Source organism: Burkholderia sp. BCC1638 (assembly GCF_902833195.1).
GTDB classification, from domain to species: Bacteria; Pseudomonadota; Gammaproteobacteria; order Burkholderiales; family Burkholderiaceae; genus Burkholderia; species Burkholderia diffusa.
Genome location: NZ_CADFEC010000010.1, coordinates 56,696 through 113,423, shown reverse-complemented (window position 1 = coordinate 113,423; position 56,728 = coordinate 56,696). Strand labels below are relative to the sequence as shown.

The window sequence follows — 56,728 nt, the reverse complement described above, 5'->3', positions numbered from 1 at the left end:
TTCGAGAAGTCGGACAACGGCCGCATCCTGACGCTGCATGCGGCCTTCGAGCACTCGGTCAACCTCGTGTTCGTGCGGCTGATGCGCGACATCGTCCATTACGAGATGCTGCAGGCGGCCGGCCCGTCGTCGTCGTGGCTCGGCGATCCGGAGCAGCGCAAGCATTACCTCGAGCAGTTCGTCGACGGCGAAAGCAAGGTCTACGTGAAGCGCTACTACACGCGCTATGCGGGCAAGGCGCCCGACGACGCGCTCGCGCTGATGCTGCAGGACGTGCGCAAGTCGCCGCCGAAGATCGCGACGGTGCTGCGCAGCGTCGCGCCGAACGAATCGCTCGCGTGGTTCAGCGCGCGGATGCGCGCGCAGCTGAAGGGCACGCCGGCCGCGACGCTGTCGGACGACGATCTCGCCGCGCTCTACGCGAAGTACGCGATCGACCGGTTCAACCTCAACGATCGCGGCTATATCGCGAGCGTCCACCCGCTCGCGCTGTGGACGCTCAACTATCTGCGCGCACATCCGAATGCGCCGCTCGGCGACGTTCAGCGCGACAGCCGCGATGCGCGCTTCTACACGTACTCGTGGCTGTACAAGACGCGCTACCACGCGACCCAGGACCGGCGCATTCGCCACATGGTCGAGCTGCGCGCGTACGGGGAGATCACGAAAGCGTGGCGTGCGCTCGGCTACCCGTTCGCGGAAGTCACGCCGTCATACGCGGCCGCGATCGGCGCATCGGGCGACCAGCCCGACGCGCTCGCGAAACTGATCGGCCTGATCGCGAACGGCGGCCAGAAGGCGCCGACCGAGACGATCACACGCCTCGACTTCGCGAAGGGCACGCCGTACGAAACGCGCTTCGTGCGCGCGGCCGCGCAGCCGCAGCCGATGCTGTCGCCGGAGATCGTCGACGTGGCGCGCACGCTGCTGCGCGACGTCGTGCTCAACGGCACCGCGCGGCGTCTCGCGGGCGGCTTCACGCTGCCCGACGGCAAGACGCTCCAGGTGTACGGCAAGACCGGGACGGGCGACCAGCGCTTCAACGTCTACGCGCGCGGCGCGCGGCTGATCGAGTCGCGCAAGGTCAATCGCAGCGGCACGTTCGTGTTCGTGCTCGGCGACCGCTTCTTCGGCGTGCTGACGGCGACCGCGCACGAGCCGTACGCAGCACGCTACGACTTCACGAGCGCGATGGCGGTGCAGTTGCTGAAGTCGATGGCGCCGGCGCTCGCGCCGCTGATCGAGCGCCCGGTCACGGCCGGCACGCGCACGGCGGGCCCGGCGCCGCAGGCGGAAACGCCGGCGCCGCAGGCCGCGCCGGCCGAGCCGTCCTGACGACGGCCCGTGCGCTCACGCGACGACGCGCCGCTCAGTGCGAGCGGCCGTCGTAGTGCGTGACCGGCAGCGCGTCGATATCGACATCCTCGAGGCATCGCACGTTGATCGCGGCCATCGCGGTGCCGTCCGGATGGGTACCCTCGCCGAACGCATGAATCCCGCAGCGCTTGCAGAAGCGATGGCGGATCACGTGCTTGTTGAACGTATAGGTCGCGAGATGTTCGTCGGGCGTGAGGAGCTTCATGTGATCGCGCGGCACGAACCACATCAGCGCGCCCTTGCGTCGGCAGATCGAGCAGTTGCAGGCCATCACGCCCTGCAGGTCGCCTTCCACCTCGAACTTCACGTCGCCGCAGTGACAGCTTCCACGATAAAGCATGGTCGTCTCCCGGGGCGGCCCGTGCGCGACGACGGCATCCCGGCGGGACACCGTTGGCCGGGTCGGCTCAAACGAGTACAGTAGCGCGCACCCGCGTCGCTCGCAACGTGCCGCGGCGCCTGTCCCGACCCCACTCCGACCACGAGGAAAACCACCATGCTCGAACTGCGCCCCGGCTGCGAATGCTGCGACAAGGACCTGCCGCCCGATTCGCCGGACGCACGCATCTGCACCTTCGAATGCACGTTCTGCGCGACCTGCGCGGACGACGTGCTGAAGGGCCGCTGCCCGAACTGCGGCGGCGATCTGGTGGTGCGGCCGCGCCGTCCGGCGAGCCTGCTCGCGAAATATCCGGCGTCGACGCAACGCGTGCTGAAGCCGGGCGGCTGCGCGAACCACTGACGGCCCGCACCGCCCTTCCCGTCAGGACATCTCGATCCGCGCGCGCGTCACCGCGAGCAGCGACGCCATCGCGCGGCGCGCACCGTCCTCGTCGCGCACGCGAATCGCGTCGCTGACGGCCGCGTGCTCGGCGAGCGACGCATTGAACACATGCGCCCGGCGCGCGTTCAGATGCAGCTGCGCCTCGAGCGTGCGATCGATCAGCGCGCCGAGCGGCACCAGCAGTTCGTTGCCGCCGGCCTCCAGCACGCTCAGGTGAAAGCGCAGGTCCGCGCGCACCCATTCGTCCACGTTGCGCGCGGCGGCCATCGCGCGCACCGCGTCCTCGATCGCGTCGAAGGCGCCCGGCCCGTGCGCGCGCGCGGCCAGCGCGGCCGCATGCGGCTCGATCATCTCGCGCATCTCCTGCAGCTTCAGCGCGAACGCGAGCGGCGGCGCGACACGCGCGTACCAGTCGAGCAGGTCGGCGTCGAGCAGGTTCCATGCGCGGCGCGGCCGTACGCGCGTGCCGACCTTCGGCCGCGATTCGACCAGCCCCTTCGACGTCAGCGTGCGCAGCGCCTCGCGCAGCACCGTGCGGCTCACGCCGAACATCTCCATCAGGTCCGGCTCCCGCGGCAGCAGCGATTCGGGCGGATAGTCGCCGCGCAGGATCGCCGTCGCCAGCCGGAAGGCTGTCTGTCCATGCAGGTCGCGTTGAATGATCGTTCTCCGGTGACGGGCAACGCCGCGGCTGCCCACTATCTGCACAATAGTGCTATTAATACTATTTTTTATCGGGCTGCGCTAGGATAACCGTCACGCATTCGACCGGCGCCGCATCGGCATGTCCGCGCCGGTCACCCCAGGAGACTCGCGACATGAAAATCACCCGCCTCGAAACCTTCGTCGTCCCGCCGCGCTGGCTGTTCCTCAAGATCGAAACCGACGAAGGGATCGTCGGTTGGGGCGAACCGGTCGTCGAGGGCCGCGCGCACACGGTCGAAGCCGCCGTGCACGAACTCGCCGATTATCTGGTCGGCAAGGATCCGCTGCTGATCGAGGATCACTGGCAGGTGATGTATCGCGCCGGCTTCTACCGCGGCGGCCCGATCACGATGAGCGCGATCGCGGGTGTCGACCAGGCGTTGTGGGACATCAAGGGCAAGCATCACGGCGTGCCCGTGCACGCGCTGCTCGGCGGCCAGGTGCGCGACCGCATCAAGGTGTATTCGTGGATCGGCGGCGACCGGCCGAGCGACGTCGCGAACAACGCGCGCGCGGTGGTCGAGCGCGGTTTCAAGGCCGTGAAGATGAACGGCTCCGAGGAGCTGCAGATCGTCGACACCTACGACAAGGTCGAGCAGGTGATCGCGAACGTCGCGGCGGTGCGTGACGCGGTCGGCCCGCACGTCGGGATCGGCGTCGACTTCCACGGCCGCGTGCACAAGCCGATGGCGAAGGTGCTCGCGAAGGAGCTCGATCCGTACAAGCTGATGTTTATCGAGGAGCCGGTGCTGTCGGAGAACGCCGAGGCGCTGCGCGACATCGTCAACCAGACCAACACGCCGATCGCGCTCGGCGAGCGGCTCTACTCGCGCTGGGACTTCAAGCACATCCTCGCGGGCGGCTACGTCGACATCATCCAGCCCGATGCGTCGCACGCGGGCGGCATCACCGAGTGCCGCAAGATCGCGACGCTCGCGGAAAGCTATGACGTCGCGCTCGCGCTGCACTGCCCGCTCGGCCCGATCGCGCTGGCCGCGTGCCTGCAGCTCGATGCGGTGAGCTACAACGCGTTCATCCAGGAACAGAGCCTCGGCATTCACTACAACCAGGGCAACGACCTGCTCGACTACCTGCGCAATCCCGAAGTATTCCGCTACGAAGACGGCTTCGTCGCGATCCCACAGGGCCCGGGGCTCGGCATCGACGTCAACGAGGAGAAAGTGCGCGAGATGGCGAGGACGGGGCATCGCTGGCGCAACCCGGTGTGGCGTCACGCGGACGGCAGCGTCGCCGAATGGTGATGAGGGAGTGAGATGAGGCGCGTTGCGCGGCGTGCATGCCGCGCAACGGCTTCGCGACGGCCGCCCGACAGGCGGCCGTTCGTGCATCTGCAGCACGCGACGCGCGGGCACCCGGCCCGGCACCGCGCCGCCCCGGCCGTCAGCCGAGCGCCGCGAACCCCGGCACGCTGAACGACAGCACGGCGGCCGCGACGAACACGCCGATCATCGTCAGCGCCTCGAGATGCAGGATGTTGCGGAACGTGTACGCGTCTTCGGTCGACGCGGTCCGGCGCAGACGCGGCAGCGCCGAGAAGCGGTTCAACCCGCCGAGCACGAGCGCGAGCGCGACGAGCAGCAGCTTGAGCAGCAGCACGCGCCCCCACGTGGTGCCGTCGAGCGGTGCGAGCGAGCCGCCGAGCCCGCGCAGCGCATTGAGCACGCCCGTGCCGAGCACGAACACGACCGCGATCGTCGACGTACGCGACAGCTGCTGACCGATCCGGATCAGCGCGCCGCGCGCGACCGACGAGCCGAGCACCGGCAGCACCGCGAGCCCGCCCGCGAGCACGAGGCCGCCCCACACCGCGGTGGCGAGCAGGTGCAGCGTCTGCACGCCGACCGCCGCGGACAGCGGGCCGGTGTCGGCCGCATGGCCGAGCGACGCCTTGCCGGCCGCGACCACGATCACCGCGAGCCACAGCACCGCATGCGCGACCGGGCCCTCCGGCTTTGCCAGCGCGACGATCGCGAGCACGACGGCGCCGGCGAACGCGACGCTCCATGCGAAGCCCGTGTGCGTCTGCGCGAGCATGACGGGAATCGCGGCGAATGCGCCGCCGAGCCCCGCGCCGCTCATCGACGCCGCTTCATACACCAGCCAGCCGAGATCGGCGAGCACGAGCGCCAGCGCCGCCGCGACCAGCGAATGTTGCGCGCGCAGCCATGCGGGATGCGACGGCGCGACGACCGGTCGCGCGCCGTCCTTGCCGAGCCACGCCTTGAGCAGCGCCGAACCGACGGCCATCGCGAACGTCGCGTCCATCAATGCCGCCAGCGCGACCTGCCCGATCCACAAGCTGTCGATCCTCATCGCGCGCGCCCTCCCGGGAACGGCCGGCCCGCAACGCGGCGGCAAGTGGAACGACAGCGGGAAGACGGCAACGGCACGGTAGGGAACGTCATCGATGAATCCGGAAACGGGAGAAATGACTGGGTCTGCGGCGGAGGCGGCGCCGCGCGACCCGCGAGTGTACGGTCTTCGATGGTCAAAGCGCACGCCGGTTCACACAACCCGTGTACGAAGCGCGTCAAATTGTCGCAAGTCGCAAACAGGCAGGAACCGATGTCCTTTTGCCAAATAGCCGTCATTACCCATAGATGATAGAATGCCGCGTCGCAGCAGCCCGGCTGTCCTGCCGTCCATGCGCCGAGCCGATCGTAGCCCGGACAGGTCCCCGACGAATAAACATGGAGTCTCGTGTGTCTTCAAGACGCCTCTTCCGTCCGTTGCTTGCCGTTCTCCTGATCGGTGGCGCGGGCCTTACGAGCGCTGCTCAAGCGCAGACCAAGCCCACGGAGCAAGCGCACGCCCAGCAGGCGCCGCTCAAGGCACCCGATACGATGGCCGAGCGTGTGCGCGGCTGTACCGCATGCCATGGCGTTCACGGCCAGGGTACGGACAACGACTATTTCCCGCGGCTTGCCGGCAAGCCGGCGGAGTACCTGTACAACCAGCTCGTCAACTTCCGTGATGGCCGGCGCAAGTACCCGCCGATGAACTATCTGCTGACGTACCTGAACGACGATTACCTGAAAGAGATCGCCGAGCACTTCTCGGCCGAGCGTCCGCCGTACCCGACGCCGGCCAAGCCGACGCTGCCGGCCGCCACGCTCGCGCGCGGCAAGCAGCTCGTCACGCAAGGCGATCCGTCGCGCAAGCTGCCGGCCTGCGTGGCCTGCCACGGCGCTGGGCTGACCGGCATGCAGCCGGCGATCCCGGGCCTCGTCGGCCTGCACGCCGATTACCTGAGCGCACAGCTCGGCGCATGGCGCTCGGGCAACCGCCACGCGAAGGCACCGGATTGCATGCACGAGATCGCGTCGAAGCTGTCGGACGAAGACGTGACGGCCGTGACCGCATGGCTCGCCGCGCAACCGGCGCCCGCCAACCCCGTGCCGGCCCCGGCGCGTTCGATGAAGACTCCGCTCGCCTGCGGCAGCGAACCGCAATAAGGCAAGGGAGACAGACACAATGAAACGCAAGTCCCTGTTTGCACTCTCGGCCGTCGCGATCGTCGCGGCTGCCGCCCTCGTGCCGGTCCTCTGGCCGGGCAACGACACGCTGCACGGCAACGCTGCCGTCGCGGCCACGCCGGCCGACCAGGCCGCGCTGATCAAGAAGGGCGAATACCTCGCGCGCGTCGGCGACTGTATCGCGTGCCACACCGTGCGCGGCGGCAAGTCGTTCGCGGGCGGCCTGCCGATGGCGACGCCGTTCGGCACGATGTACACGCCGAACATCACGCCGGACGACAAGGACGGTATCGGCAAGTGGACGTCGGACGACTTCTACCGCGCGATGCACACCGGCCGTTCGAAGGACGGCAGCCTGCTCTACCCTGGCTTCCCGTTCGCGAGCTACACGAAGGTCACGCGCGCCGACTCGGACGCGATCTACGCGTACCTGCGTTCGGTCCCGCCGGTCTCGGTGCCGAGCCGTCCGCATGAACTGAAGTTCCCGTTCAACAACCGCAATCTGCTGATCGGCTGGCGCACGCTGTTCTTCAAGGAAGGCGAATACAAGCCGGATCCGACCAAGTCGGTCGAATGGAACCGCGGCGCGTACCTCGTCGAAGGCCTCGGCCACTGCTCGATGTGCCACACGTCGATCAACATGATGGGCGGCCCGGTGAGCTCGGCGGCCTTCGCGGGTGGCCTGATCCCGCTGCAGAACTGGTATGCGCCGTCGCTGACGAACGACAAGGAACTCGGCCTCGGCGACTGGCACGTGCAGGAGCTGTCGGACCTGCTGCAGGCCGGCGTATCGAACAAGGGCGCGGTGTTCGGCCCGATGGCCGACGTCGTGCACAACAGCCTGCAGTACATGAGCGACGAAGATACGCGCGCGATGTCGACGTACCTGAAGTCGATCCCGCAGAAGGCTGAAGCGCCGAAGAACATGCAGTACGAGCCGTCGAAGCAATTCGGCAACGCGCTGTTCGACCAGGGCAAGAAGATCTACGCGGACAACTGCGCAACCTGCCACGCCGAAACCGGCGCAGGCAAGCCGCCAGCGTATCCGCCGCTCGCGGGCAACCATTCGATCGTGATGGAATCGGCGGTCAACCCGATCCGCATGGTGCTGAATGGCGGCTATCCGCCGAGCACGTTCAAGAATCCGCGTCCGTACGGGATGCCGCCGTTCGCGCAGTCGCTGTCGAACCAGGAAGTCGCGGCGGTGGTCACGTATATCCGGATGTCGTGGGGCAACAACGGTACGCCGATCTCGCCGCAACAGGTGAGCGACCTGCGTTCCGCGCCGCTTGACTAAATAACGCGCGACACACACGGGGGCGCGGCTGCGGGAAACCGCAGCCGCGCCCCTTTGCTTTTTGCGACGCCGTTCCCCGCGCGGGCCGCGCGAGGCGTCGCCGATCATAAAACTCAAGAGTGGTATCTATGTCTTTCGAATCTCTCGGCTTGGCCGAACCGCTCGTCAAGGCGGTCAACGAGCTCGGCTACACGTCGCCGACTCCCATCCAGCAGCAGGCGATCCCCGCCGTCCTCGGCGGCGGCGACCTGCTCGCCGGCGCCCAGACCGGCACCGGCAAGACCGCCGGCTTCACGCTGCCGATCCTGCAGCGCCTGCACACGTTCTATGCCGAGCATCGCGGCGCGAAGCGCGCGGTGCGCGCGCTGATCCTCACGCCGACGCGTGAACTCGCCGCCCAGGTCGAGGAAAGCGTGCGCGCGTACAGCAAATACCTGAAGCTGCGCTCGACCGTGATGTTCGGCGGCGTCAGCATCAATCCGCAGATCGATGCGCTCAAGCGCGGCGTCGACATCGTCGTCGCGACGCCGGGGCGTCTGCTCGACCACATGCAGCAGAAGACGATCGATCTGTCGGATCTCGACATCCTCGTGCTCGACGAAGCCGACCGGATGCTCGACATGGGCTTCATCCACGACATCAAGCGCGTGCTCGCGAAACTGCCGCCGCAGCGCCAGAACCTGCTGTTCTCGGCGACCTTCTCGGACGAGATCAAGTCGCTCGCCGACAGCCTGCTCGATTCGCCCGCACTGATCGAGGTCGCACGCCGCAACACCACCGCGGAAAGCGTCGCGCAGAAGATCCACCCGGTCGACCGCGATCGCAAGCGCGAGCTGCTCACGCATCTGATCCGCGAACACAACTGGTTCCAGGTGCTCGTGTTCACGCGCACCAAGCACGGTGCGAACCGGCTCGCGGAACAGTTGACGAAGGACGGCATCAGCGCGATGGCGATCCACGGCAACAAGAGCCAGTCGGCCCGCACGCGCGCGCTCGCGGAATTCAAGAACAGCACGCTGCAGGTGCTGGTCGCGACCGACATCGCCGCACGCGGGATCGACATCGACCAGCTGCCGCACGTCGTCAATTTCGACCTGCCGAACGTGCCGGAGGATTACGTGCACCGGATCGGCCGCACGGGCCGCGCGGGCGCGACGGGCGAAGCCGTGTCGCTCGTGTGCGTCGACGAGAAGCAGCTGCTGCGCGACATCGAGCGGCTGATCAAGCGCGAGATTCCGCAGGAAGTGATCGCGGGCTTCGAACCCGATCCGAACGCGAAGCCGGAGCCGATCCAGCAACGCCGCGGGCAGCAGCCGCGCGGCGGCAACGGCAACGGCGGCGGCGGCAATCGCCAGCCGCGTGCAGGCGGCGCCGGCCAGCCGGCCGCGAAGCGCGACGGCAATGCGCAACCGAAGGCCGCGAAGGCGGCCAAGCCGCGCACGGCCGGCGGCGCGACCGGCAATGCCGGTGGCGGCGGCGGTCGCCCGTCAGGCGGCAACGGCGCGCGTCCGGCGAACGGCAACGCCGCGCACGCCAACCGCAACCGTTCGTCGCGCAGCGGCCAGCGCGGTCACTGAAGCCGCGCGGCCGCGCGCCGCAGGTGCTCGACCTGGCGCTGCCAGCGTGCGAGCACCTCGGCGCGCACCTCCCCTTCCAGCGCGAACGTGACGCCCGTCGCGAGACGCGCATAGCCGACCCGCTGCGCATCGCCATGCGCGATCGTCGCGGCGAACCCGGCCAGTCCGCAGAAGTCCCCTTCGAGCGGCTCGATCCTCAGTTGTGCCTGAAAGAATGCGCCGTCCGCGACGAGCGTCAACGCGGCCGCGCGCCGTTGCGCCAGCGCGCGCGCCGCGCGCGATTGCGGCCATAGCGCAAGCAGCAGCGTGTGCGCGTCGCGCGCAAGAATCTCGCCGACGCTGAGCAGCGTCGTGCGCAACTGGCCATCGTCGGTCGCGACGATCAGCGATGCGGCGAAGTCGGCATGGCGTTCGAGCGCGGCGCCGTCGAACAGCGAAACGACGGCCGGCGGCCACGCGTCGAACGTCCATTGTTCGAGCGCGTGGCGATGGGTATCGGTCATGATGGCGGGCCCGGTGAAAAGCAGACGATGATGCCGAAGCATACGCGCGCCGCCGGACCGCGCGGTGACGATCAGCGCATGAACACGTGCCGCGTGATCTTCGTCAGCGGATAGTGGACACTCGGCTGGATCTTGGCAGGCAGGTCGAGCGGCTTGAGCAGCATCTTCACGCACATGTCGGCCGACAGGTTGCGCCGCACGAGCGAGCTGATGCGCGCAACGCGCTCGCGGTTGTACTGGCTGTCGCCGACACGGTCCGGGTAGCGGATCGCGAACACGTGGCGCAGCGCGATCTCCGAATCCTCGTTCTTGATTTCCAGCACGCGGCGCGTCAGCGCGCCGAGCACCGCGAGCCGGCCGTTGCCTTCGAGCTTGTTGTACTTCTTGAAGAACTTGAAGAAGTGCTTGTAGTGGCGCACCTCGTCCGATCGGATGTTGTCGGTGATTTCCTTCAGCACCGGCTCGTCCGAGCATTCGTTGATCGCGCGATAGAGCGTGGCCGTGCCCGTCTCGACGACGCAGCGCGCGACCATCTCGAGCGCGCGGGTCTTCTCGAATGCGTCGACCGAGCAGGTCTTCGAGTACTCGGCGAAGAAATTCGCGAACGCGGTATCCCAGTCGAACTCGGGCCACACATGCGCGATGTACGCCTTCAGCGCGCGCCCGTGCTGCAGTTCCTCGTGCTCCCACGCCGTGTTGAGCCACGCGGACACTTCCGGATCGTCGTTGAAGAACTCGCTCAGGTTGCTCGTGTAGAGATCCGAGCCGCTTTCGATGAACGACGACGCGCACAGCAACAGCAGCAGATCCTCGTTCGCGGCGGCGCGCTGACGATCGATCCGGTTGAGGTCGATGTCCTCGATACGCCACGGCATGACATGCGTCGTTTCAGTAGGCATGGTGGTGCGCTCCCAGTCGTCGCGCGGCCGGCCGGCCCCGATCTTCGGCACAGGCCCGGCGCGCCCGCAGGCGACGTTTTGCTTGCATTTTTAGTGAGTTGGTCCGGCCGAACCATCCTGGCATCTTAGCCGGACTTTTATGTTCGTGCTTCAAAGCACTGACCATACCCGACGGGCGCAGTTCCGCCGCGCATGTTGCGGTTCGTTAGACGAGTTGTTCGAACCGGTTCGCGCACGTTCGACGAGATGCGCCGCGTCAAGCGAAACGGGCGGCCATCCGGTCGCCCGTCGAGCGCAAGACTGGACTGGAAGCGTTCCGTCAGAAACCGGCCGCGAGGCCGTCGCGACGGCTGTCGCTCGCGGCCACGTAGCCGCGCTCGGGATCGTCGCGATCGAGCCGCCACACGAACTGCCCCGAGCCGAAATCCATGTAAGGATCGTCGATCGACTTGATCGTATGGCCGCGCGCGGCGAGCGCATCGACCGTGTCGCGATTCATCGTCGACTCGACATCGAGCGTGAAGTCGCGATTGACCTTCCAGCGCGGCGCGTCGCAGGCGGCCTGCGGCTGCTGCCCGTAGCCGAGCATGCGCACGACGGTCTGCAGGTGGCCCTGCGGCTGCATGTCGCCGCCCATCACGCCGAAGCTCATCACGGCCTCGTTGCGGCCGTCGACTTCCTCGGTGACGAACGCCGGGATGATCGTATGAAACGGCCGCTTGCCGCCCGCGACGACGTTCGGCGACGCCGGGTCCATCGAGAAGCCGTGCCCGCGGTTCTGCAACGCAATGCCCGTACCCGGCACGACGAGCCCCGAACCGAAGCCCATGTAGTTCGACTGAATGAAGCTCACCATCATCCCGCGCTCGTCCGCCGCCGACAGATAGATCGTGCCGCCCGAATGCGGCCGGCCGGCAGCGAAGTGCGTCGCGCGTGCGCGATCGATCAGCTTCGCGCGCTCCGCGAGGTACGCGTCGTCGAGCATCTGCGCGGGCGTCACGTCCATCGCGCGCGGATCGGCGACGTAGCGATAGACGTCCGCGAACGCGAGCTTCATCGCCTCGATCTGCAGGTGCTGCGAGTCGGCCGAATCGACCGGACATTCGGCCACGCCCGCATGCTCGGCGATGCCGAGCGCGATCAGCGCGGCGATGCCCTGCCCGTTCGGCGGGATCTCGTGAATCGAATGGCGGCCGAAGCGCTTGCCGATCGGCTCGACCCATTCCGGCCGGTACGCGCGCAGGTCGGCTTCGGTCAGCGCGCCGCCGCCTTCGCGCGCGAATGCCGCGATCTGCCCGGCGAGCGCGCCCTCGTAGAACGCGCGCGGACCGTCCTTCGCGAGGGTGCGCAGCGTCCGCGCGTGGCCCGGCAGGCACATGCGCTCGCCGACGAGCGGCGCGCGCCCGCGCGGCATGAAGGTATCGGCGAAGCCCGGCAGCCCCTGCAGCGCGGGCACCGCGGCGGCCCACTTGTGCGCGACGATCGGCGACACCGAATAGCCGCGCTCGGCGATCTCGATCGCCGGCTCGAGCAGGTCCGCAAACGGCAGCGAACCGAACTTCGCGTGCAGCGCTTCCCAGCCCGCGATCACGCCGGGCACCGTGACAGTGTCCCAGCCGCGCGTCGGCTTGTTCGCGATGCCGCGTGTGTCCTCGCCGTGGCGCTGGCGGAAGTAGCCGGGGTTCCACGCGGCCGGCGCGACGCCCGACGCATTCAGCCCGGACAGCCGCTCGCCGTCCCACACGAGCGCGAACGCATCGCCGCCGAGCCCGCACGACACGGGCTCGACCACCGTGATCGCGGCTGCCGCGGCCAGCGCCGCATCCACGGCATTGCCGCCCTTCCACAGCATCCGCAGCCCGGCCTGCGCCGCGAGCGGGTGCGACGTCGACACGACGTTGCGCGCGAATACCGGAATGCGGGTCGTCGGATACGGGTTGTGCCAGTTGAAGCCAGTCATCGGTTCCACCTCGTCGAAAGCTGAATGAACGCGCCGGACGCACGGCCGGCGTGCGCGGACAGTCCGCCATTGCAGCGCGATCCGCGTGATCGCACAAATTCATTTGTCACATGAATCCATGTGCTTTCCGCATGAATTCCGCGCAGCGATACACCGCTGGTCGGTCGAACGCCCTTCCCGCCCTTACAATACCCGCTCCGCCTCACGACCTGACCGCCGAGCCATGACCCGAGATCCCCGCCTCACCCTCAACGCGCGCCAGCAGGAACTGCTCGAATGGGTGCAGCGCGACGGCTTCGTGACCGTCGACGATCTCGCCGCGCACTTCGCGGTCACGCCGCAGACGATCCGCCGCGACGTGAACTGGCTCGCCGACCTGAACCTGCTGCGCCGCTATCACGGCGGCGCGAGCCTGCCGACCAGCTCGGAGAACGTGTCGTACACCGCGCGCCAGCGGATGTTCCACGACGAGAAGCGACGCATCGCGGCGCTCGCCGCGTCGCACATCCCCGACCAGGCATCGCTGTTCATCAACCTCGGCACCACGACCGAGGAGGTTGCGCGCGCACTGAACCGCCATCACGGGCTCCACGTGATCACGAACAACCTGAACGTCGCGTCGATGATGAGCGGCTACCCGGACTGCGAGGTGCTGATCACGGGCGGCATCGTGCGGCCGTGGGACAAGGGCATCGTCGGCGAACTCGCGATCGACTTCATCCGCCAGTTCAAGGTCGACTACGCGATCATCGGCACGTCGGCGATCGAGGCCGACGGCACGCTGCGCGACTTCGACACGCGCGAGGTGCGCGTGGCCGAGGCGATCATGCAGCATGCGCGCACGGTCTACCTCGTCGCCGACCACTCGAAGGTCGGCCGCCCGGCGCTGGTGCGCCAGGGACACCTGAGCCAGGTGCATGCGCTCTTCACCGACAAGCCGCTGCCGCCGGAGATGGCCGATGCGGTGGCGAACGCGGGCACCCAGGTGTACGTCGCGGAATGACGCTTGCGATGCTGCACCGCACCTGAAACTTCAAGTGAAATCAAGAAGTTGGCGCGCCGGCTGAACCGCTTGCGGCATACGTCCCTGTCAAACTGAAAATTAACGGGGCACGATTTGTCGTTGCCCGCGCGCTCGACTAGACTCCAGTTCCCCGGCCCGTTCGCCCGATACGCCCGTGCCAAGGCGTGTGCGAATCCCAAGGCCGGCGAATACAGCTTTCCCCCCAAGCCATACCCCGTGGGGTATCGCGCACCGGCGTTCGCGCCGGCCGCGCGGGCAGACCGATTGCCATGGAGAGAACGATGCTGAGTCCGCATGAATTCGCCACGCTACTGCTTGTGAAGGACGCCCCTGACCAGGGCGACATGGATCGGGATGAACTCGACGCGCTGCTCGAACAGCAGCTCGTGCGGCTGGAAGGCCTGGGATCGGGACGCAAATACTGCGTGACCGAGACTGGCGACGCCGCGCTGCGATCCATCAAATACCGGTATTCCTGAAGCTCCGCTGTTCCTGACCTGAGCGCGCCGGCCGGATCTCCGGCCGCGCCGCTTTTCCGGTTTTCCCGCCTTCCGCAGCTTTGCCGCGTCAGCCGCCGCGCAGCGTCGGATCGACCGCGGCCCGCCAGCTGACGGCCTGCGCGCGTGCGCCGTTGAAATAGGCGACCCACCCGGCGCGCCCCGCCGCGTCGGGTGCCGCGTAGTGCGTTGAAAGTTCGTTTACGAACGCGCAATAGTTCGCCTGCGTCAGCCCGCGATACCGTTTCGCCACGTACGCGTCGTACAGCGTCGCGTAGACCGGCTGCGCGTCCGCGCCCCAGTCGCGCGCGGTGCCGCCGCACGACGTCTGCAGGTCGACGAACGACGGCGCACGCCAATTGCCGGCCAGCGGCGGCATACCGGCGCTGCACCCTGCCAGAACGACGGCGCACGCACCGGCCCACATCCCAATACGCATGATTCACCTCGCGAAACGGTCGATTCCGCCAGTATCGTCCGGGATCGCGCCGCGCGCTACTGGCCCCGCTTTTTCGAACTTTACTTTTTCGATTTCGTTCGTTAAATTTCGAATTCGAACATTTCGTGTTCGCCCATTTCCATCAGACGATAAGGACAGCAGGTGACCCAACCGAATCGCTACGATCTGCTCGTCGTCGGCGGCGGCATCAACGGCGCGGGCATCGCGCGCGATGCGGCCGGCCGCGGCCTGTCGGTGCTGCTCTGCGAGCAGGACGACCTCGCGTCGCACACGTCGTCGTCCAGCACGAAGCTGATTCACGGCGGCCTGCGCTACCTCGAATACAACGAATTCGGCCTCGTCCGCAAAGCGCTGCAGGAGCGTGAAACGCTGCTGCGCGCGGCGCCGCACATCATGTGGCCGCTGCGCTTCGTGATGCCGCACATGCCCAACCTGCGGCCGGCCTGGCTGATCCGCATCGGGCTGTTCCTCTACGATCACCTCGCGAAACGCGAACTGCTGCCCGGCTCGCGCGGCATCGACATGCGCCGCCATGCGGCCGGCGCACCGCTGATCGACTCGATCAAGCGCGGCTTCGTATATTCGGACGGCTGGGTCGACGACGCGCGACTCGTCGTGCTGAACGCGCTCGATGCGAAGGAGCGCGGCGCCGAGATCCTCACGCGCACGAAGCTCGTGTCGGCGGAACGCCGCGGCGACGAATGGGAAGCTCGGCTGCGGCACGCGGACGGCTCGATCCGCGTCGTGCATGCGCGCGCGGTCGCGAACGCGGCCGGCCCGTGGGTCGGCGAGGTGCTGCACGGCGCGCTCGGCCGCGGCGCGCAACACAGCGTGCGGCTCGTGAAAGGCAGCCACATCATCACGCGCCGCCTGTTCGATCACGATCACGCGTACATCTTCCAGAACCCGGACAAGCGGATCATCTTCGCGATTCCGTACGAGCACGACTTCACGCTGATCGGCACGACCGACGTCGAATACACGAACGATCCCGCGAAGGTCGCGATCGATCGCGACGAGACGCAGTATCTGTGCGATTCGATCAACCGCTACTTCAAGCGCAAGATCTCGCCCGCCGACGTGCACTGGACCTATTCGGGCGTGCGTCCGCTGCTCGAGGACGAAAACGCGGCGAACGCGTCGGCCGTCACGCGCGACTACCGCCTCGAGATGGACGACGGCGCCGGCGCGCCGCTGCTGTCGGTGTTCGGCGGCAAGATCACGACCTTCCGCAAGCTCGCGGAAGAAGCCGGCGACCTGCTGTGCAGCGCGCTCGGCCGCGAGGCGAAAACCTGGACGGCCGGCGCGCCGCTGCCCGGCGGCGACATCGCGAACGCGAAGTTCGACGTGTTCGCCGACGCGTTCGCGAAGCGCCATCCGTGGCTGCCCGCCGCGCTCGCGCGCCGCTACGCGCGCGCATACGGCACGCGCGCGGAACGCGTGGTCGACGGCGCGACGTCGCTCGCGGACCTCGGCGCGGAAATCGCGCCGGGCATCCACGACGCCGAACTGCGCTATCTGCGCGACGTCGAATGGGCGACCTGCGCGCAGGACGTGCTGTGGCGCCGCTCGAAGCTCGGCCTGCACGTCACGCCAGGCACGCTCGACGCGGTGACCGCCGCGGTCGACGCGTGGTTCGCCGCCGTGCACGCGCCGCACGCGTGATGCGTTTGCAGTTGCAATTGTCTGACCGACGTTGATTCACCGACGCGCCGCGTAACATGCGGCGCGCATCACAACTACGCCAATCCACGGATGGAGATGAGAGACATGCAGGATCAGTACATCCTCGCGCTTGACCAGGGCACGACGAGCTCCCGCGCGATGCTGTTCGATCGCCAGGGCAACATCGTATCGATCGCCCAGAAGGAATTCGAACAGATCTACCCGCAACCCGGCTGGGTCGAGCACGACCCGCAGGAAATCTGGTCGACGCAAGCCGGCGTCGCCGCCGAAGCGGTCACGCGCACGGGCCTGAACGGCACGTCGATCGCCGCGATCGGCATCACCAACCAGCGCGAGACGACGATCGTCTGGGATCGCGAGACGGGCCAGCCCGTCTACAACGCGATCGTGTGGCAGGACCGCCGCACCGCCGACTTCTGCGATTCGCTGAAGAAGCAGGGCCTCGAAGCGAAGGTGCGCGCGAAGACCGGCCTGCCGATCGACTCGTACTTCTCCGCGACCAAAATCCGCTGGATCCTCGACAACGTGCCGGGCGCGCGCGACAAGGCGCGCCAGGGCAAGCTCGCCTTCGGCACCGTCGACAGCTGGCTCGTGTGGAACTTCACGAAGCACGAACTGCACGTGACCGACGTGACCAACGCGTCGCGCACGATGCTGTTCAACATCCACACGCGCGAGTGGGACAGCGAGCTGCTCGAGCTGCTCGACATCCCGCGCAGCATGCTGCCGGAAGTGAAGGCGTCGTCGGAAATCTACGGCCATACGAAGACCACGGTGTTCGCGTCGAAGATCCCGCTCGCGGGCATCGCCGGCGACCAGCACGCCGCGCTGTTCGGCCAGATGTGCACGACGTCGGGCATAGTGAAGAACACCTACGGCACCGGCTGCTTCCTGATGATGAACACCGGCGACAAGCCGATCGAGTCGAAGAACAACCTCGTCACGACGATCGCCTGGCAGATCGGCGACGACGTGCAGTACGCGCTCGAAGGCAGCATCTTCATCGCGGGCGCGGTCGTGCAGTGGCTGCGCGACGGCGTCGGCATCATCAAGACGGCCGCCGAGATCGAAGCGCTCGCCGCGAGCGTGCCGCATACCGACGGCGTCTATCTCGTGCCGGCGTTCGCGGGCCTCGGCGCGCCGCACTGGAATGCGCGGGCGCGCGGTTCGGTGTTCGGCGTCACGCGCGGCACGACGTCCGCGCACCTCGCGCGCGCGGCGCTCGACGCGATCGCTTACCAGTCGCTCGACGTGCTGGCCGCGATGGAAGCCGACTCCGGCATCAGCATCGGCGAGCTGCGCGTCGACGGTGGCGCAAGCGCGAACAATCTGCTGATGCAGTTCCAGGCCGACCTGCTCGGCGTCGACGCGGTGCGTCCGCAGATCACCGAGACGACCGCGCTCGGCGCGGCCTACCTCGCGGGCCTCGCGATCGGCTACTGGAAGAACCTCGACGAAGTGCGCAGCCAGTGGCAGCTCGATCGCCGCTTCTCGCCGTCGATGCCGAAGGAGCAGGTCGAGCGCTGCATGGCCGGCTGGCAACGCGCGGTGCGCGCCGCCAAGGCGTGGGCCGACGACACGCAGTAACCCGCAGCAGCCGGAACCAGAAGCAATCCGAACGAAATAAAACAACACCGGCGGACCGCGCGGCGCGCGAGTCCGCCGTCATCTACGAGAGACAACATGTCACCTTACATTGCGGAATTCATCGGCACGGCGATCCTCGTGCTGCTCGGCAACGGCGCGGTCGCCAACGTGCTGCTTGCGAAGACCAAGGGCAAAGGCGCGGACCTCATCGTGATCGTCATGGGCTGGGCGATGGCGGTGTTCGTCGCCGTCTACGTGACCGCGTCGTTCAGCGGCGCACACCTGAACCCGATCGTCACGATCAGCCTCGCGCTCGCGGGCAAGTTCGCGTGGTCGAAGGTCGGCGGCTACATCCTCGCGCAGATGCTCGGCGGGATGGCCGGCGCGCTGCTCGTGTGGCTCGCGTATCGCCAGCACTTCGCGAAGGAAGTCGATGCGGACCTGAAGCTCGCGGTGTTCTGCACGGCGCCCGCCATCCGTAGCACCACGCACAACGTGCTGACCGAAGCGATCTGCACGTTCGTGCTGATCCTCGGCGTGCTGTACCTCGCGTCGCCGCAGGTCGGTCTCGGCGCGCTCGACGCGCTGCCCGTCGGTCTGCTCGTGCTCGGCATCGGCATCTCGCTCGGCGGCCCGACCGGCTATGCGATGAGCCCGGCGCGCGACCTGTCGCCGCGCATCATGCACGCGCTGCTGCCGATTCCCGGCAAGCGCGACAGCGACTGGCGCTATGCGTGGGTGCCGGTGATCGGCCCGCTGCTCGGCGGCGCCGCGGCGGCCGGCCTGTACCTGCGTCTGCACGCGATGGCCTGATCGCGGTTTCGATCGAGCTTGAGCCTGGGCGCGCGGCCGCGGTTGCCGCGCGCTTCCGCCCTCCCCTTTCGTCACACGAGCGACGGCGAGCCCGCCTCGCTCGCGCCGGCCGAGGCCGCAACGGCGCGTCGGCGCATCGGCAAACGGAGGGCGTAGCGGGGACCGGACGCAGGCGCCAAGCGGTTCGCGGCGCACCTTCGAAAGCACGTATCATGGCGGGATGCTCGGCGTCGCCGACACCCCGCTTCTTCACCATCATGCTCGATCACCTTATCTGCGACTGCGACGGCGTCCTCGTCGACAGCGAAGTCATTGCCGACCGCGTGCTGTTCGACACGCTGTCCGCCACCTTCCCTCACCTCGATTTCGAAGAGGCTGCGAAGTCCGCCTTCGGCCAGCAGACCTCGCGCTTTCTCGCCGGGCTCGAAGCGCATTTCGGCATCCGGATGCCCGACAACTTCATCGAAACCGTCGAGCGCAACATCGAGACCGGTCTCGCACAATCGCTCGCGCCGATCACCGGCGTGCGCGACGCGCTGCTGAAGGTCGGCCTGCCGGCCGCGGTGGTATCGAACAGCCGGCTCGTGCGCGTGCGCAGCTCGCTGAAGCGCGCCTCGCTCACCGAAATCTTCGGCGATCGCGTGTTCAGCTCCGAGCAGGTCGCACGACCGAAGCCCTACCCCGACGTGTACCTGCACGCCGCGCGGACGCTCGGCGTCGCGCCGGCGCGCTGCGTCGTCGTCGAGGACAGCGTGTCGGGCCTGAACGCCGCGCGCGCGGCGGGCATGAAGACGATCGCGTTCGTCGGCGCGAGCCACATCCCCGACAACTACGCGGACGCGCTGCGCGCGATGGGCATCACGCGGATCATGCGCAGGATGGATGAACTGCCGGCGCTCGTCGCGGCCGGCCTGCGCGGCGAATTCGGCGACGTGCAGTCCTGACGGACGGCCGCGCCGGATCGCCATGACCGGCGTGCGGCTCGATGCGCACGCCGTCCCGCGGGCGCATCGGCACGCCCGCCACACCTGCCGTCAGGCCGGCTCGCAGCAGCGCTCGCGCACGGCCGCCAGCGCCTCGCGGAATTCGACGAGCTCCGCGATCGTCAGCATCGGCAACCCGTGCTGCCGCGCGAAACGCTCGACGTCGTCGCCGCGCGTCATCGTGCCGTCCGGATTCATCAGCTCGCACAGCACGCCCGCCGGCTTCAGGCCAGCGAGGATCGACAGATCGACCGTCCCTTCGGTGTGACCGCGGCGCGCCAGCACGCCGCCGGGTTGCGCACGCAACGGAAACACGTGGCCGGGGCGCACGATGTCGTACGGCTTCGCATCGTCGGCGATCGCCGCGCGGATCGTCGTCACGCGATCGGCCGCGGACACGCCGGTATGCACGCCTTCGCGTGCCTCGATCGACACGGTGAACGCGGTGCCGTTGCGGCTCTCGTTGGTCTGCACCATCGGCGGCAGCTCGAGCGCGCGGACCTTGTCGTCGGTCAGGCACAGGCACACGATGCCGCTGCACTCGCGGATCAGGAGCGCCATCGTCTCGGGCGTGATGCGCTCGGCGGCGACGATCAGGTCGGCCTCGTTTTCACGGTCGTGATCGTCCTGCAACACGACCGCGCGGCCCGCGCGCAACGCGTCGAGCGCAGCGGCGATGCGCGGCGGCACCGGTTCGGAATCGAGCAACGGGAGATCGGCAAAGGCGTCGGCGGGTGCCGACGAAACGGACATGAAGGACATGTGAAACGCTCCTCGCAATTACGATTTGGGCGAAAAACGTTTCAGGGCATTGCAAACAGACAGAACGACAACCCGCTTCGCACGCATGGCAAAGCGGCCCTGACGGACATGACTATCTGCACATCTTCTCTCATCCGGACTATGACCGTCGGCTCTGGCATTCGACCAGATCTGCTGACCCCGCGCGGATGCGCGGGCGCTCGCGGGCTCGCCGGCTTTCGCCAGCCTACCGCCGGTGGGGAATTTCGCCCCGCCCTGAAGACGCACTGATTACCGGCCGGGGTCTACCCCGGAACCGGCGGGCCAAGCATACATCAGCCGCGCGCACCGCGCAGCGAACCACACCTAAAACCTTACTGACGACTCCGTCTAACGACATCGTCCGAACGGCCGGCACCCGGACTGCGCGCCGTCCCGAACGGAACCGGCGCCGACCCGGCGACCCGCGCTCAGCCGGCCGCGTGCGCGGCGTCGGGCACGAGCCAGCGCGGCGGCACCTCCGGGCTCACCGTCACGCGGAACGCGCGCGCCTCGCTGTCGCCGGGATTGCGCAGGCTGTACGGCTGGTCGGCGTCGAACACGATTGCATCGCCGGTCGCGAGCAGCTGGCGCCGATCGTGCACGCTGACTTCGAGCGTGCCTTCGCTGACGACCAGGTTGACCGTCGTGCCGGGCGCGCGGCGCGTGCCGGGTTCCGTGTGCAGCGGCGCGATCCGCAACTCGTGGAATTCGGCCGCGGCCGGCTCGCCCTCCGGATACAGCGCGCGCGCCGAGAAGCGGCCGTTCGAACTGACGACGCGCGCCGCGCGCTCGGCCGCCAGGTGCTCGAAGCCGTTCACCGCGTGACGGCGCAGGAATGCGGCCACCGATACCTTCAGCGCCGCGGCGATCTTGCAGAGCACCTTGATCGACGGCACGCTGCGCGCGGATTCGATCTGCGCGAGCATCGCGCGCGACACGCCGGACAGCCGCGCGAGCGCATCGAGCGACAACTGCCGCTCGGCGCGCAAGCGCGCGAGATTCACGCCGACGACCTGCTCGAGGACGTCGAGCGACGCGGACGTCCGCGCGTCGGCGGCATTGCCGGACTCGAAGGAAGACACGTCGCGCACCAGCGCCAGGGGTGAAGACATAGCATGACCTCCGGGCCGCCGCGCGGCCCTGCGAATGGGGTAAGCCGAAATCGGGTTGCGCCACGAACGGCGCGTATCGAGACGCTATCACCCGGCCCCACCCCGGCAAACGAAGTTATCTTCACACCGTTATCAGCATCGCGGAGGAATGCGTTTCTCGCGAACCTTTTCCTGTCGCCATAGCGCCGGCACGCCGCCGCCCGGTGCTCCGCTCAATGCGCGGCCGGTGCCGCGCCGCGCGCCGGAGCGCGCGCATCGAGCCGCATCGCGAACCACGTGACGACGAGCGCCGCGAACGTCACCGCGACGGCGACCCACGGCAACGCATCAAGCGCGAAGCCGTGCCCCAGCGCGAGGCCGCCGAGCCACGCGCCGCCCGCGTTGCCGACGTTGAATGCGCCGATGTTCAGCGTCGACGCGAGATGCGGCGCGCTCGCGGCCTTTTCGACCACGCGCGCCTGCAGCGGCGGCACCGTCGCGAACGCGGCGATCCCCCAGACGAATACGGTCACCGCGGCCGCGACCGGCAGGTGGCTCGTCTTCGCGAACACGGCCATCACGGCCATCAGCGCGACCAGGATCGCGATCAGCGACGGCATCAGCGCGCGGTCGGCGAGCCTGCCGCCGAGCGTGTTGCCGACCGTCAGCCCCGCGCCGAACAGCACGAGGATCAGTGCGACCGCACGCGGCGAAAAACCGGTGACGGTTTCGAGGATCGGCGCGATGTACGTGAACACGACGAACACGCCGCCGAAGCCGAGCACGGTCATCAGGAGCGCGAGCCAGACCTGCGGCTCCTTGAGCACGCGCACTTCGTGGCCGAGGCCGACGGGCCCGCTGTCGTGGCGGTTCGGCACCAGCAGCGCGACGCCGCCGAGCGACAGCACGCCGAGCGCGGCGACGATCCAGAACGACGCGCGCCAGCCGAGCAGCTGGCCGACGAACGTGCCGAACGGCACGCCGAGCACGTTCGACAGCGTGAGGCCCGTGAACATCAGCGCGATCGCGCTCGCGCGCTTGTCGGCCGGCACGAGCGACGCGGCCACCACCGCGCCGATCCCGAAGAACGAGCCGTGCGCGAACGACGTGACGACACGTGCGACCATCAGCATCGCGTAGCCGGACGCGGTCGCGCACAGCACGTTGCCGACGATGAAGATCGCCATCAGCAGCTGCAGCGCGGCCTTGCGCGGCATGCGGCTCGTCAGCACCGCGAGCAGCGGCGCGCCGACCGCGACGCCGAGCGCGTAGCCCGTGACCAGCAGGCCGGCCGACGGCAGCGACACGGCGAGGTCGTGCGCGACTTCGGGCAGAAGTCCCATGATGATGAATTCGGTGGTGCCGATGGCGAAGGCGCTGATCGCGAGCGCCAGTAGTGGAATGGGCATGACGTTCTCCGAAAAGGCGGCGGACGCGGCATCCGGTCCGTACCGCACCGCACAAGAAGCGGGATGTGCGCGCATTGTCCCGAATACGCCTATCTTTGATAATTGGCGCGGCATTTGAACCATTTTCAAAAAATTCTGGAAAATCCGATGGATCGACTGGGCGACATCCGGCTGTTCGTCGAGGCGGCGGAACTGGGCAGCCTGTCCGCGGCGGGGCGCAAGCTGAACCTCACGCCGGCCGCCGCGAGCGCGCGCCTCGCGAAGCTCGAGGCGAAGGTCGCGACGCGACTGTTCGAGCGCTCGACGCGGCAGCTGCGCCTCACCGACGAAGGCCGGCTCTACCTGAACTGCTGCCGCCAGGCGCTACAGGCGCTCGACGACGCGCACGCGCTGCTGCAGGAAGGCCGCAACGTGGTGGCCGGCAAGGTGCGGCTGTCGTCGACGTCCGATTTCGGCCGCAACCAGCTGCTCGACTGGCTCGACGAATTCACCACGCTGCATCCGGGCGTCACCTTCTCGCTGACGGCGTCCGATTCGTCGTCGAACCTGTGGCAGGACGAGATCGACCTCGCGATCCGCTTCGCCGCCCCGCCCGACGGCGCGCTGATCGCACGCCGGCTCGCCGCGAACCGGCGCGTGCTGTGCGCGGCGCCGTCGTTCGTCGAGCGCCATGGCGTGCCGGCCGATCCGCACGATCTGGCTCGTTTTCCCTGCAACGTGATCACGATCGCATCGGGCCCGATGAACACGTGGCGCTTCACGCGCGGCGACGAGGTGCAGACCCACACGGTGCCGGTGTCGACCGCGTTCGAGACCAACGACGGCGGCCTCACCCGCGAATGGACGCTGCGCGGCCACGGCATCGCGCTGAAGTCGCTGTGGGACATCGGCGACGACGTGCGCGCCGGCCGGCTGCGCGTGCTGCTGCCCGACTGGCGTCATCAGGACGCGCCGCTGCACGCGCTCTATCACGGCAAGCGCTACATGGCGCCGCGCGTGCGCGTGCTGCTCGACTTCCTCGCCGAGCGCTTCGCGCGCGAGGAAGCGGCGCTCGACGACCTGCTGAACGCGTGCCGCTGAGGCCTGCCGCGCCGCCATATCGGGGTCGGAGCGCCACGCCGGCGTCGCGCGGCCGCAACCCGCGGCCCGCCCGCGGCGGCGCGTAAAGCTATAATGGAAAGCTTTCCCGACGGCTTTTCACGCATTCGCGAGGTTTCGCGACATGCCCGCTCGACGCGCGCCCCGGTCCGCCACGCGGCACCGGCACGAGCCGCTGCACCGGCAGCAGCCGTCCCGATTCACCCTTGACGACGCCCCCAGGTCAACCACTGCGAACGGCGAATCCCCATGACCAAGAAAGTTTACGTAAAGACCTTCGGCTGCCAGATGAACGAGTACGACTCGGACAAGATGGTGGACGTGCTCAATGCGGCCGAAGGCCTCGAAAAGACCGATACCCCGGAAGACGCGGACATCATCCTGTTCAACACGTGCTCGGTGCGTGAGAAGGCGCAGGAAAAGGTGTTCTCCGACCTCGGCCGCGTGCGCGAGCTGAAGGAAGCGAAGCCGGGGCTGCTGATCGGCGTCGGCGGCTGCGTCGCCAGCCAGGAAGGCGCGTCGATCGTGTCGCGCGCGCCGTACGTCGACCTCGTGTTCGGCCCGCAGACCTTGCACCGCCTGCCGCAGATGATCGACGCGCGCCGCGAAAGCGGCCGCGCGCAGGTCGACATCACGTTCCCCGAGATCGAGAAGTTCGACCACCTGCCGCCCGCGCGCGTCGAGGGGCCGAGCGCGTTCGTATCGATCATGGAAGGCTGCTCGAAGTACTGCAGCTACTGCGTCGTGCCGTACACGCGCGGCGACGAAGTGTCGCGTCCGCTCGACGACGTGCTGACCGAAGTGGCCGGCCTCGCCGACCAGGGCGTGCGCGAAGTCACGCTGCTCGGCCAGAACGTGAACGCGTATCGCGGCGCGCTGACGGCCGGTTCGACCGAAATCGCCGATTTCGCGACGCTGATCGAATACGTCGCCGACATCCCCGGCATCGAGCGGATCCGCTACACGACGTCGCATCCGAAGGAATTCACGCAGCGCCTGATCGACACCTACGCCAAGGTGCCGAAGCTCGTGAGCCACCTGCACCTGCCCGTCCAGCACGGCTCCGACCGCATCCTGATGGCGATGAAGCGCGGCTACACCGTGCTCGAATACAAGTCGGTGATCCGCAAGCTGCGCGCGATCCGCCCGGACCTGTCGCTGTCGACCGACATGATCGTCGGCTTCCCCGGCGAGACCGAGGAGGATTTCGACAAGATGATGGCGCTCGTGCACGAGATGAGCTACGACACCAGCTTCTCGTTCATCTACAGCCCGCGCCCCGGCACGCCGGCCGCGAACCTGCACGACGACACGCCGCGCGAGGTCAAGCTCAAACGCCTGCAACATCTGCAGGCGACCATCGAGGAAAACGTCGCGCGCATCAGCCAGTCGATGGTCGGAAAGGTCGAGCGGATCCTCGTCGAGGGCCCGTCGCGCAAGGACCCGAACGAACTGTCGGGCCGCACCGAGAACAACCGGGTCGTGAATTTCCCGGCGCCGCTCGCATCGCACCCGCGCCTGATCGGCCAGATGATCGACGTGAAGATCAACCATGCGTACCCGCACTCGCTGCGCGGCGAGCTGCTGCTCGTGAGCGACGACGCGAGCGCGGCCACCCACTGACCGACTGACGTTCAACAGGAGCCCGACGCTACTTTGAAGACCGTCCAAGCACTGGAATTCACCGCGCCGCGCGACGACAACGCGCGCCTCGCCAACCTCTGCGGCCCGCTCGACGAGAACCTGCGGCAGATCGAACAGGCGCTCGACGTCACGCTCGCGCGGCGCGGCCACCGGATCACGATCCGCGGGCGCGGCGCGAAGCTCGCGCTCGCGGCGCTCGAGAACTTCTACAACCGCGCGCGCGATCCGCTGTCGGTCGACGATATCCAGCTCGCGCTGGTCGAAGTGCGCCATACGTCCGGCAACGGCCGTCAGGACACGATCGACGTGCGCTTTCGCGGCGACCCTGACCATCCGTTCGACGAGCCCGTCGTGCAGCTCGACGCGGACATGCCGGACGAAGAACCCGCGCCGAAGCTCTATACGCGGCGCGCCGACCTGCGCGGCCGCACGCCCGCGCAGCGCGAATACCTGAAGCAGATCCTGTCGCACGACGTGACGTTCGGCATCGGGCCGGCCGGCACCGGCAAGACCTACCTCGCGGTTGCGTGCGCGGTCGACGCACTGGAGCGCGACCAGGTCAAGCGGATCGTGCTGACGCGCCCGGCCGTCGAGGCCGGCGAGCGGCTCGGCTTCCTGCCGGGCGATCTCGCGCAGAAGGTCGACCCGTACCTGCGGCCGCTGTACGACGCGCTGTACGACCTGCTCGGCTTCGACAAGACCGCGAAGATGTTCGAGCGCCAGATGATCGAGATCGCGCCGCTCGCGTACATGCGCGGCCGCACGCTGAACCACGCGTTCATCATCCTCGACGAGGCGCAGAACACGACGCCCGAGCAGATGAAGATGTTCCTCACGCGGATCGGCTTCGGCTCGAAGGCCGTCGTCACCGGCGACACGAGCCAGGTCGACCTGCCGCGCGGACACAAGAGCGGCCTCGTCGAGGCGCAGCAGGTGCTCGGCGGCGTGCGCGGCATCGCGCTCACGCGCTTCACGAGCGCGGACGTCGTGCGGCATCCGCTCGTCGCCCGCATCGTCGAAGCGTACGACGACTTCCACGCGCAGCACCGGGACGCGTAACGAGCCGGCGGCGCCCGCGCGCCGCACCGGCCGACGGCCCGGCCCGCCCGACGGCGCGCCGGGCCTTTTTTCGCTTGGGGGCGGCCGGTTCGAATTCGGGAGCGATCGGCCGTTTGGTGTATCCTCAACGCGTTCCAATCGCCGCACCCGTCATGAAATCTTCCCGTTCTCGCAAGTCCGGGCGCGACCAGTCCGCCGCGCCCGATTTCCCCCGTCTCTCGCTGTTCGATGCGAAGGGCAAGGCCCGAACCGTCAGCGCGCAAGGGCTTCGAATCGACTTCCCCGACGGCCGCAGCCTGATGTTCGACCTGTCGGGCAGTTCCGGCGAGGCCGCCGTCGCGATCGTCGCGCAGCACAACGATCCGGCGATGCGCGCGAAGCTCGCGCTGCAGCCCGAGCACTACGACAGCGTGACGCTGCACGTGGGTGCCGAACCCGCGCCGCTCGACGAGGAACTCGCGGAAATGGCGAACGAGGTGCGCGAGCTGGAGCTCGACCTGTCCGTGCAGTACGGTGACGAAATCACCGGCGACATCCGCAAGACGCTTCCCAAGCGCAAGCTGATCGCCGAATGGATCGAACCGGCGCTGTTCGCGAGCGCGCAGCTCACCGTGCGCTTCGTCGGCGAGGAAGAAGGCCGCACGCTGAACGCCGGCTACCGCCACAAGGACTACCCGACCAACGTGCTGACCTTCGCCTACGACCCGGCGCCCGACGGCACCGTGATCGGCGACCTCGTGCTGTGCTGCCCGGTCGTCGAGAAGGAAGCGCACGACCAGGGCAAGCCGCTCGCGGCCCACTACGCGCACCTGCTGGTGCACGGCGCGCTGCACGCGCAGGGCTACGATCACGAGACGAGCGACGAGGACGCCGCCGAAATGGAAGCGCTCGAAGTCGACATCCTCGCGAAACTGGGCTTTCCGAACCCGTACCAGTAAAGTCGTCCGCACCATGCACCACGCCGCGATGCTGCCGCCCGCCTACCCGCCGTCGATCGGCGAGGGACGGCTACTGACGGAAGACGAGCTCGCCGCGTCGCTCGCGCACACGATGCGCGACTGGGACGGCCGGCAGGATCTCTGGCTGTTCGGCTATGGCTCGCTGATCTGGAACCCCGGGCTGCCGACCGTCGCCGCCGTGCGCGGCAAGGTGCACGGCTATCATCGCGGGCTCTACCTGTGGTCGCGCGTGAACCGCGGCACGCCCGAACGGCCGGGCCTCGTGCTCGCGCTCGATCGCGGCGGCTCGTGCTCGGGCATCGCATTCCGGCTCGCGGGCCCGACCGCGCAACCGCATCTCGAGACGTTGTGGAAACGCGAAATGCCGATGGGGTCGTACCGGCCCGCGTGGCTGCCGTGCTCGCTCGAGACCGGCGAACGCGTGAACGCACTCGCGTTCGTGATGCGCCGCGACGTACCCACTTACACCGGCAAGCTGAGCGACCCCGTCGTCAAGGAAGTGTTCAGCTGCGCGGCCGGCCGCTACGGCACGACACTCGACTACGTGAGCCGCACGGTGGACGCGCTGCGCGCGAGCGGCATCCCCGATCGCGCGCTGGAAGGGCTGCTCGCGCGATGCCGGTGAAGCTCGACCAGCCGGCCCGCGCCGCTCGTGCACGCGAAGGAGGCTCCGCGCTCATGAAACCGTCACGCAAATCGCGCATCACGCTGGCCGTGCTGCTCGTCGCCGCGAGCGTCGCGCTGTCCGGCTGCGGCATCCTCGGCTGCGGCGGCGCCGCGACCAACGGCGCGGCTGCCGGCGGCTGCTCTGCCGGCATGCGCTTCTGAGGGTCCGAATGTCGGCCCGGCGTGTCCCGCACGCGACGAAATGCCGCTGACGCCGGCAGCCCGGCCGGTCGCCCCCGCTTTTTTGCCGCCGCTGCCCCGCCGCGCCTTTCTGAGATAGGATGGAGACGAAGGACGGCGCCGCGCCCGGCGCGGCCGTTCCCGAGCGGGGCTCGCGCACCGCATGCCCTGGCCGGACGGCCGGTGTGACACGGCCGCGCCATGCCCTTGGTGTATCCTTGCCTACTCCGTGACCGCGCGCTCCGGCATGACCCGGGCGCACCACCATGAACGATTCGTATCCCAGTCGTAAGCTCACCGACAAACCGCAAGAAAAGCGCTCGCTGCTCGAGCGCCTGACCGACTTCATCTCGCCCGAGCCGGAATCCCGGACCGAGCTGCTGGAAATCCTCCAGGACGCCCACGAACGCAACCTGATCGACGCCGATTCGCTGTCGATGATCGAAGGCGTGTTCCAGGTGTCCGACCTGTGCGCCCGCGACATCATGGTGCCGCGCGCGCAGATGGACGCGATCAACATCGCCGACAAGCCCGAAGACTTCATCCCGTTCGTCCTCGAGAAGGCGCACTCGCGCTACCCCGTGTACGAGGAGAACCGCGACAACGTCATCGGCGTGCTGCTCGCGAAGGACCTGCTGCGCTTCTATGCCGAAGAGGAATTCGACGTGCGCGGGATGCTGCGTCCCGCCGTATTCATTCCCGAATCGAAGCGCCTGAACGTGCTGCTGCACGACTTCCGCGTGAACCGCAACCACCTCGCGATCGTCGTCGACGAATACGGCGGCGTCGCGGGCCTGATCACGATCGAGGACGTGCTCGAGCAGATCGTCGGCGACATCGAGGACGAATACGACTTCGACGAGGAAGCCGGCAACATCATCTCGGGACCGGACGGCCGCTACCGCGTGCGCGCCCTCACCGAGATCGAACAGTTCAACGAAACGTTCGGCACCGACTTCCCCGACGACGAGGTCGACACGATCGGCGGACTGATCACCCATCACTTCGGCCGCGTGCCGCACCGCGGCGAGAAGCTGCAGCTCGGCAACCTCGTGTTCGAGATCCAGCGCGGCGATGCGCGCCAGGTCCACGTGCTGCTGGTGCGCCGCAACCCGCTCGCGAGCCGCCGCGCCGAAACCTCGCACGAGGACTGACCGTCTCGCGCCGGCCGCGTCTCCTTCAACCGCTCGCCCTTTTTCGCTTCACATGGACGATCCGATCCCGTCCCGCCCGGCTGGCGGCCTTTTTGCGCCGGCCCCCGGCCGCACGCTGCCGCGCTGGCACTATCCGGCCGCTCTGCTCGCCGGCGCGGCCAATACGCTCAGCTTCGCACCGACCCCGCACGGCGGCTGGCTGCAGCTCGCCGTATTCGTCTGGTTTTTCGCGCAGCTGACGCGCACGTCGAGCTGGCGCGGCGCCGCGCTCACCGGCGGCGCGTTCGGCTTCGGCAACTTCATCAGCGGCATCTGGTGGCTGTACATCAGCATGCACGTGTACGGCGAAATGGCCGCGCCGCTCGCGGGCGGCGCGCTGGTGCTGTTCTCGCTTTACCTGTCGCTGTACCCGGCGTTCTCGGCGGGGCTCTGGTCGTTCTGCGCGGGCCATGCGTGGCATCGCCGCGAACCCGATCCGCGGCCGTTCTCGCCGACCTGGCACGGCGCGTTCGCCTTCGCGAGCGCATGGGCGCTCGGCGAATGGCTGCGCGGCACCGTGTTTACCGGCTTTCCGTGGCTCGCGAGCGGCTATCCGCAGGTCGACGGCCCGTTCGCGGGCTTCGCACCGGTCGTCGGCGTGTACGGGATCGCGTGGGTGCTCGCGCTGTTCGCCGCGCTGGTCGTGCAGGCGCTCGTCGCCGCGCGCCGGTCGCCCACATCCGAATCCAGCGGCGCCGGCAATGCGCGCGTGCGCGTCGTCGCGCCGGCCGGCATCGCCGTCGCGCTCGTCGCGGCCGGCATCGGGCTGTCGCAGGCCACGTGGACCGTGCCCGCGAACGCGCCGCTCACGGTGCGGCTGCTGCAGGGCAACGTGAAGCAGGACATCAAGTTCGAGCAGGAAGGCATCGACGCGGCGATCAAGATGTACACGCAGATGATCGTCGAGAAGCCGGCCGACCTGATCGTCACGCCGGAGACCGCGATCGCGGTGATGATCCAGGAGCTGCCCGAGCCGTTCGCCGTCGCGATCCGCAAGTTCAGCGACACGACGGGCTCGGCCGTGCTGTTCGGCGCGGTCGGCGCGTCGGTGACGCCGGACGGTCATTACGTCGACTACACGAACAGCCTGTACGGCGTGACGCCGCATTCGCGCGACATCTATCACTACGACAAGCACCATCTCGTGCCCTTCGGCGAATTCATTCCGTGGGGCTTCCGTTGGTTCGTCGACCTGATGAAGATGCCGCTCGGCGACTTCGCGCGCGGCGCGCCGGTGCAGAAGCCGTTCCTCGTGCACAACCAGCCGGTGATGGCCGACATCTGCTACGAGGACTTGTTCGGCGAGGAAATCGCCGCGACGATCCGCGACAACCCGAAACCGCCCGGCGTGCTCGTCAACGTGACGAACCTCGCGTGGTTCGGCGACACGATCGCGCTCGACCAGCATCTGCAGATCGCGCGGATGCGCGCGCTCGAAACGGGCCGGCCGATGCTGCGCTCGACCAACACGGGGATGACGGCCGCGATCGACGCGCACGGCCGAGTGCTCGGCCAGCTGAAGCCGTTCACGATCGGCTCGCTCGACGTGCGCATCGAAGGCACGAGCGGCTTCACGCCTTACGTGACGAGCGGCAACAACATCGTGCTCGCGGTGTCGCTGGTGTTGCTCGCGTTCGGCTTCACGTTCGGGCCGGGCCTGCGCCGCCGCAACGGCGCAAAGGCCGGCGACGACCGCGACGCCTGACGCATCGGGCGGCCGTCGCACGCGGTGCGGCGGCCGCTCAGCCGCTCCGCTTCGCGTCCGCGGCCAGGCCGCGCAGATCCCGCCCGAGCGCTTCCATCACCGGCGCCCATGCGCCGAACGTCGGCTGCCGGTAAAGCGTCGCGGTCGGATACCACGGGCTGTCGGTGCGCTCGAGCAGCCACGGCCAGTGCGGATTCACGTCGAGCAGCACCCAGGTGCGCGCGCCGAGCGCGCCCGACAAGTGCGCGACCGACGTGCACACCGTGATCACCAGATCCAGCGCGCCGATGAACGCGGCCGTATCGTCGAAACTCTTCAGTTCGGCGGTGAAGTCCTCGATCGCGAAACCGGCCGCGCGCGCCGCGGCGACATCAGCGTCCGCTCCCGGCTGCAGCGAATGGAACGCGACGCCGTCGATACCGCGAAATGCATCGGCGTAGCGTTCGAGCCCGACGCGCCGGAACGGATTGCGCTGGTGCCCCGCGCTGCCCGTCCACACGAGCCCGACCTTCAGCCGGCCGTCGCCCGCGAGCCGCGCCCGCCATGCATCGCGCGCGTGCGGATCGGCATGCAGGTACGGCACCGACGCGCCGAGCGTCGACGTCTCCATCCCGAGCATCAGCGGCAGGCCGATGAGCGGCACTTCGTAGTCGAAGGCAGGCAGCTCGTCGACGCCGCCGCCCGCGCTGAATGCGTCCGCGTGCGCGCCGAGGCTGCGCCGCATCAACGTGCCCACTTGCGGAAACGTGTTCCACGCGAGCCGGCCGCCCTCGCGGTGCACGCGCTCCGCGAGTGGCACGACGAAGCGCGCGAACTGCAGCACGTCGCCGAGCCCCTGCTCGCCCCAGACGAGCAGCGTCTTGCCCGCGAGCGGCTCGCCCTGCCAGCGCGGGCCGGGCAGCGCCGGCCGGCGGCCGCGCAGCTCGCCGGCGCCGTCCCAGCGTGCCTCGTGGCCGCGCCAGCCGGCCGCATAGTTGCCGCGCACGAGCTGGATGATCGCGAGGTTGAAACGGAACGACGCGTCGTCGGGCGCCAGTTCGCACGCGCGCGCCGCGTAGCGCTCGGCGTCGTCCCAGCGCTGCGCCTCCTTCATCGCCATCGCGATGTTGTTCAGCGCGAGCGCATTGTCGGGCGCGATCTCCGCAAGCCGTGCCGCACCGGCGAGCGCGCCGTCGAGGTCGAGCGTCGCGAGCCGCGCGACGATCAGGTTGATCCACGCCTGCACGTCGTGCGGGTCGGCTTCCACGGCTGCGTCGAGCAGCGCGATTTCCTCGCGGCGGTCGCCGCCCGACAGCCGCAGCGCGATCGCCAGGTTGTTGCGCAGCGACGGCCAGCGCGGATCGAGCGCATAGGCGGCGCGGTATGGCGCGACGGCCTCCGCGTGACGGCCGAGCATCTGCAGTGCGTAGCCGTGATTGAAACGGGCTCCGGCGTCCGAATAAATGCGCACCGCGCACTCGGCCAGCGCGAGCGCGTCGGCCGTGCGCTGCCGCGCGACGAGCTTCACGGTCAGCTGCGAGAGCGCAGCCGTGTCGACCGCGTGCAGATGGCCGGCGGCGGCGAGCCAAAGTGCGTGCGCGCCGTGCTCGCCGCGCGCTTGCGCGTCGGCAGCCTGCCCGAGCAGCGCGAGCAGCGGCGGCATCAGCGGAATGAGGAGGTCGTTCGAATCGTCCATGCGGTCCGGAGTGGAAAATCGGTCGCGCGGCAGGCGTCGCGCGCACTTCGATACGCGCATCTTAACGCCCGCGCAACGCGGCGCGGCAGGCGGTGCCACCAGCGCATCGCAACGCCGCCGGCCCGACGCACCGCGATACCGGCAACCCGCGCACAGGCTGCGCACGGCTCGCCGAAACACCGCCGGCAGCCCCTTCGTCCGCGTTCCGGCCGCATCCGCCCGCCGATCCGGTAAAATTGCACGTTTCAGCACACTAACAAGCCGCGCCGCCGCGCGAGCCGACCCTCCGGGCCCCGCCCGGAGCGCCGCCCGCAACGGAGCGCCAGCGCCACGAAGGCTCTTCATGCTTACGTTTCAGCAAATCATCCTGACGCTGCAGTCCTACTGGGACAAGCAGGGTTGCGCCCTGCTCCAGCCCATCGACATGGAAGTCGGCGCGGGCACGTCGCACGTTCACACGTTCCTGCGCGCGGTCGGCCCCGAGCCGTGGCGCGCCGCCTACGTGCAGCCGTCGCGCCGCCCGAAGGACGGCCGCTACGGCGAGAACCCGAACCGCCTGCAGCATTACTACCAGTACCAGGTCGTGCTCAAGCCGGCGCCGGAAAACATCCTCGACCTGTACCTCGGCTCGCTGGAAGCGCTCGGCTTCGACCTGAAGCAGAACGACGTGCGCTTCGTCGAAGACGACTGGGAGAACCCGACGCTCGGCGCGTGGGGCCTCGGCTGGGAAGTGTGGCTGAACGGGATGGAAGTCACGCAGTTCACGTATTTCCAGCAGGTCGGCGGCCTCGACTGCAAGCCCGTGCTCGGCGAGATCACCTACGGCCTCGAGCGCCTCGCGATGTACCTGCAGAAGGTCGAGAACGTGTACGACCTCGTGTGGACCGAGTGGGAAGAGCAGGGCCCGAACGGCCCCGAGCTGCGCCGCCTGTCGTACGGCGACGTCTACCACCAGAACGAGGTCGAGCAGTCGACCTACAACTTCGAGCACGCGAACGTCGACCTGCTGTTCACGTTCTTCAACAGCTACGAAGCGGAAGCAAAGAAGATGATCGACGCGCAGCTCGCGCTGCCCGCGTACGAACTCGTGCTGAAGGCCGGCCACACGTTCAACCTGCTCGACGCGCGCGGTGCGATCTCGGTGACGGAACGTGCGGCGTACATCGGCCGCATCCGCGCGCTGTCGCGTCTCGTCGCGCAGGCTTACTACGACTCGCGCGAGAAGCTCGGCTTCCCGATGCTCGGCAACCCGCCGGGCGTGCCGGGCCTCACCACCGACGCCCAGGACGCCGCCCAGCCGGCATGGGCGCCGCCGCTCAAGGTCGAACGCAAGATCGATCAGGACTGACGAGACGAGATTTATTCCAGACATGACGCACAATCATCCCGCCCCCCTGCTCGTCGAACTGCTGACCGAAGAGCTGCCGCCGAAGGCCCTCGCGCGCCTCGGCGACGCATTCGCCGAAGGTCTCGCGCAACGCCTCGCGGCGCGCGACCTCGTCGAAGGCGACCTCGTATTCGAACGCTACGCCACGCCGCGCCGCCTCGCGGTCGTCGTGCAGAACGTGCGCGCCGTCGCACCGGAAAAGCAGGTCCGCGAAAAGGTCCTGCCCGTGTCGGTCGCGCTCGACGCCGAAGGCAAGCCGACCGCCCCGCTCGCGAAGAAGCTCGCGGCGCTCGGTCATCCGAACCTGTCGATCGCCGATCTCGAGCGCGCGCAGGACGGCAAGGCCGAAGCGTTCTTCGTCAACTACTCGGCCGCCGGCGTGACGCTCGCCGACGGGCTGCAGGCCGCGCTCGACGAAACGCTCGAGAAGCTGCCGATCCCGAAGGTCATGACCTACCAGCGCCCGGACGGCTCCGACGTGAAGTTCGTGCGCCCGGTGCACCGCCTGACCGTGCTGCACGACGATCGGATCGTGCCCGTCACGGCGTTTGGCGTCGACGCCGGCGACACCACGCTCGGCCACCGCTTCCTGTCCGACGGCCTCGTCGCGATCCAGCACGCACGCGCGTATGCCGACACGCTGCGCGACAAGGGCCGCGTGATCGCGCACTTCGCCGATCGCCGCGAAACGATCCGCACGCAGCTGAACGAGCACGCGAACGGCGACACCGTCGTGATGCCCGAATCGCTGCTCGACGAAGTGACGTCGCTGGTCGAATGGCCGGTCGTCTATCCGTGCCGCTTCGAGGACGAATTCCTGCAGGTTCCGCAGGAATGCCTGATCCTCACGATGCAGACGAACCAGAAGTATTTCGCGCTGACCGACATCGCCGGCAAGCTGCGCTCGCGCTTCCTGATCGTGTCGAACATCGAGACGAAGACGCCGGACGAGATCGTCGAAGGCAACGAGCGCGTCGTGCGCCCGCGCCTCGCCGACGCAAAGTTCTTCTTCGAGCAGGACAAGAAGAAGCCGCTTGCCGACCGCGTGCCGCTGCTCGCGAACGTCGTCTATCACAACAAGCTCGGTTCGGCGCTCGCGCGCGTCGAGCGCCTCGAAGCGCTGGCCGGCGAGATCGCGCCCGCGATCGGCGCCGACGCCGCGCACGCGAAGCGCGCCGCGCGCCTCGCGAAGGCCGACCTGCTGACCGACATGGTCGGCGAGTTCCCGGAACTGCAGGGCACGATGGGCACGTACTACGCGCGCCACGACGGTGAACCCGACGACGTCGCGCTCGCCTGCGCCGAGCACTACCAGCCGCGCTTCTCCGGCGACGCGCTGCCGACCACGCCGGTGTCCACCGCCGTCGCGCTGGCCGACAAGCTCGAGACGATCGTCGGCATCTGGGGCATCGGCCTCGCGCCGACCGGCGAGAAGGATCCGTTCGCGCTGCGCCGTCACGCGCTCGGCGTGCTGCGCCTGCTGGTCGAGAAGCAGTTGCCGCTCGATCTCGTGTCGCTGCTGCGCACGGCCCACGCACGCTTCGAAGGCGTGCCGGGCGTCGCGGAATCGACCGACGCGATCCTCGCGTTCTTCATGGACCGCCTGCGCGGCCTGCTGCGCGAGCGCGGCTACACGGCCGGCGAAGTCGACGCGGTGCTGAGCCTGAACCCGACGCGCGTCGACGATCTCGTCGCGCGCCTCGACGCGGTGCGCGAATTCACGCGCCTCGCGGAAGCCGAAGCGCTCGCGGCCGCGAACAAGCGGATCTCGAACATCCTGAAGAAGTCGGAAGGCGGCGCGAACGGTGCCGTGCAGCCGACGCTGCTCGTCGAGGCCGCCGAAAAGGCGCTGCACGAACAGCTCGCGGCCGTGACGCCGCACGTGCAGTCGCAGCTCGAGGCGCGTGCGTACACGGGCGCGCTGTCGGCGCTCGCCGCGCTGCGCGCGCCGGTCGACACGTTCTTCAACGACGTGATGGTCAACGCCGAGGACCCCGCGCTGCGCGCGAACCGTCTCGCGCTGCTGTCCGCGCTGCATCAGCAGATGAACTGCGTCGCCGACATCTCGAAGCTCGCCGCATAAGGGCCGAACGATGCCGACCAGCCCCAACCGCAAGCTCGTCGTCCTCGACCGGGACGGCGTGATCAACGTCGATTCTGACGCGTTCATCAAGACGCCCGACGAGTGGATCGCGCTACCCGGCAGCCTCGAGGCGATCGCACGACTCAACCACGCGGGCTATCGCGTGGTCGTCGCGACCAACCAGTCCGGCATCGGCCGCGGGCTGTTCGACATGGCCGCGCTCAACGCGATGCACCTGAAGATGCATCGCGCGGCGGCCGCCGTCGGCGCGCGCATCGACGCGGTGTTCTTCTGCCCGCACGTGTCGGAAGACCACTGCGACTGCCGCAAGCCGAAGCCCGGCATGATGCAGATGATCGCGGAGCGCTTCGAGGTCGACCCCGGTCACACGCCGGCCGTCGGCGATTCGCTGCGCGACCTGCAGGCCAGCGTCGCGGTCGGCTTCAAGCCGCACCTCGTGCTGACCGGCAAGGGCAAGAAGACGCTCGCCGCGGGCAATCTGCCGGACGGCACGAAGGTCCACGACGACCTGCGCGCATTCGCGCTCGACTTCCTTTCACACGAACACGAGTGATGCGGCCGCCGCGCGCATCCTCCCTACTGTCAGACCCACGCCGATGCGCTTCGTCCGCTCCCTGCTGCTGCTGATCTACTTCATCGTGTACACGGTGCCTTACGCCACCGCGTGCTTTATCGCGTTCCCGTTCATGCGTCCCGACGCGCGCTACTGGATGGCGGCCGGCTGGTGCAAGTCGACGCTGTGGGTCGTGCGCTGGCTGAACGGCATCCGCTACCGGATCGAAGGGATGGAAAACCTGCCCGACGGCCCGGCCGTGCTGCTGTCGAAGCACCAGTCGGCGTGGGAGACGCTCGCGTTTCCGGCGCTGATGCCGAAGCCGCTCTGCTACGTGTTCAAGCGCGAACTGCTGTACGTGCCGTTCTTCGGCTGGGCGCTCGGGCTGCTGCACATGGTCAACATCAACCGCAAGGAAGGCAAGAACGCGTTCGCGTCGGTGATCCGTCAGGGCAAGAAGCGCCTGTCGGAAGGTGCCTGGATGATCATGTTCCCGGAAGGTACGCGCACGCCGGTCGGCAAGCAGGGCAAGTACAAGACGGGCGGCGCGCGCTTCGCGATCGAAACCGGCACGCCGGTCGTGCCGATCGCGCACAATGCAGGTCGCGTGTGGCCGCGCAATTCGTTCACGAAATTCCCGGGCGTCGTCACCGTGTCGATCGGCAAGCCGATTCCCGTCGACGGCAAGACGCCCGACGTATTGAACTCGCAGGTCGAAGCATGGATCGAAGCGGAAATGCGCCGCATCGATCCCGATGCCTATCGCCAGCCGGGCAATGCCGGCGCGCGCGATGCCGCGCGCGTCTGAATCACCCGGATTGCAGCCGTTGCGAACGACGAAACGAAGCGAACTGATGAAAAAGCGTCCGCGGCCACGGCCTGCCGTCGTGGCCCTCGATCATCGCCAGATGGATCTGCCGCTCTTCGACGGGCCGACGGCATCGCCGGCACCGTCGGCGCCCGCCGCACCGCCCTCGCCGCCTGAAGCGGCCACGGCCCCCGCGGTGCCCACGGCGCCGCTCGATCCGGGCCCCGCGCCCGATCGCTCCCGCGTCCGCACGTTCGCACTCGACAGCCGTGTGCTCGAATATCGGCTGAAGCGCTCCGCGCGCCGCACGATCGGCTTCACGATCGACGGCAGCGGGTTGTCAATCACCGCGCCGCGCTGGGTCACGCTCGCCGACATCGAAGCGGCCATCGCCGAGAAGCAGCGCTGGATCTTCGCGAAGCTCGCGGAGTGGAAAACCCGCACCGAGCAGCGTGCGCTGCCGCAGATCGACTGGCGCGACGGTGCGCAACTCCCGTATCTCGGCAAGACGATCACGATCGCGCTCGGCGCCGGTGCGGTCGCCTTCGACGCCGATGCGCAGCGGCTGTCGCTGCCGCTGCCCGCGCAAGCCGACATGCAGCAGATCAAGGATCGCGTGCAGGGCTGGCTGCAGGGCGAAGCGAAGCGGATCTTCGGCGAACGCCTCGTCGTCTATGCGGAAATGCTCGGCGTCACGTATTCGATGTACGCGCTGTCGTCGGCCGCGACGCGCTGGGGCAGCTGCTCGAGCGACGGCAAGATCCGGCTGAACTGGCGGCTGATCCATTTCCCGATGTCGATCATCGACTACGTCGTCGCGCACGAACTGTCGCACCTGCGCGAAATGAACCACAGCCCGGCCTTCTGGCAGACCGTCGAGTCGATCTTCCCGGAATTCCGCGAAGCGCGGCACACGCTCAAGCATCACCCGCCCGAGTTGCTGCCGTCGCTGTAACGCGATCGGTCGCACCGAAAATGCGAACGGGCGATGCGGATTCCGCATCGCCCGTTTTCTTTGCGCGCCACGCCCATCGTGCGTCGCGCGCCGCTCATCCCGCGCTCAGTGCGCCTTCTTCTGGATGAACTCGATCTTGTAGCCGTCCGGATCCTCGACGAAAGCGATCACGGTCGTGCCGTGCTTCATCGGACCCGCTTCGCGGGTCACCTTGCCGCCTTGCGCCTTGATCTTGTCGCAGGCCGCGTACGCGTCGTCGACTTCCACCGCCAGATGGCCGAAGCCGTTGCCGAGATCGTAGGACGGCGTATCCCAGTTATGGGTCAGCTCGATCACGGTGCCCGTGCTTTCCGCTTCATAGCCGACGAACGCGAGCGTGAACTTGCCTTCCGGATAATCCTCGCGACGCAGCAGCTTCATGCCGAGCAATTCGGTGTAGAACTTGATCGAGCGGTCGAGATCGCCGACTCGCAGCATCGTATGCAGCAAACGCATGTGTTGTACTCCTGTGGGGACTTTCCAGAAGCGGAAATTCTACCGGAGTCGGGTGAATCCCGCCGTCGGCGCCCCGTCCGCCGTCGGCCGATACCGGCTTCCGGACGGCGAGCCCGATGCCCGTGCGGCGGCAGTCATCACCGCACCCGACAGCACCCCGCAAGTCCATCGATCGGGTAACATCCTCCCACCTCGCACCAAAAGCGGGCATGCCGTCCGCCGCTTGAACGCGACCACCACCTCAATCAGCCACACAGCCTGCCGTGCGAAACCGCCGAATCGAGCGCGCCGGACCCGACCTCCGTCCGCCGCTGCCATTGTCCGTGCCCCCTTCCCGCCGCATCGGCGAGGTCCGCCGATGACCGCGCTCGCCGGCACGCCCGCGCGCCGCGCGCTCGACACGCGCGCCATCGGCGTGATGCTCCTGCTGTGCGCGATCTGGGGCTTCCAGCAGGTCGCGATCAAGAGCACGAACGCGGCGATCCCGCCGATGTTCCAGGCCGGGCTGCGCTCGGTGATCGCCGCGCTCCTGCTGTGGGGCTGGGCTCGCTCGCGCGGCACGCCGCTGTTCCGCGCGGACGGCACGCTCGGCGCGGGCATCGCGGCGGGCGCGCTGTTCGCCGGCGAGTTCGTCTGCGTGTTCTTCGGGCTGACGCTGACGAGCGCGTCGCACATGGCGATCTTCCTGTACACGGCCCCGTGCTTCACGGCGCTCGGCCTGCACCTGTTCGCACCGGGCGAGCGGCTGCAGCGCGTCCAGTGGGCCGGCGTCGGCCTCGCGTTCGCCGGCATCGCGCTCGCGTTCGCGGACGGCTTCCTCAAGCCGCGCACGCCCGGCGCATCGGTATTGGCCGGGCTCGCCGGCGACGCGCTCGGCATCCTCGGCGGCGCGATGTGGGCCGCGACGACGGTCGTCGTGCGTTCGACGTCGCTCGCGCGGGCCAGCGCGAGCAAGACGCTGTTCTACCAGCTCGCGGTGTCGGCCGTCGTGCTGATCGCGCTCGCCGCGCTACTCGGCCAGACGTCGTTCGCGCAGGTCACGCCGATCGCGCTCGCGAGCCTCGCATACCAGTCGGTGATCGTCGCGTTCGTCAGCTATCTGTCGTGGTTCTGGCTGCTGACGCGCTACAGCGCGTCGCGGCTGTCGGTGTTCACGTTCCTGTCGCCATTGTTCGGCGTCGCGTTCGGCGTGCTGCTGCTCGGCGAATCGGTCGGCTGGCGCTTCATGTCCGCGGCCGCGCTGGTGCTGACCGGGATCGCGCTCGTCAACGCGCCGCCGCGCGGGCGCGCGTAACGCCGCCCGGCCGCGGTCCGGCCTCGACGAAAACGGCGCGGAAAAACAAAAAGGCTACCCGCCAGGGTAGCCTCATGAATCTCGAGCCAGCGGGCACCACGCGCGTTGCCCGCGTGGTCCTGCTACTCCGCAGCCTTGCGCACCTTCGCAAGCGCCTGCGCGACGCCGACATATTCGGCCACGCTCACATCCTCCGCGCGTCGCGCGAGGTCGAAGCCGAGCCCGTCGAAATCGATCGTCTCGCGGTAGTCGCCGAGCGTGTTGCGCAGCATCTTCCGACGCTGCGAGAACGCTGCCGTGACCACTTCGCCGAGCAGCACGGGATCGACGTCCGGCAATTCATGCGGCTCGTACGGAATCATCCGGACGATCGCCGAATCGACCTTCGGCGGCGGCTGGAACGACTCGGGCGGCACGTCGAGCATCTTGTCCATCACGTAGCGGTACTGCAGCATCACCGACAGCCGCGAGAACGCCTTCGTGCCCGGCTCCGCGACCATCCGTTCGACGACCTCGTTCTGCAGCATGAAATGCTGGTCGATGACCACACCGGCGAACGTCATCAGGTGAAACAGCAGCGGGCTGGAAATGTTGTACGGCAGGTTGCCGACGATCCGCAGCGACGGCTTGTCGCCGGGCGCCGCGAGCGAGCCGAAGTCGAACGCGAGCGCATCGCCCGCGTGCAGCTCCAGCAGTGCGCCGAAGCGCTGCTTCAGGCGCCCGATCAGGTCGCGGTCGAGCTCGACCGCGTGCAGCGGCGACTCGGGCGTCGCGAGACGCGCGATCAGCGGCTCGGTCAGCGCACCGAGGCCGGGGCCGATCTCGACCATTCGCTGGCCGCGCGCGGGGCCGATCGTCGCGACGATCGAGTCGATCACGCCGTGATCGACGAGGAAGTTCTGCCCGAAGCGCTTGCGCGCGAAGTGGCCTTGGTGCTGTCTGCTGTTCGACATCGACTGAGAAAAACGAAAAATACGACGAATGAAGTCAGGACTGGGGCCGTGCGCGTCAGGCCGCGCGGCGATGGCGCGCCATCGTGACGGCCGTATCGAGCGCGGCGACCATGCTGCCCGGATCCGCACGGCCCGTGCCGACCAGATCCAGCGCGGTGCCGTGATCGACCGACGTGCGGATGATCGGCAGCCCGAGCGTGACGTTGATGCCCTCACCGAAGGTCGCATACTTCAGCACGGGCAAGCCCTGATCGTGGAACATCGCGAGCACGCAATCGGCATCCTCGAGATAGCGCGGCTGGAACAGCGTATCGGCCGGATACGGGCCGCGCGCGTCGATGCCCTGCGCTTGCGCGCGCGCGAGCGCCGGCGAGATCACGTCGATCTCCTCGCGCCCGAGATAGCCGTTCTCGCCCGCATGCGGGTTCAGCCCCGTCACGAGGATGCGCGGCGCGGCGAGGCCGAAGTCACGCCGCAGGTCGCGATCGACGATCGCCAACGTCTCGACGAGCCCGTCGATCGTCAGCGCGGCCGACACGTCCTTCAGCGGCAGGTGCGTGGTCGCGAGCGCGACGCGCAGCGGCCGCTCGCCGGTGCCCGCCAGCATCATCACGACGCGCGGCGTGTGCGTGCGTTCCGCAAGGTATTCGGTATGGCCGGTAAACGCTACGCCGGCATCGTTGATCGTGCTCTTCTGCAGCGGTGCGGTGACGATCGCGTCGAACCGGCCCGCCATCGCACCGTCGATCGCGGCATCGAGCAGCGCGAGCACGTAGCGGCCATTGGCCGCATCGAGCTTGCCGGCCCGTGCGGGCACAGCGAGCGGATGGTGCTCGACCGACACCGGCCCACCGCCGGCGAGCACTGCACGATCGGCACCGACGGCCGCCGCGCGCGCGTCGAGCAGCGCGGCGTCGCCGAGCACGGTGAAATGCGCGCCCGGCCAGCGCTGCGCGGCATCCTGCAACGCCTGCACGGTCAGCTCCGGGCCAACACCCGCGGGTTCGCCGGTCGTGATCGCGATCTGCAGCGCGGATGCCGTCATGCGAAGCTCGCTCAGTTCGCCGGGCCGACGCCGCCGATCTTGTACTGCACGTACGACGAATCGCGCAGCTCGCGCAGCCAGTCGGCGTACGCCTGCTCGGCCTTGCGCTGGCCGATCGCCTGGCGCGCGATATCCATCTGCTGCTGCACCGAGCCTTCCGCTTCGCGGCGCTCCATCACCTGGATCAGGTGGTAGCCGTACTCGGTACGAATCGGCTGGCTGATCTGGCCGTCCTGCAGATTGTTCATCGCGCGCTCGAATTCCGGCACGGTCTCGCCCGGGCTGATCCAGCCGAGATCGCCGCCCTGCGACGCCGAACCGTCCTGCGAGTAGGTGCGCGCGAACTTCGCGAAATCGCCGCCCGCTTCGACCTGGCGGCGGATGTCCTGCAGCTGCTGGCGCGCCTGGCCTTCCGACTTGCCTTCGCCGACGCGCAACAGGATGTGGCGCACGTGCGTCTGGACGATCTTCGGTGCCGCGGCGGTCGCGCCCTGGCTCTGGCGGCGGTCGACGAGACGCACGATCTCGAAGCCATCCGGCACGCGGATCAGCGTCGGGTTGACCTGGCCCGGGCGCAGCTTCGATGCGGCGTCGACGACGTCGGCCGGCAGCGCGCCCGGCGCCTTGAAGCCGAGGTCGCCGCCCTTCTTCGCGTCGTTCGCTTCCGAATTGTTCTTCGCGAGCTTCTCGAAATCGGCGCCCGACGTGGCCTGCTGCAGCAGCGCTTCAGCCTTCTTCTGCGCGGCTTCGATGTCGGCTTGCGGCGCGTTGGTCGGTGCCTTGATGAAGATGTGCTGGAAGCGCAGGTCCTGCTGCTGCGATGCGTTCGGCCCACGCTGGCTCGCGATGTAGTTCGCGACCTCGGCATCCGACACGGTGATCTTGCCGTCGACCTCGCGCTCGCGCAGCTTCGACAGCATCAGCTCGGTGCGGGCGTCGCTCGTGAACACGCTCCAGGGCACGCCTTGCGCCACGATCCGCGCGCGGTACTGCTCGAGCGTCATCCCGTTCGCCTGCGCGAGGCGCTGCAGCGTTGACTGCACGGTCGCGTCGTCGATGCGGATCCCGTCGTCCTTGGCCTTCTGCACCTGGATACGTTCGAGCACCATCTGGTTCAGCACCTGCGCGCGCAGCTGGTCGGCCGGCGGCACGGGTGCGTTCTGCTGCTGCAGCCGGCGCGAGATCAGGCCGACGCGCTGGTCGAGTTCGCGGCCCGTGATCACGTCGTTGTTGACGACCGCGACGACTTCGTCGGCGAGCTGCGCGCCTTGCGAACCAAGCGCCTGCGCCGCGGCCGGCGCGGCGGCGAGCAGCGCGGCGGACGCGGCGAGGCTGGACACGACTGCCGCGAAACGAAGGGTTTTCTTCATTGCCACTGATACTCCATTGAAATCGTGCTGACCGGTGCAGACAAGCCGGCGTTACTCGTAATTGCTGAAGCGGGACATCGGCGGCGGCGCGGACGGCAGCGGCGTGTAGCCCGGCACCCCGGCGCGGAATGCGGCCACGAGACCGTTGTCGACGCTCGACAGCCCCTTCAACGTCAGCTGCATCATGACTCGCGTCGACGAATTCTGTTGCCCCGACGTGTTCACGCCGTTCGCGTACCGCTGGACACCGACTCCGAGCGCCCAGCAATCCGCGTCGTATTGTAAGCCGAGCAGACCGTCGACGACCCGGTCGGCGGCCAGGTCGTAGTTGAAGCGGCCGATCGCATACAGGCGGCGCGTGAGCGGCCATTGCGCGGACACCAGGAACTGGTTGATCGGCTGGTTGTCGAGCGTCGTGTTCGCACGCGTATAGCGGTAGCCGACGTTGATCACGCGGCGCTCGCCCGGGCTGAAACCGAAACCGACGCTCGACTTCACGAGCTGGTTGTTGTTCTGGTTGTACTGGAACGCCGTCTCCGACATGAAGCCGGAGCCGAGTTTCAGCGCGGCGCCGACGATCAGGTCCGAGTGGCGCGCCAGCACGGCGCTCTGCCCGGAATTCAGCGTGACGCGCTGGTCGGCGAAATAGTACTGCTGCGCGACCACGAAGCGCGCGCGTTCGTCGCCCGTGCGCGGATCGATGAAGCGCGACGTCAGGCCGGCCGTGATCCGGTTCGCGTCCGCGATCCGGTCGTTGCCGACGAACGTGTTCGGCTGGTAGATCTCCGCGAGGCCGAAGTCCGATTCCGCGGTGTCGAACAGCGGCGCGTTCGACTGGTCGCGATACGGCGTGTACACGTAGTACAGACGCGGCTCGAGGGTCTGGATGAAGTCCTGGCCGAACAGGCGCACCGAGCGGTCGAAGATCAGGCCCGTGTCGAAGCTCACGGTCGGGATCGATTCGGTGAAGTGCTTCGGGTTGTTCGGCGTGCGCGACGACAAGTGGTTCAGGTCGTACGACGCAAAGTGATACTGGACCTTCGGCACGACGAAGTAGCCGGGGCCATACACGCCGTATGCGATGTACGGGTTGAAGACGATGCGGTCGCCTTCGGTCGCGTCGGCGGTCGTGATGCGGAACCGCGAATAGTCGGCTTCCGCGCCGAAGTCGAAGCCGCCGACGTTGTACTTCGTGTACTTCACGTTCAACTGCGGTTCGCGGCTGTACGGCGCGATCGACGGCGGCAGCGTCTGCCAGTGCTGGTAGCGCGCAAGCACCGACCACGGGCCGTTGTTGTACGTGAGCCCGGCTTCCTGCTGGTACAGCGTCTGCGTCCCGTTGACGAACTGGTTCATCGACCCAAGGTCTTCGGGATACGTGTTGTCCGAGACCTTGTTGTAGTAGACGTAACCGCCGAAACCGCCGCCGAAGTTCTGCTGGTGCTGCCAGTAGATCGCATAGCGGTCGCGGTGCGCGAGCCGGTCGTCGGGCAGGTAATTGGCCGTAAACGTGCCCGAATACGACGGCGACAGATAGCGGAACGTCGCTTCGGTCTGCACGCCGCGCCGCGAGATGATGCGCGGCGTGATCGTCAGGTCGCGGTTCGGCGCGATGTTGAAGTAGTACGGCAGCGTCAGCTCGAACCCGTTGTTCGAGTTCATCGAGAACGTCGGCGGCAAGAGGCCGCTGCGCCGCTCGCCCGACAGCGGGAACGTCATCCACGGGCTCGCGAAGATCGGCACGCCCTGGAAGAACAGCACGCCGTTGCGCGCTGTGCCTTCATCGGCGCCCGTGTCGAAGTCGAAACGGCTGCCCTTGATGTACCACGCGGGGTTCGTCGAGCACTGGCACGCGGTGTAGGTGCCGTTGACGAACACCGAGCGCTCGCTGTCGAGCAGGTCGACGCGCTCCGCGCTGCCGGACCCGCCCGTCACGTTGAAGTGGTACTTCGGCGCCGTCATGAAGCCCTGGTTCGCCTCGACCTTCAGATGCGCCTCAGGGCCCGCGAACGACGTGCCGCCGTTGACTACCTTGACCTGGCCGTACGCATCGGCCATGTCGGTATCCTGATCGTAGTGGATCGCGTCGGCCTTCACGACCGCGTCGCCGCGGCGCAGCTCGGCCGAGCCCTTCGCGGCGAGGTCCTGATCGGCCGTGCCGCTCGTATGGTCGGCAATCACGAAGGTGGCCGGCTTCGCGCCGTCCTTCAGCGGATGATCCTCGAGCTGCGGGGCGAGACGCAGGTCCCACGGCGAGTCGAGCGGCTGCGGCTGCGCGGCCGCGCCCGACAGCTGCGCGTACGACACGGCCGGCACGAGGCCGGGCACGGCCAGTAGCGCGAGCGCGAGCCGCCGTTTGCGCGGCGCCCCGTCACCGGGGAAGACATTCGGGAATAGCGGTTTGGGCGGCATCTATCGTTTGGCGAATCGCCCCTTGTCAACCGCACCTGCACGGCACATTCGCGCGCGGCGGGCCGCGCCGTCGCACCGCGACTGCGGCTGAGCGCAAACCGGGGAGGCGATCGGGCGGACGGCGCGACAGGCGGCGAGCCTGCACGGCGGAAGCTGACGCGGGGCGCGTCAAAAAAGTCGTGGGGTATTATATGGCAAGACGTTCCCCCCTCCGCCGAGTTTCATGACACCCCCATCCGCCGCATCCCAGCCCGACGCCCGCCTCGACGCACTGACCGCGTGGCTGCGCCCGCTCGCCGAGCGCTTCGCCCTCGACCTGTCGACCCTCGCACCCGCGTCGTCGGACGCCAGTTTCCGCCGCTATTTCCGGGTCGCGTCGGCCACGCGCCCCGGCGGCTCGCTGGTCGCGGTCGACGCGCCGCCGCCCGAGAAGTGTCGCGAATTCGTTCAGGTCGCGCAGTTGCTCGCCGCGGCCGGCGACCACGTGCCGGACGTGCTGGCCCACGATTTCGACGCGGGCTTCATGCTCGTGACCGACCTCGGCCGCACGTCGTACATCTCGGTGCTCGATCCGGCCGACCCGGTCGCGGCGCGCCCGTTGATGCGCGACGCGCTCGACGCGCTGATCCGCTTCCAGCTGAGCTCGAAGCCCGACGTGCTGCCGCCGTTCGACGAGGCATTCCTGCGCCGCGAGATGGAGCTGCTGCCCGAATGGTTCGTCGGCCGGCACCTCGGCAAGCCCGTCACCGACGCGATGCGCGGCACGCTCGACCGCACCTTCGCACTGCTGGTCGCGAGCGCCCATGCGCAGCCGCAGGGCTTCATGCTGCGCGATTTCATGCCGCGCAACCTGATGGTCTGCGAACCGAACCCGGGTGTGCTCGACTTCCAGGACGCCGTGTACGGGCCGCTGACGTACGACGTCGTGTCGCTGTTGCGCGACGCGTTCATCAGCTGGGACGAGGAGTTCGAGCTCGACTGCTTCGCGTATTACTGGGAAAAGGCCAAGAAGGCCGGCCTGCCGGTCGATCCGGACTTCGGCGAGTTCTACCGCCAGCTCGAGTGGATGGGGCTGCAGCGGCACATCAAGATCCTCGGCCTGTTCGCGCGGATCAACTACCGCGACGGCAAGCCGCATTACCTGAACGATCTGCCGCGCTTCCTCGCGTACGCGCGCAAGGTTGCGCTGCGCTACCGCCCGCTCGTGCCGTTCGCGAAGCTGCTCGACGAGCTCGAGGGCAAGGGCGCGGCCGACGTCGGCTATACGTTCTGACCGCCCTCACATTCAGCCGAACATGAGCACTACCCTGACCACGGCGATGATTTTCGCCGCCGGGCGCGGCGAGCGGATGCGCCCGCTGACCGACACCCGCCCGAAGCCGCTGCTCGAAGTCGGCGGCAAGCCGCTGATCGTCTGGCAGATCGAGGCGCTCGCGCGCGCGGGCATCGAAACGATCGTGATCAACCATGCGTGGCTCGGCGAACAGCTCGAGACAACGCTCGGCGACGGCTCGCGCTGGGGTGTGCGACTCGCGTATTCGGCCGAAGGCGACGCGCTGGAAACCGCCGGTGGCATCGCGCAGGCGTTGCCGCTGCTCGAGCACGACGGCCGGCCGACGGTGTTCGCGGCGGTCGCGGGCGACGTGTACTGCGCATTCGACTACCGGACGCTTGCCGCCCGCGCCGCGCGGATGGCCGCGCTCGACGCGCCCGCGATGCATCTCGTGATGGTGCCGAACCCGCCGTTCCACCCGGACGGCGATTTCGTGCTCCGCGACGACGGCCGGCTGGCGCTCGCCGGCGCCCCGCGCGTCACGTTCGGCAGCATCGGCGTGTACGACACGCGGATGTTCCGCGACATCGTGCCCGGCACGCACCGGCCGTTGACGCCGTATTTCAAGGCGACCATCGAGGCCGGCCGCGCGAGCGGTGAATTGTATGAAGGTATCTGGGAGAACGTCGGCACGCCTGGGCAGCTGGGCGAACTGGATGCGCGGCTGCGTGCCGCCGCAGGCTGAGCGTTTCGCGGCTGGCCATCGAGCCACAGGGCACGGCGGCCAAGGGCCCGCAAGGCCGATGACGGCCCGGCCGATCACCGGCAGGCCGCTCCTGAATCAAATGCCGAGCACGCTGCGCCGGAGCGCCCGGCCGTGACGGCGCAACGCCGCCCGATGCCGAACGGCCGGCGAACCGACCGTTCCCGCGCCGCCCGGCGCGGCATCCACGCTCACGCGGCCTCGGCCGCTTCCCCGCCCGCCGCCGCGCGCTGCTGCTGCAGCGCCCACATCTGCGCATACAGCCCGTCCGCGCGCACGAGTTCGTCGTGCGTGCCGCGCTCGACGATCCGCCCGTGGTCCATCACGAGAATCTGCTGCGCATGCACGACCGTCGACAGCCGGTGCGCGATCACGAGCGTCGTGCGGTGCCGCGCGATCTGGTCGAGTTCGTGCTGGATCGCGCGCTCCGAGCGCGAATCGAGCGCCGACGTCGCCTCGTCGAACAGCAGCACCGGCGGATCCTTCAACAGCGTGCGCGCAATCGCGACGCGCTGCTTCTCGCCGCCCGACAGCTTCAGCCCGCGCTCGCCGACCGGCGTGTCATAGCCCTTCGGCAAGCTCTCGATGAAGTCGTGGATGTGCGCGGCGCGCGCGGCCGCGATCACTTCGTCGCGGCTCGCGGTCGGCCTGCCGTACGCGATGTTGTAGTAGATCGAGTCGTTGAACAGCACGGTGTCCTGCGGCACGATCCCGATCGATGCACGCAGCGAGTCCTGCGTGACGTCGCGAATGTCCTGGCCGTCGATCCGGATCGCACCGCCCGCCTGCCGGTCGAGATCGTAGAAGCGGAACAGCAGCCGCGACAGCGTCGACTTGCCTGACCCGCTGTGACCGACCACCGCGGTCGTCGTGCCCGCGTCGATCGTAAACGTCACGTCGTGCAGGATCTGCCGCGACGCTTCGTACGCGAAGTTCACGTGCTCGAAGCGGACCTGCGCGCCGGCCACCGCGAGCGGTCGCGCGTCGGGCGCGTCCGCGACTTCCTTCGCGGCCGACAGCAGTCCGAACATGCGGTCCATGTCGGTGAGGCTCTGCTTCAGTTCGCGATACACGACGCCGAGAAAATTCAGCGGGATGTACAGCTGCAGCATGAACGTGTTGATCAGCACGAGATCGCCGAGCGTCAGCTTGCCGGCCAGCACGCCCTGCGTCGCGCGCCAAAGGATGAATACGAGCCCGGTGCCGATGATCGCCTGCTGGCCGAAGTTCAGCACCGACAGCGAATTCTGCGAGCGGATCGCGGCCTTGCGGTATCGCTTCAGGTTTTCGTCGTAGCGCTGCGCCTCCCACTCCTCGTTGCCGAAGTACTTCACCGTCTCGTAGTTGATCAGCGAATCGATCGCCCGCGAGTTCGCGCGCGAATCGAGTTCGTTCATCGTGCGGCGAAAGTGCGTGCGCCAGTTGGTGACCTTCACGGTGAACACGATGTACGTGACCAGCGCCGCGAACGTCACGTATGCGTAGTACGCCTCGTACTTGACCACGAAGAAGCCGAGCACGAGCCCGACCTCGACGAGCGTCGGCAGGATGCTGTACAGCGAATAGGAAATCAGTTGCTGGATGCCGCGCGTGCCGCGCTCGATGTCGCGCGACATGCCGCCTGTCTGGCGCTCGAGATGGAAGCGCAGCGACAACCCGTGCAGATGCCGAAACACCTGCAGCGCGAGCTGGCGCACCGCGCTCTCGGTAACCTTCGAGAACAGGATCTCGCGCAGCTCGGTGAAGAGCGACGTCGACAGCCGCACGAGCGCATAGGCGATGACCAGCAGGCCGACGCCGCCCGCGAGCACGATGCCGGCCGACTGCTCCGCGCGGCCGAGCGCGGTGAGTTGCTGCACCGCCGACAGATGATCGACGATGCGCTTCATCACGACCGGCACGCCGAGGTTCGCGACCTTCGCGCCGATCAGGCAGCCGAGCGCGAGCGCGACGCGCCATTTGTAGGTGGCCAGGTACGGCAGCAGCGACCGGATGGTCTGCCAGTCGTTGCGAGGCCCGGTCTGAGCCGGCGCGGGCTCGCCGGAAGCGGAATATCGGCGCATGGGGGAAGGATCGGCGGCGGCGCGGCACGCGTTGCGATGGCGGCCGGCTCGCCCGCTTTCTCGTACAATTTGCGAACGTTGTATTGTCGCAGAAGCCGCTACGCGCCGCTGCCGGCGGCCTCGCCGGCTGGCCTGCGCGCGGCGGCGCATTTATTACAGGATGAAAGCCCCCGCCATGACCGATTCGACCCTCGAACTTCCGCAAAAGCAGCCCGCGCTGCGCGTCGTCCCGCAACCGCACGACGCAAACGTCCACGGCGACGTGTTCGGCGGCTGGATCATGTCGCAGGTCGACATCGCCGGCTCGATCCCCGCGAGCCAGCGCGCGAACGGCCGCGTCGCGACGGTCGCGGTCAATTCGTTCGTGTTCAAGCAGCCGGTGTTCGTCGGCGATTTGCTGAGCTTCTACGCCACCATCATGCGCACCGGCAACACGTCGGTGACGGTCGACGTCGAGGTGTACGCGCAGCGCATGCGCCTGATGGGCGAAATCGTGAAGGTCACCGAAGCAACGCTCACCTACGTCGCGACCGGCCCCGACCGCAAGCCGCGGCCACTGCCGCCGCTCTGATCGGCGCGCGCCGCGCTGCGGTGCCGCACGCGGCCCGTCAGTGCGTGGCCGTCAGCCCGAACTCCCGCATCGCGGGCAGGAAGTCGTGATTGAGCTTCGGCTTGCGCGACAGCTTCATCAGCACGTAGCGCTGGAACGGCGCGAGCCGCTGCCACTGCGCAAGCGCGGGCGCCGGCAGCCCGGCCAGCGCGCTCTGCTGCACGAGCGCGTCCGGCACCGAATCGGTCGCTCGCCAGCTCGGCTGCTCGTCGGGCTGGAACCACGATGGTTCGAGGTCGGCGTGCGTGCGCAGCATTTCGAACAGCGCGTGATCGAAATTGGGCTCGATCGCGGTGTCGTCGTCGGCCGGGAAGCGTGCGAGCAGCTTGCGGTCCTCGAGCGGCAGCAGCTGCCATTGCTCCAGTGAAATCCGCAGACCGAATCGGTCGAGATTGAAACGCACGATCATCGGGATGTACGTCAGGTTTTCCGACGAATCGTGTTCGAAATTGAATAGCAGCGGAGCGTCGCTGAGTCCCATGGTCGTTACCTGAGTGGCGGATGCCGGCGCGGCCGGCCTGCCTGAGGTATTTTAGAACCTCTGCGCGCGAGCGGCGGACACGATCGTCGCCACCCTGCCTCGAATCAACGGGAGTGCTTGTGAAACCGACTGAAACAGAAGAACCGCGCGGCGCGATCGAGCTGTCCGTGCGCCGCACGCGCGGCGGCGCCGTCGAAACCGCGCACGATTACGTCGGCCAGGAATGGCCGGTCGCGCTGGTCTTCAACGGCATCTCGCACGCGGTGATGATGTGCACGCCGCGCGACCTCGAGGCGTTCGCGGTCGGCTTCGCGATCTCGGAAGGGATCGTCGAACGCGGCAGCGACATCAAGGACATCGAGGTGATCCTCCACGCCGATGCATCGCTGCCGCACGCGGAGGTGCATCTGGAGGTCGTCCAGCAGGCTTTCGCCGCGCTGAAGGACCGTCGCCGCGCGCTCGCGGGGCGTACCGGCTGCGGCGTGTGCGGGATCGAGAGCATCGACCTGCTCGACCTCGCGCCAGAACGGGTGCCCGACACCGGCTTTCTCCCGCGCCTCGCGCCCGACGCGCTCGCCCGCGCGGCCCACGCGCTGCCGGTGCACCAGGCGCTCACGCAACTCACCGGCGGCCTGCACGCGGCCGCGTGGTGCGACGCAACAGGCGCGATCCAGATGGCGTTCGAGGATGTCGGCCGCCACAACGCGCTCGACAAGCTGATCGGCTCGCTCGTGCTGTCGCGCGCCGACGCGACCGACGGCTTCGTGTTCCTGTCGAGCCGCGCGAGCTACGAGCTCGTGCGCAAGTCGGCGCGGGTCGGAATCCCGATGGTCGCGACGATCTCCGCGCCGTCGTCGCTCGCGATCGAGATCGCGAAGGCGGCCGGCCTGCGGCTGGTCTGCTTCTGCCGCGAAACCGGCCACGTCGATTACGGCACGGCCTGATGCCGGCCGCCCGGCCGCTGCGTCAGTCGAACTGACGGAAATCCGGCTTGCGCTTCTCGAAGAACGCGGTCATCGCCTCGCGGGCTTCCGGCGCGCGCAGCATCGCGGAGAAGTGGCCGGCTTCCTCGTTCATCCGCGCGGCAACGGCCACCCCGCCCGTCTCCTTCAGCAACGCCTTCGTCACGCGCAGCGACGACGCCGGCAGCGCCGCGAGCTTCGCGGCCTGCTTCGCCGCGAATGCGTCGAGCTCAGCGGCCGGCAGCACGCGGTTGACGATGCCGATGCGGTGCGCTTCCAGCGCGTCGAACGCTTCGCCGAGCAGCAGCTTTTCAGCGGCGACCTGATGGCCGGCCAGGCGCGGCAGCAGCACGCTCGATGCGGCTTCAGGGCACAGCCCGAGCTGCGCGAACGGCAGCGAGAATGCCGCGGTGTCGGCCGCGTAGACGAGATCGCAGTGCAGCAGCATCGTCACGCCGACACCAACCGCGATGCCCGGCACCGCGGCGACGATCGGCTTGGTCGCGCCGCTGATCCGCGCGAGAAACTGGAATACCGACGCGTTCTCGTCCTTCGGCGGCGCCTTCAGGAAATCCTCGAGATCGTTCCCCGCGCTGAAGTTGCCGTCGCTGCCGCGCAGCAGAATCACGCGGATCGCCTTGTCTTCCTGCGCGTCGGCGAGCGCATCGGCCATCGTCTGGTACATCGCCGCCGTCAGCGCGTTCTTCTTCGCCGGGCGCGCGATCGTGATCGTCATCACGCCGTCGGCGCGTTCCACTTGAATTTCGGCCACAACCGTCTCCTTTGACTTTCCTCTTCCGGAATGAAAAACGGTGCGCAAGCTCGTGGCTCGCGCACCGTGATCGCTACTGTCCCGCTCCGCTTACAGGCGTTCGATGATGCCCGCCGCACCCATGCCGGTGCCGACGCACATCGTGACCATCCCGTACTTCAGGTTGCGGCGGCGCAGGCCGTGCACGACGGTCGCCGCGCGGATCGCGCCGGTCGCGCCGAGCGGGTGGCCGAGCGCGATCGCGCCGCCGACCGGGTTGACCTTCGACGGGTCGAGGCCGAGATCGCGGATCACCGCCAGCGACTGCGCGGCGAATGCCTCGTTCAGCTCGATCCAGTCGAGATCGTCCTGCTTCAGGCCCGCGGCCTTCAGCGCGGCCGGGATCGCTTCCTTCGGGCCGATGCCCATGATTTCCGGCGGCACGCCACGCACCGCGAAGCTCACGAAGCGCGCGAGCGGCGTCAGGTTGAATTCCTTGAGCACCTTCTCCGACACGACCAGCAGCGCGCCCGCGCCGTCCGACGTCTGCGAGCTGTTGCCGGCCGTGACCGAGCCCTTGTTCGCGAACACCGTGCGCAGCTTCGCGAGGCCTTCGAGCGACGTGTCCGCGCGCGGACCTTCGTCGAGCGCGATCTCGCGCGTCTTCACGTCGACTTCGCCCGTCGCGAGGTTCGGGAAACGCTCGGTGATCGTGTATGCGGAGATTTCGTCGCCGAATTCGCCGGCCTGCTGCGCGGCGAGCGCCTTGCGGTGCGACTCGACCGAGAATGCGTCCTGGTCTTCGCGGCTCACCTTCCACTGCTCGGCGACGCGCTCGGCCGTCAGGCCCATCCCGTATGCAATGCCGAAATCCTCGCTGCGATCGAAGATGTGCGGCGACATCGACGGCTTGTTGCCCATCATCGGCACCATGCTCATCGATTCGCAGCCGCCCGCGAGCAGCGCGTCCGATTCGCCGACGCGGATGCGGTCCGCCGCCATCGCCAGCGCCGTGATGCCCGACGCGCAGAAGCGGTTGACCGTCACGCCGCCGACCGTCTGCGGCAGGCCCGCGAGCAGCGCGCCCATGCGGGCGACGTTCAGGCCCTGCTCGGCTTCCGGAATCGCGCAGCCGATGATCGCGTCCTCGATCACCTTCGTGTCGAGGCCGGGCACCTGCGCGACCGCCGACCTGATCGCGTGAACCAGCAGCTCGTCGGGGCGCGTGTTCTTGAAGACACCGCGCGGGGCCTTGCCGATCGGGGTGCGGCTGGCGGCGACGATGTATGCGTCTTGCAGTTGTTTGCTCATTTGAAGCTCCTTATCCGCTCGCTCAGTTACGCACCGGCTTGCCGGTCTGCAACATGCCCATGATCCGTTCCTGCGTCTTCTGCGTGCCGAGCAGCTCGACGAACGCGCGGCGCTCGAGCGCGAGCAGCCACTGCTCGTCGACGAGGCTGCCGGCTTCGACGTCGCCGCCGCACACGGCTTCGGCGATGCGGCTCGCGATCAGGTAGTCGTGGTCGCTGATGAAGCGGCCGTCACGCATGTTGACGAGCGACGCCTTGATCGTCGCGATCGCCGAGCGGCCCGCGACCGGCACGTCCTTCGCACGCAGCGGCGCACGGTAGCCGACGGCCGCCAGCGCGCGTGCTTCCTTCTTCGCGGTGTCGAGCAGCTCGAACACGTTGAAGATGATCGTGTCGGACGGCTTCAGGTAGCCCATCGCGCGTGCATCGTGCGCCGACGACGATACCTTCGCCATCGCCGCGTTCTCGAACGACTTCGTGACGAACTTCAGGATGTCGGTGGTCGCGTTCGCGGCCGTTGCCGCATCCGCCGCGCGCAGCGCCGCTTCCTTCAGGCCGCCGCCCGCCGGCACGAGGCCGACGCCGACTTCGACGAGACCGATGTAGCTCTCGACGTGCACGACACGCTTCGCGCTGTGCAGCATCAGCTCGCACCCGCCGCCGAGCGCGATGCCCGACACGGCCGCGACGACCGGCACGTTCGCGTACTTCACGCGCAGCATGCCTTCCTGGAACTTCTTCACGAACGGCTCGATGCCCTTCGCGCCGCCCATCATGAACGCGGGCATCGCCTCTTCGAGGTTCGCACCGGCCGAGAACGGGCCGCCCGGCGTGCCGAGCTTCAGCGACGTCGGCTGCCAGATCACCACGCCCTTGTAGTCCTTCTCCGCGAGTTCGATCGCCTGCACGAGGCCGTCGATCACGCTCGGTCCGATCGTGTTCATCTTCGACTTGAACGACACGATCACGACGTCGTCCTCGCCTGCGCGATCGTCGACCCACGCACGCACCGCGTCGGTTTCGAACAGCGTCTTGCCGTACGTCTTCGGGTCGGCGCCGGCTTCGCCGACGAGCGGCGCGCGGAACACCTGCTTGCCGTAGACCGCGAGGTCCGAACGCGGCACGAAACGCTGCGCAGCCGGCGCCCACGAGCCTTCGGCCGTGTGCACGCCGCCCTTCTCCGCAACCGCGCCTTCGAGCACCCACGACGGCAGCGGCACGTTCGCGAGCGCCTTGCCGGCCGCGATGTCTTCCTGCACCCACTCGGCGACCTGCTTCCAGCCGGCAGCCTGCCAGCCTTCGAACGGGCCTTCGTTCCAGCCGAAGCCCCAGCGGATCGCGAGGTCGACGTCACGCGCGTTGTCGGCGATCGACTCGAGATGCACGCCGATGTAATGGAACACGTCACGGAAGATCGACCACAGGAACTGCGCATGCGGATGGTCCGTCTCGCGCAGCAGCTTCAGGCGTTCCGCCGGCGGGCGCTTCAGGATGCGGCCGACGGTTTCATCCGCCTTCGCGCCCGAATCGACGTACGTGCCCGTCTTCGCGTCGAGCACCTTGATCGCCTTGCCTTCCTTCTTGTAGAAGCCGCCGCCCGTCTTCTGGCCGAGCGCGCCCTGCTTCACCAGTTCGGCGAGCACGGCAGGCGTCTGGTAGACCGGGAAGAACGGATCGTCGGCGAGGTTGTCCTGCATCGTCTTGATCACGTGCGCCATCGTGTCGAGGCCGACCACGTCCGCGGTGCGGAACGTCGCCGACTTCGCGCGGCCGAGGCGGCTGCCCGTCAGGTCGTCGACTTCGTCGAAGCGCAGGCCGAACTTCGCGGCCTCGGTGATCACCGCGAGGATCGAGAAGATGCCGACGCGGTTCGCGATGAAGTTCGGCGTGTCCTTCGCGCGCACGACGCCCTTGCCGACGATGCTCGTCAGGAAGGTCTCGAGCTGGTCGAGGATCTCCGGACGCGTGTGCGCGGTCGGGATCAGCTCAACGAGGTGCATGTAGCGCGGCGGGTTGAAGAAGTGCACG

The 56,728-nt window shown here is 68.2% G+C and carries 52 protein-coding genes and 1 riboswitch (2 of these 53 cut by a window edge); of the genes, 31 read left to right on the top strand and 21 right to left on the bottom strand.

Annotation, left to right across the window (positions count from 1 at the left end):
* Positions 1-1,335: the 3' portion of a biosynthetic peptidoglycan transglycosylase gene (locus HWX22_RS14465; protein ID WP_175915869.1), read on the top strand. 1,773 nt of this gene lie to the left of the window's left edge; only the last 1,335 of its 3,108 coding nucleotides appear in the window; the start codon falls outside the window, past its left edge; its stop codon occupies positions 1,333-1,335.
* Between the two features lie 34 nt (positions 1,336-1,369).
* Here the strand turns inward: HWX22_RS14465 and HWX22_RS14460 are convergent, their stop codons facing one another.
* Complete coding sequence (locus tag HWX22_RS14460) at positions 1,370-1,717, bottom strand: GFA family protein (protein WP_059820367.1); 348 nt, start codon at positions 1,715-1,717, stop codon at positions 1,370-1,372.
* Between the two features lie 156 nt (positions 1,718-1,873).
* On the opposite strand from HWX22_RS14460, the gene HWX22_RS14455 reads away from it, so the two are divergent.
* A complete protein-coding gene (locus HWX22_RS14455) occupies positions 1,874-2,119 on the top strand; it encodes a DUF1272 domain-containing protein (RefSeq protein WP_059528077.1) in 246 nt (81 codons plus the stop codon).
* 21 nt (positions 2,120-2,140) lie between these two features.
* Here HWX22_RS14455 and HWX22_RS14450 read toward each other — a convergent pair whose 3' ends face one another.
* Positions 2,141-2,860, bottom strand: a complete 720-nt coding sequence (locus tag HWX22_RS14450) for a FadR/GntR family transcriptional regulator (protein ID WP_236873194.1) — start codon at positions 2,858-2,860, stop codon at positions 2,141-2,143.
* A 119-nt stretch (positions 2,861-2,979) separates the two neighbouring features.
* Between HWX22_RS14450 and dgoD the strand changes: the two genes are divergently transcribed.
* Positions 2,980-4,128 (top strand): galactonate dehydratase, encoded by a 1,149-nt coding sequence (dgoD, locus tag HWX22_RS14445; protein WP_175915868.1) that lies wholly within the window; start codon positions 2,980-2,982, stop codon positions 4,126-4,128.
* 139 nt (positions 4,129-4,267) lie between these two features.
* Here dgoD and HWX22_RS14440 read toward each other — a convergent pair whose 3' ends face one another.
* On the bottom strand, positions 4,268-5,200 hold the full coding sequence (locus HWX22_RS14440; RefSeq protein ID WP_175910686.1) for a CopD family protein: 933 nt from the start codon (positions 5,198-5,200) through the stop codon (positions 4,268-4,270).
* A gap of 377 nt (positions 5,201-5,577) precedes the next feature.
* Here HWX22_RS14440 and HWX22_RS14435 point away from each other — a divergent pair, with 377 nt between their 5' ends.
* From HWX22_RS14435 to HWX22_RS14425, 3 genes are all read left to right on the top strand, one after another.
* The gene (locus HWX22_RS14435; protein WP_059528087.1) at positions 5,578-6,342 is read left to right on the top strand and encodes a c-type cytochrome; all 765 of its coding nucleotides are present in this window, start codon (positions 5,578-5,580) and stop codon (positions 6,340-6,342) included.
* Positions 6,343-6,361: 19 nt separating this feature from the next.
* Positions 6,362-7,660, top strand: a complete 1,299-nt coding sequence (locus tag HWX22_RS14430; protein WP_059528091.1) for a cytochrome c — start codon at positions 6,362-6,364, stop codon at positions 7,658-7,660.
* 128 nt (positions 7,661-7,788) lie between these two features.
* Entirely contained in the window at positions 7,789-9,237 is a 1,449-nt protein-coding gene (locus tag HWX22_RS14425) for a DEAD/DEAH box helicase (protein ID WP_175915867.1), read from the top strand.
* On the opposite strand, the gene HWX22_RS14420 is transcribed toward HWX22_RS14425, so the two are convergent.
* The 3 genes from HWX22_RS14420 to HWX22_RS14410 form a co-directional block, all read right to left on the bottom strand.
* The gene (locus HWX22_RS14420) at positions 9,231-9,740 is read right to left on the bottom strand and encodes a hypothetical protein (RefSeq protein WP_059820370.1); all 510 of its coding nucleotides are present in this window, start codon (positions 9,738-9,740) and stop codon (positions 9,231-9,233) included. The genes HWX22_RS14425 and HWX22_RS14420 overlap by 7 nt on opposite strands.
* A 71-nt stretch (positions 9,741-9,811) precedes the next feature.
* Positions 9,812-10,639, bottom strand: a complete 828-nt coding sequence (locus tag HWX22_RS14415; protein WP_059528332.1) for a ferritin-like domain-containing protein — start codon at positions 10,637-10,639, stop codon at positions 9,812-9,814.
* Between the two features lie 319 nt (positions 10,640-10,958).
* On the bottom strand, positions 10,959-12,599 hold the full coding sequence (locus HWX22_RS14410; protein ID WP_175915866.1) for a gamma-glutamyltransferase family protein: 1,641 nt from the start codon (positions 12,597-12,599) through the stop codon (positions 10,959-10,961).
* Positions 12,600-12,822: 223 nt separating this feature from the next.
* Here HWX22_RS14410 and HWX22_RS14405 point away from each other — a divergent pair, with 223 nt between their 5' ends.
* Positions 12,823-13,602 (top strand): DeoR/GlpR family DNA-binding transcription regulator, encoded by a 780-nt coding sequence (locus HWX22_RS14405; protein ID WP_044846783.1) that lies wholly within the window; start codon positions 12,823-12,825, stop codon positions 13,600-13,602.
* A gap of 302 nt (positions 13,603-13,904) precedes the next feature.
* Positions 13,905-14,102 (top strand): hypothetical protein, encoded by a 198-nt coding sequence (locus HWX22_RS14400; protein WP_040144790.1) that lies wholly within the window; start codon positions 13,905-13,907, stop codon positions 14,100-14,102.
* Positions 14,103-14,190: 88 nt separating this feature from the next.
* Here the strand turns inward: HWX22_RS14400 and HWX22_RS14395 are convergent, their stop codons facing one another.
* Positions 14,191-14,559 carry a hypothetical protein gene (locus HWX22_RS14395; protein WP_059820372.1) on the bottom strand — a complete coding sequence of 123 codons (369 nt, stop codon included), beginning with the start codon at positions 14,557-14,559 and terminating at the stop codon, positions 14,191-14,193.
* Between the two features lie 162 nt (positions 14,560-14,721).
* Between HWX22_RS14395 and glpD the strand changes: the two genes are divergently transcribed.
* From glpD to HWX22_RS14375, 4 genes are all read left to right on the top strand, one after another.
* Positions 14,722-16,245 (top strand): glycerol-3-phosphate dehydrogenase, encoded by a 1,524-nt coding sequence (gene glpD, locus HWX22_RS14390; RefSeq protein WP_059690638.1) that lies wholly within the window; start codon positions 14,722-14,724, stop codon positions 16,243-16,245.
* Positions 16,246-16,350: 105 nt separating this feature from the next.
* Complete coding sequence (gene glpK / locus HWX22_RS14385; RefSeq protein ID WP_175915865.1) at positions 16,351-17,853, top strand: glycerol kinase GlpK; 1,503 nt, start codon at positions 16,351-16,353, stop codon at positions 17,851-17,853.
* 96 nt (positions 17,854-17,949) lie between these two features.
* Entirely contained in the window at positions 17,950-18,666 is a 717-nt protein-coding gene (locus HWX22_RS14380; protein WP_059820373.1) for an MIP/aquaporin family protein, read from the top strand.
* A gap of 257 nt (positions 18,667-18,923) precedes the next feature.
* A complete protein-coding gene (locus tag HWX22_RS14375) occupies positions 18,924-19,610 on the top strand; it encodes an HAD family hydrolase (protein ID WP_059528111.1) in 687 nt (228 codons plus the stop codon).
* A 90-nt stretch (positions 19,611-19,700) separates the two neighbouring features.
* On the opposite strand, the gene ribB is transcribed toward HWX22_RS14375, so the two are convergent.
* The 3 genes from ribB to HWX22_RS14360 form a co-directional block, all read right to left on the bottom strand.
* Entirely contained in the window at positions 19,701-20,411 is a 711-nt protein-coding gene (gene ribB / locus HWX22_RS14370; RefSeq protein WP_059690639.1) for a 3,4-dihydroxy-2-butanone-4-phosphate synthase, read from the bottom strand.
* A gap of 118 nt (positions 20,412-20,529) precedes the next feature.
* A riboswitch (FMN riboswitch) is annotated at positions 20,530-20,678 on the bottom strand.
* A gap of 182 nt (positions 20,679-20,860) precedes the next feature.
* Complete coding sequence (locus tag HWX22_RS14365; RefSeq protein WP_059465738.1) at positions 20,861-21,544, bottom strand: XRE family transcriptional regulator; 684 nt, start codon at positions 21,542-21,544, stop codon at positions 20,861-20,863.
* Between the two features lie 212 nt (positions 21,545-21,756).
* Complete coding sequence (locus HWX22_RS14360) at positions 21,757-22,932, bottom strand: MFS transporter (protein WP_175910678.1); 1,176 nt, start codon at positions 22,930-22,932, stop codon at positions 21,757-21,759.
* Between HWX22_RS14360 and HWX22_RS14355 the strand changes: the two genes are divergently transcribed.
* The 9 genes from HWX22_RS14355 (at position 22,865) to lnt (ending at position 31,436) form a co-directional block, all read left to right on the top strand.
* Positions 22,865-23,050: a hypothetical protein gene (locus HWX22_RS14355; RefSeq protein ID WP_175915839.1), complete on the top strand. Its 186-nt coding sequence runs from the start codon at positions 22,865-22,867 to the stop codon at positions 23,048-23,050. The genes HWX22_RS14360 and HWX22_RS14355 overlap by 68 nt on opposite strands.
* 29 nt (positions 23,051-23,079) lie before the next feature.
* Entirely contained in the window at positions 23,080-24,012 is a 933-nt protein-coding gene (locus tag HWX22_RS14350; protein WP_175910677.1) for a LysR family transcriptional regulator, read from the top strand.
* Between the two features lie 267 nt (positions 24,013-24,279).
* Positions 24,280-25,653 (top strand): tRNA (N6-isopentenyl adenosine(37)-C2)-methylthiotransferase MiaB, encoded by a 1,374-nt coding sequence (gene miaB / locus HWX22_RS14345; protein ID WP_059528119.1) that lies wholly within the window; start codon positions 24,280-24,282, stop codon positions 25,651-25,653.
* Positions 25,654-25,686: 33 nt separating this feature from the next.
* Positions 25,687-26,733: a PhoH family protein gene (locus HWX22_RS14340; RefSeq protein ID WP_059820376.1), complete on the top strand. Its 1,047-nt coding sequence runs from the start codon at positions 25,687-25,689 to the stop codon at positions 26,731-26,733.
* Positions 26,734-26,885: 152 nt separating this feature from the next.
* Positions 26,886-27,671 carry an rRNA maturation RNase YbeY gene (gene ybeY / locus HWX22_RS14335; protein WP_059528125.1) on the top strand — a complete coding sequence of 262 codons (786 nt, stop codon included), beginning with the start codon at positions 26,886-26,888 and terminating at the stop codon, positions 27,669-27,671.
* Between the two features lie 13 nt (positions 27,672-27,684).
* Positions 27,685-28,317: a gamma-glutamylcyclotransferase gene (locus HWX22_RS14330; protein WP_059701730.1), complete on the top strand. Its 633-nt coding sequence runs from the start codon at positions 27,685-27,687 to the stop codon at positions 28,315-28,317.
* Between the two features lie 53 nt (positions 28,318-28,370).
* On the top strand, positions 28,371-28,520 hold the full coding sequence (locus tag HWX22_RS14325) for a hypothetical protein (RefSeq protein WP_175910676.1): 150 nt from the start codon (positions 28,371-28,373) through the stop codon (positions 28,518-28,520).
* Between the two features lie 284 nt (positions 28,521-28,804).
* Positions 28,805-29,692 (top strand): transporter associated domain-containing protein, encoded by an 888-nt coding sequence (locus HWX22_RS14320; RefSeq protein ID WP_059447841.1) that lies wholly within the window; start codon positions 28,805-28,807, stop codon positions 29,690-29,692.
* A 52-nt stretch (positions 29,693-29,744) separates the two neighbouring features.
* The gene (lnt, locus tag HWX22_RS14315; protein WP_175910675.1) at positions 29,745-31,436 is read left to right on the top strand and encodes an apolipoprotein N-acyltransferase; all 1,692 of its coding nucleotides are present in this window, start codon (positions 29,745-29,747) and stop codon (positions 31,434-31,436) included.
* A gap of 37 nt (positions 31,437-31,473) precedes the next feature.
* Here lnt and HWX22_RS14310 read toward each other — a convergent pair whose 3' ends face one another.
* Positions 31,474-33,111, bottom strand: coding sequence for a hypothetical protein (locus HWX22_RS14310; protein ID WP_175910674.1), 1,638 nt, complete (start codon positions 33,109-33,111; stop codon positions 31,474-31,476).
* Positions 33,112-33,454: 343 nt separating this feature from the next.
* On the opposite strand from HWX22_RS14310, the gene glyQ reads away from it, so the two are divergent.
* The 5 genes from glyQ to HWX22_RS14285 are packed head-to-tail and all read left to right on the top strand — an operon-like array spanning position 33,455 to position 38,918.
* Positions 33,455-34,459 carry a glycine--tRNA ligase subunit alpha gene (glyQ, locus tag HWX22_RS14305; RefSeq protein ID WP_080294533.1) on the top strand — a complete coding sequence of 335 codons (1,005 nt, stop codon included), beginning with the start codon at positions 33,455-33,457 and terminating at the stop codon, positions 34,457-34,459.
* 22 nt (positions 34,460-34,481) lie between these two features.
* Positions 34,482-36,581: a glycine--tRNA ligase subunit beta gene (gene glyS / locus HWX22_RS14300; RefSeq protein ID WP_175910673.1), complete on the top strand. Its 2,100-nt coding sequence runs from the start codon at positions 34,482-34,484 to the stop codon at positions 36,579-36,581.
* 10 nt (positions 36,582-36,591) lie between these two features.
* Positions 36,592-37,155 (top strand): D-glycero-beta-D-manno-heptose 1,7-bisphosphate 7-phosphatase, encoded by a 564-nt coding sequence (gmhB, locus tag HWX22_RS14295; protein WP_175910672.1) that lies wholly within the window; start codon positions 36,592-36,594, stop codon positions 37,153-37,155.
* 43 nt (positions 37,156-37,198) lie between these two features.
* Positions 37,199-37,963 (top strand): lysophospholipid acyltransferase family protein, encoded by a 765-nt coding sequence (locus HWX22_RS14290; RefSeq protein WP_059528144.1) that lies wholly within the window; start codon positions 37,199-37,201, stop codon positions 37,961-37,963.
* Between the two features lie 46 nt (positions 37,964-38,009).
* The gene (locus tag HWX22_RS14285; protein ID WP_175910671.1) at positions 38,010-38,918 is read left to right on the top strand and encodes a SprT family zinc-dependent metalloprotease; all 909 of its coding nucleotides are present in this window, start codon (positions 38,010-38,012) and stop codon (positions 38,916-38,918) included.
* Between the two features lie 105 nt (positions 38,919-39,023).
* Here HWX22_RS14285 and gloA read toward each other — a convergent pair whose 3' ends face one another.
* A complete protein-coding gene (gene gloA, locus HWX22_RS14280) occupies positions 39,024-39,413 on the bottom strand; it encodes a lactoylglutathione lyase (RefSeq protein WP_011657880.1) in 390 nt (129 codons plus the stop codon).
* Positions 39,414-39,771: 358 nt separating this feature from the next.
* Between gloA and HWX22_RS14275 the strand changes: the two genes are divergently transcribed.
* A complete protein-coding gene (locus HWX22_RS14275) occupies positions 39,772-40,707 on the top strand; it encodes a DMT family transporter (protein ID WP_175915864.1) in 936 nt (311 codons plus the stop codon).
* A gap of 122 nt (positions 40,708-40,829) precedes the next feature.
* Here HWX22_RS14275 and rsmA read toward each other — a convergent pair whose 3' ends face one another.
* From rsmA to HWX22_RS14255, 4 genes are read right to left on the bottom strand one after another with little or no spacing between them, the layout of a single operon-like run.
* Positions 40,830-41,660, bottom strand: coding sequence for a 16S rRNA (adenine(1518)-N(6)/adenine(1519)-N(6))-dimethyltransferase RsmA (rsmA, locus tag HWX22_RS14270; protein WP_059690644.1), 831 nt, complete (start codon positions 41,658-41,660; stop codon positions 40,830-40,832).
* Between the two features lie 55 nt (positions 41,661-41,715).
* Positions 41,716-42,705 (bottom strand): 4-hydroxythreonine-4-phosphate dehydrogenase PdxA, encoded by a 990-nt coding sequence (pdxA, locus tag HWX22_RS14265; protein WP_175910669.1) that lies wholly within the window; start codon positions 42,703-42,705, stop codon positions 41,716-41,718.
* Positions 42,706-42,716: 11 nt separating this feature from the next.
* Positions 42,717-44,075, bottom strand: a complete 1,359-nt coding sequence (locus HWX22_RS14260; RefSeq protein ID WP_059528154.1) for a peptidylprolyl isomerase — start codon at positions 44,073-44,075, stop codon at positions 42,717-42,719.
* 51 nt (positions 44,076-44,126) lie between these two features.
* Positions 44,127-46,487 (bottom strand): LPS-assembly protein LptD, encoded by a 2,361-nt coding sequence (locus HWX22_RS14255; RefSeq protein WP_059820382.1) that lies wholly within the window; start codon positions 46,485-46,487, stop codon positions 44,127-44,129.
* Between the two features lie 223 nt (positions 46,488-46,710).
* Between HWX22_RS14255 and HWX22_RS14250 the strand changes: the two genes are divergently transcribed.
* Together HWX22_RS14250 and murU are read left to right on the top strand one after the other, a co-directional pair.
* Positions 46,711-47,760, top strand: a complete 1,050-nt coding sequence (locus HWX22_RS14250) for a phosphotransferase (protein ID WP_059820383.1) — start codon at positions 46,711-46,713, stop codon at positions 47,758-47,760.
* Between the two features lie 22 nt (positions 47,761-47,782).
* Positions 47,783-48,505, top strand: a complete 723-nt coding sequence (murU, locus tag HWX22_RS14245; RefSeq protein WP_175915863.1) for an N-acetylmuramate alpha-1-phosphate uridylyltransferase MurU — start codon at positions 47,783-47,785, stop codon at positions 48,503-48,505.
* 209 nt (positions 48,506-48,714) lie between these two features.
* Here murU and HWX22_RS14240 read toward each other — a convergent pair whose 3' ends face one another.
* On the bottom strand, positions 48,715-50,586 hold the full coding sequence (locus HWX22_RS14240; protein WP_059528167.1) for an ABC transporter ATP-binding protein/permease: 1,872 nt from the start codon (positions 50,584-50,586) through the stop codon (positions 48,715-48,717).
* Between the two features lie 175 nt (positions 50,587-50,761).
* Between HWX22_RS14240 and HWX22_RS14235 the strand changes: the two genes are divergently transcribed.
* Positions 50,762-51,157 carry an acyl-CoA thioesterase gene (locus tag HWX22_RS14235; RefSeq protein ID WP_059528170.1) on the top strand — a complete coding sequence of 132 codons (396 nt, stop codon included), beginning with the start codon at positions 50,762-50,764 and terminating at the stop codon, positions 51,155-51,157.
* A gap of 37 nt (positions 51,158-51,194) precedes the next feature.
* Here HWX22_RS14235 and HWX22_RS14230 read toward each other — a convergent pair whose 3' ends face one another.
* On the bottom strand, positions 51,195-51,677 hold the full coding sequence (locus HWX22_RS14230) for a nitrate reductase associated protein (protein ID WP_059528173.1): 483 nt from the start codon (positions 51,675-51,677) through the stop codon (positions 51,195-51,197).
* 119 nt (positions 51,678-51,796) lie between these two features.
* Here HWX22_RS14230 and fdhD point away from each other — a divergent pair, with 119 nt between their 5' ends.
* A complete protein-coding gene (fdhD, locus tag HWX22_RS14225; protein ID WP_175915862.1) occupies positions 51,797-52,621 on the top strand; it encodes a formate dehydrogenase accessory sulfurtransferase FdhD in 825 nt (274 codons plus the stop codon).
* Between the two features lie 22 nt (positions 52,622-52,643).
* Here the strand turns inward: fdhD and HWX22_RS14220 are convergent, their stop codons facing one another.
* The 3 genes from HWX22_RS14220 to HWX22_RS14210 form a co-directional block, all read right to left on the bottom strand.
* On the bottom strand, positions 52,644-53,411 hold the full coding sequence (locus HWX22_RS14220; protein ID WP_059820386.1) for an enoyl-CoA hydratase: 768 nt from the start codon (positions 53,409-53,411) through the stop codon (positions 52,644-52,646).
* Positions 53,412-53,501: 90 nt separating this feature from the next.
* Positions 53,502-54,701: an acetyl-CoA C-acyltransferase gene (locus HWX22_RS14215; protein ID WP_059820387.1), complete on the bottom strand. Its 1,200-nt coding sequence runs from the start codon at positions 54,699-54,701 to the stop codon at positions 53,502-53,504.
* 22 nt (positions 54,702-54,723) lie between these two features.
* Positions 54,724-56,728, bottom strand: the 3' portion of a protein-coding gene (locus tag HWX22_RS14210) for a 3-hydroxyacyl-CoA dehydrogenase/enoyl-CoA hydratase family protein (protein WP_175915861.1). It continues 431 nt past the right edge of the window; the window shows 2,005 of its 2,436 coding nt (coding positions 432-2,436); its start codon lies beyond the right edge, outside the window — the gene reads right to left on this strand; its stop codon occupies positions 54,724-54,726.

Coding starts and splice junctions, on each gene's coding strand:
- HWX22_RS14365 (WP_059465738.1), bottom strand. CDS start 21,544: ATGTCTTCACCCCTGGCGCTGGTGCGCGACGTGTCTTCCTTCGAGTCC.
- gloA (WP_011657880.1), bottom strand. CDS start 39,413: ATGCGTTTGCTGCATACGATGCTGCGAGTCGGCGATCTCGACCGCTCG.
- gmhB (WP_175910672.1), top strand. CDS start 36,592: ATGCCGACCAGCCCCAACCGCAAGCTCGTCGTCCTCGACCGGGACGGC.
- glyQ (WP_080294533.1), top strand. CDS start 33,455: ATGCTTACGTTTCAGCAAATCATCCTGACGCTGCAGTCCTACTGGGAC.
- HWX22_RS14440 (WP_175910686.1), bottom strand. CDS start 5,200: ATGAGGATCGACAGCTTGTGGATCGGGCAGGTCGCGCTGGCGGCATTG.
- pdxA (WP_175910669.1), bottom strand. CDS start 42,705: ATGACGGCATCCGCGCTGCAGATCGCGATCACGACCGGCGAACCCGCG.
- HWX22_RS14325 (WP_175910676.1), top strand. CDS start 28,371: ATGAAACCGTCACGCAAATCGCGCATCACGCTGGCCGTGCTGCTCGTC.
- HWX22_RS14400 (WP_040144790.1), top strand. CDS start 13,905: ATGCTGAGTCCGCATGAATTCGCCACGCTACTGCTTGTGAAGGACGCC.
- HWX22_RS14250 (WP_059820383.1), top strand. CDS start 46,711: ATGACACCCCCATCCGCCGCATCCCAGCCCGACGCCCGCCTCGACGCA.
- glyS (WP_175910673.1), top strand. CDS start 34,482: ATGACGCACAATCATCCCGCCCCCCTGCTCGTCGAACTGCTGACCGAA.
- dgoD (WP_175915868.1), top strand. CDS start 2,980: ATGAAAATCACCCGCCTCGAAACCTTCGTCGTCCCGCCGCGCTGGCTG.
- HWX22_RS14235 (WP_059528170.1), top strand. CDS start 50,762: ATGACCGATTCGACCCTCGAACTTCCGCAAAAGCAGCCCGCGCTGCGC.
- HWX22_RS14255 (WP_059820382.1), bottom strand. CDS start 46,487: ATGCCGCCCAAACCGCTATTCCCGAATGTCTTCCCCGGTGACGGGGCG.
- HWX22_RS14435 (WP_059528087.1), top strand. CDS start 5,578: ATGGAGTCTCGTGTGTCTTCAAGACGCCTCTTCCGTCCGTTGCTTGCC.
- HWX22_RS14430 (WP_059528091.1), top strand. CDS start 6,362: ATGAAACGCAAGTCCCTGTTTGCACTCTCGGCCGTCGCGATCGTCGCG.
- HWX22_RS14460 (WP_059820367.1), bottom strand. CDS start 1,717: ATGCTTTATCGTGGAAGCTGTCACTGCGGCGACGTGAAGTTCGAGGTG.
- HWX22_RS14395 (WP_059820372.1), bottom strand. CDS start 14,559: ATGCGTATTGGGATGTGGGCCGGTGCGTGCGCCGTCGTTCTGGCAGGG.
- HWX22_RS14355 (WP_175915839.1), top strand. CDS start 22,865: ATGATGATGAATTCGGTGGTGCCGATGGCGAAGGCGCTGATCGCGAGC.
- HWX22_RS14310 (WP_175910674.1), bottom strand. CDS start 33,111: ATGGACGATTCGAACGACCTCCTCATTCCGCTGATGCCGCCGCTGCTC.
- miaB (WP_059528119.1), top strand. CDS start 24,280: ATGACCAAGAAAGTTTACGTAAAGACCTTCGGCTGCCAGATGAACGAG.
- HWX22_RS14330 (WP_059701730.1), top strand. CDS start 27,685: ATGCACCACGCCGCGATGCTGCCGCCCGCCTACCCGCCGTCGATCGGC.
- HWX22_RS14425 (WP_175915867.1), top strand. CDS start 7,789: ATGTCTTTCGAATCTCTCGGCTTGGCCGAACCGCTCGTCAAGGCGGTC.
- HWX22_RS14285 (WP_175910671.1), top strand. CDS start 38,010: ATGAAAAAGCGTCCGCGGCCACGGCCTGCCGTCGTGGCCCTCGATCAT.
- HWX22_RS14375 (WP_059528111.1), top strand. CDS start 18,924: ATGCTCGATCACCTTATCTGCGACTGCGACGGCGTCCTCGTCGACAGC.
- HWX22_RS14275 (WP_175915864.1), top strand. CDS start 39,772: ATGACCGCGCTCGCCGGCACGCCCGCGCGCCGCGCGCTCGACACGCGC.
- HWX22_RS14240 (WP_059528167.1), bottom strand. CDS start 50,586: ATGCGCCGATATTCCGCTTCCGGCGAGCCCGCGCCGGCTCAGACCGGG.
- lnt (WP_175910675.1), top strand. CDS start 29,745: ATGGACGATCCGATCCCGTCCCGCCCGGCTGGCGGCCTTTTTGCGCCG.
- HWX22_RS14230 (WP_059528173.1), bottom strand. CDS start 51,677: ATGGGACTCAGCGACGCTCCGCTGCTATTCAATTTCGAACACGATTCG.
- rsmA (WP_059690644.1), bottom strand. CDS start 41,660: ATGTCGAACAGCAGACAGCACCAAGGCCACTTCGCGCGCAAGCGCTTC.
- HWX22_RS14350 (WP_175910677.1), top strand. CDS start 23,080: ATGGATCGACTGGGCGACATCCGGCTGTTCGTCGAGGCGGCGGAACTG.
- HWX22_RS14410 (WP_175915866.1), bottom strand. CDS start 12,599: ATGACTGGCTTCAACTGGCACAACCCGTATCCGACGACCCGCATTCCG.
- HWX22_RS14415 (WP_059528332.1), bottom strand. CDS start 10,639: ATGCCTACTGAAACGACGCATGTCATGCCGTGGCGTATCGAGGACATC.
- HWX22_RS14405 (WP_044846783.1), top strand. CDS start 12,823: ATGACCCGAGATCCCCGCCTCACCCTCAACGCGCGCCAGCAGGAACTG.
- HWX22_RS14290 (WP_059528144.1), top strand. CDS start 37,199: ATGCGCTTCGTCCGCTCCCTGCTGCTGCTGATCTACTTCATCGTGTAC.
- HWX22_RS14320 (WP_059447841.1), top strand. CDS start 28,805: ATGAACGATTCGTATCCCAGTCGTAAGCTCACCGACAAACCGCAAGAA.
- HWX22_RS14215 (WP_059820387.1), bottom strand. CDS start 54,701: ATGAGCAAACAACTGCAAGACGCATACATCGTCGCCGCCAGCCGCACC.
- HWX22_RS14455 (WP_059528077.1), top strand. CDS start 1,874: ATGCTCGAACTGCGCCCCGGCTGCGAATGCTGCGACAAGGACCTGCCG.
- glpK (WP_175915865.1), top strand. CDS start 16,351: ATGCAGGATCAGTACATCCTCGCGCTTGACCAGGGCACGACGAGCTCC.
- murU (WP_175915863.1), top strand. CDS start 47,783: ATGAGCACTACCCTGACCACGGCGATGATTTTCGCCGCCGGGCGCGGC.
- HWX22_RS14260 (WP_059528154.1), bottom strand. CDS start 44,075: ATGAAGAAAACCCTTCGTTTCGCGGCAGTCGTGTCCAGCCTCGCCGCG.
- ybeY (WP_059528125.1), top strand. CDS start 26,886: ATGAAATCTTCCCGTTCTCGCAAGTCCGGGCGCGACCAGTCCGCCGCG.
- HWX22_RS14420 (WP_059820370.1), bottom strand. CDS start 9,740: ATGACCGATACCCATCGCCACGCGCTCGAACAATGGACGTTCGACGCG.
- ribB (WP_059690639.1), bottom strand. CDS start 20,411: ATGTCCTTCATGTCCGTTTCGTCGGCACCCGCCGACGCCTTTGCCGAT.
- HWX22_RS14360 (WP_175910678.1), bottom strand. CDS start 22,932: ATGCCCATTCCACTACTGGCGCTCGCGATCAGCGCCTTCGCCATCGGC.
- HWX22_RS14380 (WP_059820373.1), top strand. CDS start 17,950: ATGTCACCTTACATTGCGGAATTCATCGGCACGGCGATCCTCGTGCTG.